The 55,265-nt window shown below is 68.3% G+C and carries 54 protein-coding genes and 1 pseudogene; 34 read left to right on the forward strand and 21 right to left on the reverse strand.

Annotated features, from left to right (window positions below):
* Nucleotides 1-905 (forward strand): DUF8176 domain-containing protein (locus ON23_RS35785; protein WP_051042040.1); only part of this gene is annotated, 905 nt, incomplete at its 5' end.
* Between the two features lie 112 nt (nucleotides 906-1,017).
* Nucleotides 1,018-2,202, forward strand: coding sequence for an aminotransferase-like domain-containing protein (locus ON23_RS05290; RefSeq protein WP_039776734.1), 1,185 nt, complete (start codon nucleotides 1,018-1,020; stop codon nucleotides 2,200-2,202).
* A gap of 10 nt (nucleotides 2,203-2,212) precedes the next feature.
* Here the strand turns inward: ON23_RS05290 and glpK are convergent, their stop codons facing one another.
* Nucleotides 2,213-3,712 (reverse strand): glycerol kinase GlpK, encoded by a 1,500-nt coding sequence (glpK, locus tag ON23_RS05295; protein WP_039776735.1) that lies wholly within the window; start codon nucleotides 3,710-3,712, stop codon nucleotides 2,213-2,215.
* Between the two features lie 132 nt (nucleotides 3,713-3,844).
* On the opposite strand from glpK, the gene glpD reads away from it, so the two are divergent.
* Entirely contained in the window at nucleotides 3,845-5,593 is a 1,749-nt protein-coding gene (gene glpD / locus ON23_RS05300; RefSeq protein ID WP_039776736.1) for a glycerol-3-phosphate dehydrogenase, read from the forward strand.
* Nucleotides 5,594-5,602: 9 nt separating this feature from the next.
* Here glpD and ON23_RS37730 read toward each other — a convergent pair whose 3' ends face one another.
* The 3 genes from ON23_RS37730 to ON23_RS05310 form a co-directional block, all read right to left on the reverse strand.
* Nucleotides 5,603-5,776 carry a hypothetical protein gene (locus ON23_RS37730; RefSeq protein WP_157121695.1) on the reverse strand — a complete coding sequence of 58 codons (174 nt, stop codon included), beginning with the start codon at nucleotides 5,774-5,776 and terminating at the stop codon, nucleotides 5,603-5,605.
* A 120-nt stretch (nucleotides 5,777-5,896) separates the two neighbouring features.
* A complete protein-coding gene (locus ON23_RS05305) occupies nucleotides 5,897-6,703 on the reverse strand; it encodes a DNA-formamidopyrimidine glycosylase family protein (RefSeq protein ID WP_039776737.1) in 807 nt (268 codons plus the stop codon).
* A gap of 41 nt (nucleotides 6,704-6,744) precedes the next feature.
* Nucleotides 6,745-11,532, reverse strand: coding sequence for an ATP-dependent helicase (locus tag ON23_RS05310; protein WP_039776738.1), 4,788 nt, complete (start codon nucleotides 11,530-11,532; stop codon nucleotides 6,745-6,747).
* Between the two features lie 167 nt (nucleotides 11,533-11,699).
* On the opposite strand from ON23_RS05310, the gene ON23_RS05315 reads away from it, so the two are divergent.
* The 3 genes and pseudogenes from ON23_RS05315 (at nucleotide 11,700) to ON23_RS05325 (ending at nucleotide 14,041) form a co-directional block, all read left to right on the forward strand.
* Nucleotides 11,700-12,164, forward strand: a complete 465-nt coding sequence (locus ON23_RS05315) for a VOC family protein (protein WP_083903715.1) — start codon at nucleotides 11,700-11,702, stop codon at nucleotides 12,162-12,164.
* Between the two features lie 81 nt (nucleotides 12,165-12,245).
* Nucleotides 12,246-13,193 (forward strand): annotated as a pseudogene (locus ON23_RS05320) (patatin-like phospholipase family protein).
* Nucleotides 13,190-14,041, forward strand: coding sequence for an SDR family oxidoreductase (locus ON23_RS05325; protein ID WP_039776739.1), 852 nt, complete (start codon nucleotides 13,190-13,192; stop codon nucleotides 14,039-14,041). The pseudogene ON23_RS05320 and the gene ON23_RS05325 overlap by 4 nt, the downstream one beginning before the upstream one ends.
* Nucleotides 14,042-14,045: 4 nt before the next feature.
* Here ON23_RS05325 and amaB read toward each other — a convergent pair whose 3' ends face one another.
* A complete protein-coding gene (amaB, locus tag ON23_RS05330; protein ID WP_039776740.1) occupies nucleotides 14,046-15,575 on the reverse strand; it encodes an L-piperidine-6-carboxylate dehydrogenase in 1,530 nt (509 codons plus the stop codon).
* Nucleotides 15,576-15,672: 97 nt separating this feature from the next.
* Here amaB and ON23_RS05335 point away from each other — a divergent pair, with 97 nt between their 5' ends.
* The 5 genes from ON23_RS05335 to ON23_RS05355 all read left to right on the forward strand — a co-directional run bounded on the left by ON23_RS05335 (nucleotide 15,673) and on the right by ON23_RS05355 (nucleotide 20,604).
* The gene (locus ON23_RS05335; protein ID WP_036498415.1) at nucleotides 15,673-16,125 is read left to right on the forward strand and encodes an Lrp/AsnC family transcriptional regulator; all 453 of its coding nucleotides are present in this window, start codon (nucleotides 15,673-15,675) and stop codon (nucleotides 16,123-16,125) included.
* 64 nt (nucleotides 16,126-16,189) lie between these two features.
* Nucleotides 16,190-17,554 (forward strand): L-lysine 6-transaminase, encoded by a 1,365-nt coding sequence (lat, locus tag ON23_RS05340; RefSeq protein WP_051042052.1) that lies wholly within the window; start codon nucleotides 16,190-16,192, stop codon nucleotides 17,552-17,554.
* Between the two features lie 145 nt (nucleotides 17,555-17,699).
* A complete protein-coding gene (locus tag ON23_RS05345) occupies nucleotides 17,700-19,340 on the forward strand; it encodes an acyl-CoA carboxylase subunit beta (protein WP_039776741.1) in 1,641 nt (546 codons plus the stop codon).
* 204 nt (nucleotides 19,341-19,544) lie between these two features.
* Nucleotides 19,545-19,877, forward strand: coding sequence for an acyl-CoA carboxylase subunit epsilon (locus ON23_RS05350; protein ID WP_039776742.1), 333 nt, complete (start codon nucleotides 19,545-19,547; stop codon nucleotides 19,875-19,877).
* 1 nt (nucleotide 19,878) lies between these two features.
* Nucleotides 19,879-20,604: a nucleoside triphosphate pyrophosphatase gene (locus tag ON23_RS05355; protein ID WP_039776743.1), complete on the forward strand. Its 726-nt coding sequence runs from the start codon at nucleotides 19,879-19,881 to the stop codon at nucleotides 20,602-20,604.
* Here ON23_RS05355 and ON23_RS05360 read toward each other — a convergent pair.
* Complete coding sequence (locus ON23_RS05360) at nucleotides 20,512-21,303, reverse strand: helix-turn-helix transcriptional regulator (protein WP_039776744.1); 792 nt, start codon at nucleotides 21,301-21,303, stop codon at nucleotides 20,512-20,514. The genes ON23_RS05355 and ON23_RS05360 overlap by 93 nt on opposite strands.
* Nucleotides 21,304-21,461: 158 nt before the next feature.
* On the opposite strand from ON23_RS05360, the gene ON23_RS05365 reads away from it, so the two are divergent.
* Together ON23_RS05365 and ON23_RS05370 are read left to right on the forward strand one after the other, a co-directional pair.
* Nucleotides 21,462-22,391: a sulfurtransferase gene (locus tag ON23_RS05365; RefSeq protein ID WP_039776745.1), complete on the forward strand. Its 930-nt coding sequence runs from the start codon at nucleotides 21,462-21,464 to the stop codon at nucleotides 22,389-22,391.
* A 121-nt stretch (nucleotides 22,392-22,512) separates the two neighbouring features.
* A complete protein-coding gene (locus tag ON23_RS05370; protein ID WP_039776746.1) occupies nucleotides 22,513-24,315 on the forward strand; it encodes an acetyl/propionyl/methylcrotonyl-CoA carboxylase subunit alpha in 1,803 nt (600 codons plus the stop codon).
* A 147-nt stretch (nucleotides 24,316-24,462) separates the two neighbouring features.
* Here ON23_RS05370 and ON23_RS35790 read toward each other — a convergent pair whose 3' ends face one another.
* On the reverse strand, nucleotides 24,463-26,115 hold the full coding sequence (locus ON23_RS35790) for a serine/threonine-protein kinase (protein WP_051042042.1): 1,653 nt from the start codon (nucleotides 26,113-26,115) through the stop codon (nucleotides 24,463-24,465).
* Nucleotides 26,116-26,391: 276 nt separating this feature from the next.
* On the opposite strand from ON23_RS35790, the gene ON23_RS37735 reads away from it, so the two are divergent.
* The 7 genes from ON23_RS37735 to ON23_RS05410 all read left to right on the forward strand — a co-directional run bounded on the left by ON23_RS37735 (nucleotide 26,392) and on the right by ON23_RS05410 (nucleotide 31,089).
* The gene (locus tag ON23_RS37735; RefSeq protein ID WP_039776748.1) at nucleotides 26,392-26,847 is read left to right on the forward strand and encodes a DUF1707 SHOCT-like domain-containing protein; all 456 of its coding nucleotides are present in this window, start codon (nucleotides 26,392-26,394) and stop codon (nucleotides 26,845-26,847) included.
* Nucleotides 26,847-27,185, forward strand: coding sequence for a hypothetical protein (locus tag ON23_RS05390; protein ID WP_036498424.1), 339 nt, complete (start codon nucleotides 26,847-26,849; stop codon nucleotides 27,183-27,185). The genes ON23_RS37735 and ON23_RS05390 overlap by 1 nt, the downstream gene beginning before the upstream one ends.
* Nucleotides 27,186-27,316: 131 nt before the next feature.
* The gene (locus ON23_RS37740) at nucleotides 27,317-27,541 is read left to right on the forward strand and encodes a hypothetical protein (RefSeq protein ID WP_157170172.1); all 225 of its coding nucleotides are present in this window, start codon (nucleotides 27,317-27,319) and stop codon (nucleotides 27,539-27,541) included.
* Between the two features lie 117 nt (nucleotides 27,542-27,658).
* Nucleotides 27,659-28,456, forward strand: a complete 798-nt coding sequence (locus tag ON23_RS05395; RefSeq protein ID WP_223273384.1) for a biotin--[acetyl-CoA-carboxylase] ligase — start codon at nucleotides 27,659-27,661, stop codon at nucleotides 28,454-28,456.
* Between the two features lie 29 nt (nucleotides 28,457-28,485).
* Nucleotides 28,486-29,034 carry a PH domain-containing protein gene (locus tag ON23_RS05400; RefSeq protein WP_039776749.1) on the forward strand — a complete coding sequence of 183 codons (549 nt, stop codon included), beginning with the start codon at nucleotides 28,486-28,488 and terminating at the stop codon, nucleotides 29,032-29,034.
* 60 nt (nucleotides 29,035-29,094) lie between these two features.
* Nucleotides 29,095-29,772 carry a response regulator transcription factor gene (locus ON23_RS05405; protein WP_030513615.1) on the forward strand — a complete coding sequence of 226 codons (678 nt, stop codon included), beginning with the start codon at nucleotides 29,095-29,097 and terminating at the stop codon, nucleotides 29,770-29,772.
* Between the two features lie 6 nt (nucleotides 29,773-29,778).
* Nucleotides 29,779-31,089, forward strand: coding sequence for a sensor histidine kinase (locus tag ON23_RS05410; protein ID WP_039776750.1), 1,311 nt, complete (start codon nucleotides 29,779-29,781; stop codon nucleotides 31,087-31,089).
* A 9-nt stretch (nucleotides 31,090-31,098) separates the two neighbouring features.
* Here ON23_RS05410 and ON23_RS05415 read toward each other — a convergent pair whose 3' ends face one another.
* On the reverse strand, nucleotides 31,099-31,644 hold the full coding sequence (locus tag ON23_RS05415; RefSeq protein WP_039776751.1) for a GtrA family protein: 546 nt from the start codon (nucleotides 31,642-31,644) through the stop codon (nucleotides 31,099-31,101).
* A 151-nt stretch (nucleotides 31,645-31,795) separates the two neighbouring features.
* Between ON23_RS05415 and ON23_RS05420 the strand changes: the two genes are divergently transcribed.
* From ON23_RS05420 to ON23_RS05440, 5 genes are all read left to right on the forward strand, one after another.
* Nucleotides 31,796-32,998, forward strand: a complete 1,203-nt coding sequence (locus ON23_RS05420) for a 5-(carboxyamino)imidazole ribonucleotide synthase (RefSeq protein ID WP_039776774.1) — start codon at nucleotides 31,796-31,798, stop codon at nucleotides 32,996-32,998.
* The gene (gene purE, locus ON23_RS05425; RefSeq protein WP_051042044.1) at nucleotides 32,991-33,527 is read left to right on the forward strand and encodes a 5-(carboxyamino)imidazole ribonucleotide mutase; all 537 of its coding nucleotides are present in this window, start codon (nucleotides 32,991-32,993) and stop codon (nucleotides 33,525-33,527) included. Before ON23_RS05420 ends, purE begins: the two co-directional genes overlap by 8 nt.
* 49 nt (nucleotides 33,528-33,576) lie before the next feature.
* On the forward strand, nucleotides 33,577-34,257 hold the full coding sequence (locus ON23_RS05430) for a TetR family transcriptional regulator (protein WP_039776752.1): 681 nt from the start codon (nucleotides 33,577-33,579) through the stop codon (nucleotides 34,255-34,257).
* Between the two features lie 183 nt (nucleotides 34,258-34,440).
* Nucleotides 34,441-35,598, forward strand: a complete 1,158-nt coding sequence (locus ON23_RS05435) for an acyl-CoA dehydrogenase (protein WP_039776753.1) — start codon at nucleotides 34,441-34,443, stop codon at nucleotides 35,596-35,598.
* Between the two features lie 301 nt (nucleotides 35,599-35,899).
* The gene (locus tag ON23_RS05440; RefSeq protein WP_039776754.1) at nucleotides 35,900-36,208 is read left to right on the forward strand and encodes a hypothetical protein; all 309 of its coding nucleotides are present in this window, start codon (nucleotides 35,900-35,902) and stop codon (nucleotides 36,206-36,208) included.
* A 22-nt stretch (nucleotides 36,209-36,230) separates the two neighbouring features.
* Here ON23_RS05440 and ON23_RS05445 read toward each other — a convergent pair whose 3' ends face one another.
* The 3 genes from ON23_RS05445 to ON23_RS05455 form a co-directional block, all read right to left on the reverse strand.
* The gene (locus tag ON23_RS05445; protein ID WP_039776755.1) at nucleotides 36,231-36,521 is read right to left on the reverse strand and encodes a GNAT family N-acetyltransferase; all 291 of its coding nucleotides are present in this window, start codon (nucleotides 36,519-36,521) and stop codon (nucleotides 36,231-36,233) included.
* A 43-nt stretch (nucleotides 36,522-36,564) separates the two neighbouring features.
* Entirely contained in the window at nucleotides 36,565-36,885 is a 321-nt protein-coding gene (locus ON23_RS05450; protein ID WP_039776756.1) for a hypothetical protein, read from the reverse strand.
* A gap of 109 nt (nucleotides 36,886-36,994) precedes the next feature.
* Complete coding sequence (locus ON23_RS05455) at nucleotides 36,995-38,353, reverse strand: FAD-binding oxidoreductase (RefSeq protein ID WP_039776757.1); 1,359 nt, start codon at nucleotides 38,351-38,353, stop codon at nucleotides 36,995-36,997.
* Between the two features lie 50 nt (nucleotides 38,354-38,403).
* On the opposite strand from ON23_RS05455, the gene ON23_RS05460 reads away from it, so the two are divergent.
* Entirely contained in the window at nucleotides 38,404-38,724 is a 321-nt protein-coding gene (locus tag ON23_RS05460; RefSeq protein WP_030513633.1) for a GroES family chaperonin, read from the forward strand.
* Between the two features lie 47 nt (nucleotides 38,725-38,771).
* Here the strand turns inward: ON23_RS05460 and ON23_RS05465 are convergent, their stop codons facing one another.
* The gene (locus ON23_RS05465; protein WP_039776758.1) at nucleotides 38,772-40,235 is read right to left on the reverse strand and encodes an MFS transporter; all 1,464 of its coding nucleotides are present in this window, start codon (nucleotides 40,233-40,235) and stop codon (nucleotides 38,772-38,774) included.
* Nucleotides 40,236-40,392: 157 nt separating this feature from the next.
* Between ON23_RS05465 and ON23_RS05470 the strand changes: the two genes are divergently transcribed.
* Nucleotides 40,393-40,980 carry a TetR/AcrR family transcriptional regulator gene (locus ON23_RS05470; protein ID WP_039776759.1) on the forward strand — a complete coding sequence of 196 codons (588 nt, stop codon included), beginning with the start codon at nucleotides 40,393-40,395 and terminating at the stop codon, nucleotides 40,978-40,980.
* A 12-nt stretch (nucleotides 40,981-40,992) separates the two neighbouring features.
* Here ON23_RS05470 and ON23_RS05475 read toward each other — a convergent pair whose 3' ends face one another.
* Together ON23_RS05475 and ON23_RS05480 are read right to left on the reverse strand one after the other, a co-directional pair.
* Nucleotides 40,993-41,637, reverse strand: a complete 645-nt coding sequence (locus ON23_RS05475) for a cysteine hydrolase family protein (RefSeq protein WP_039776776.1) — start codon at nucleotides 41,635-41,637, stop codon at nucleotides 40,993-40,995.
* Nucleotides 41,638-41,646: 9 nt separating this feature from the next.
* Entirely contained in the window at nucleotides 41,647-41,973 is a 327-nt protein-coding gene (locus tag ON23_RS05480; RefSeq protein WP_039776777.1) for a YciI family protein, read from the reverse strand.
* 67 nt (nucleotides 41,974-42,040) lie between these two features.
* Between ON23_RS05480 and ON23_RS05485 the strand changes: the two genes are divergently transcribed.
* The gene (locus tag ON23_RS05485; protein WP_039776778.1) at nucleotides 42,041-42,373 is read left to right on the forward strand and encodes a winged helix-turn-helix transcriptional regulator; all 333 of its coding nucleotides are present in this window, start codon (nucleotides 42,041-42,043) and stop codon (nucleotides 42,371-42,373) included.
* 25 nt (nucleotides 42,374-42,398) lie between these two features.
* On the opposite strand, the gene ON23_RS05490 is transcribed toward ON23_RS05485, so the two are convergent.
* From ON23_RS05490 to ON23_RS05500, 3 genes are read right to left on the reverse strand one after another with little or no spacing between them, the layout of a single operon-like run.
* Nucleotides 42,399-43,049: a Type 1 glutamine amidotransferase-like domain-containing protein gene (locus tag ON23_RS05490; protein ID WP_039776760.1), complete on the reverse strand. Its 651-nt coding sequence runs from the start codon at nucleotides 43,047-43,049 to the stop codon at nucleotides 42,399-42,401.
* A gap of 6 nt (nucleotides 43,050-43,055) precedes the next feature.
* A complete protein-coding gene (locus tag ON23_RS05495) occupies nucleotides 43,056-43,895 on the reverse strand; it encodes a maleylpyruvate isomerase family mycothiol-dependent enzyme (RefSeq protein WP_039776761.1) in 840 nt (279 codons plus the stop codon).
* Nucleotides 43,892-44,362 carry an HIT family protein gene (locus tag ON23_RS05500; RefSeq protein WP_039776762.1) on the reverse strand — a complete coding sequence of 157 codons (471 nt, stop codon included), beginning with the start codon at nucleotides 44,360-44,362 and terminating at the stop codon, nucleotides 43,892-43,894. Before ON23_RS05500 ends, ON23_RS05495 begins: the two co-directional genes overlap by 4 nt.
* Nucleotides 44,363-44,610: 248 nt before the next feature.
* Between ON23_RS05500 and ON23_RS05505 the strand changes: the two genes are divergently transcribed.
* From ON23_RS05505 to ON23_RS05520, 4 genes are all read left to right on the forward strand, one after another.
* A complete protein-coding gene (locus ON23_RS05505; RefSeq protein ID WP_373282167.1) occupies nucleotides 44,611-45,777 on the forward strand; it encodes a Re/Si-specific NAD(P)(+) transhydrogenase subunit alpha in 1,167 nt (388 codons plus the stop codon).
* Nucleotides 45,777-46,094 (forward strand): NAD(P) transhydrogenase subunit alpha part 2, encoded by a 318-nt coding sequence (locus tag ON23_RS05510; RefSeq protein WP_039776763.1) that lies wholly within the window; start codon nucleotides 45,777-45,779, stop codon nucleotides 46,092-46,094. Before ON23_RS05505 ends, ON23_RS05510 begins: the two co-directional genes overlap by 1 nt.
* 3 nt (nucleotides 46,095-46,097) lie before the next feature.
* Nucleotides 46,098-47,510, forward strand: a complete 1,413-nt coding sequence (locus ON23_RS05515; RefSeq protein WP_039776764.1) for an NAD(P)(+) transhydrogenase (Re/Si-specific) subunit beta — start codon at nucleotides 46,098-46,100, stop codon at nucleotides 47,508-47,510.
* A gap of 180 nt (nucleotides 47,511-47,690) precedes the next feature.
* The gene (locus ON23_RS05520; protein ID WP_051024354.1) at nucleotides 47,691-48,008 is read left to right on the forward strand and encodes a hypothetical protein; all 318 of its coding nucleotides are present in this window, start codon (nucleotides 47,691-47,693) and stop codon (nucleotides 48,006-48,008) included.
* A gap of 6 nt (nucleotides 48,009-48,014) precedes the next feature.
* Here the strand turns inward: ON23_RS05520 and ON23_RS05525 are convergent, their stop codons facing one another.
* Entirely contained in the window at nucleotides 48,015-48,521 is a 507-nt protein-coding gene (locus ON23_RS05525; RefSeq protein ID WP_083903713.1) for a MarR family winged helix-turn-helix transcriptional regulator, read from the reverse strand.
* Between the two features lie 59 nt (nucleotides 48,522-48,580).
* Between ON23_RS05525 and ON23_RS05530 the strand changes: the two genes are divergently transcribed.
* The gene (locus tag ON23_RS05530) at nucleotides 48,581-50,017 is read left to right on the forward strand and encodes an MFS transporter (RefSeq protein ID WP_039776765.1); all 1,437 of its coding nucleotides are present in this window, start codon (nucleotides 48,581-48,583) and stop codon (nucleotides 50,015-50,017) included.
* Between the two features lie 3 nt (nucleotides 50,018-50,020).
* Here the strand turns inward: ON23_RS05530 and ON23_RS05535 are convergent, their stop codons facing one another.
* Both ON23_RS05535 and ON23_RS05540 read right to left on the reverse strand, forming a co-directional pair.
* On the reverse strand, nucleotides 50,021-50,809 hold the full coding sequence (locus ON23_RS05535) for an oxidoreductase (RefSeq protein ID WP_039776766.1): 789 nt from the start codon (nucleotides 50,807-50,809) through the stop codon (nucleotides 50,021-50,023).
* Nucleotides 50,810-50,879: 70 nt separating this feature from the next.
* On the reverse strand, nucleotides 50,880-51,455 hold the full coding sequence (locus ON23_RS05540; RefSeq protein ID WP_039776767.1) for a TetR/AcrR family transcriptional regulator: 576 nt from the start codon (nucleotides 51,453-51,455) through the stop codon (nucleotides 50,880-50,882).
* 245 nt (nucleotides 51,456-51,700) lie between these two features.
* Here ON23_RS05540 and ON23_RS05545 point away from each other — a divergent pair, with 245 nt between their 5' ends.
* Complete coding sequence (locus ON23_RS05545; protein ID WP_245555909.1) at nucleotides 51,701-53,524, forward strand: DUF2075 domain-containing protein; 1,824 nt, start codon at nucleotides 51,701-51,703, stop codon at nucleotides 53,522-53,524.
* 78 nt (nucleotides 53,525-53,602) lie between these two features.
* Here the strand turns inward: ON23_RS05545 and ON23_RS05550 are convergent, their stop codons facing one another.
* Nucleotides 53,603-54,958, reverse strand: coding sequence for an MFS transporter (locus ON23_RS05550; protein WP_039776781.1), 1,356 nt, complete (start codon nucleotides 54,956-54,958; stop codon nucleotides 53,603-53,605).
* Nucleotides 54,959-55,265 lie beyond the last annotated feature (307 nt).

Below are 55,265 nucleotides of genomic sequence, written 5' to 3' on the forward strand. Positions count from 1 at the left end.
CGGAGGTGCCGCGCGCGGCCGACACCACGCGGGCGCCCGCGCCCGATAGCTCGCCCGCGCTCGAAACCCGCCGCATGCCCGAGCCGCCGCGCGCCCCGGATGCACCGCGCGCCCCGGAGACGGTGCGATACCCGGACGCCGGCGGTGCCGAGGCCGATCGTGGAACCTGGTGGCGCGCAGACGATTCCGGCTTCCCACCCACTCCGCCGCGGGAAACCGCGAAATCGCTCTGGGACGACGATGAACTCGCCAAGAAGCTCACCGTCCCGCGCGGCGGCGCCGAGCAGAAATCGGGTTCGGGTTCGTTGTGGGACGACGACGAGTTGGCCAAGAAGCTCGCGCCGCCGCGACCACTCGGGCAGCCGCAGCCGGAGGCCCGGCCCGACCGCAACATTCCGGTGATCCTGGCCGGTGCGGCGGGTGCCGTCGTGATCGTGATCGCGCTGGTGCTGATCATCGTGTTCGCGACGCGCAGCAGCGATGGCGACGGAACCGTCGCCGGAGGCAAATCGTCACCGCCGTCGGTGGCCGCGCTGAGCTGTCCGGCACGTACCGACGGCAATGTCGTGATCGGCAACGGCCCCGGCGACACGAACAGCGGAGCCGCGGCGATTCTGGGGTTCCAGCACGCGTTCTACGCCGACCGCAGTGGTGCCAAGGCGCACGAGTTCGTCGCGCCGGACGCGTCGAACGTGTCGACCGCCTCGACCATGCAGCAGGCGATCGACAGCCTGATCCCGCAGGGCACCACGTATTGCTTGCGTGTGGAAACGGTCACGCCGGAGCAGTTCAACGTCGACCTCACCGAACATCGGCCGGACGGTACGACCACGTTGTACAAACAGCTGGTCAAGACCGTGAATCGCGAGGGGAAGAACCTCGTCTTCTCGATCGATCAGCGCTGATCGCGAGGGCTCGCCCCGCCGTCCCGATATCTCAATATCTGGGAAAACAATTTCATATTCTGGGTACTGATATGCGATAGTTGCCATGATTCCGCAGCTATCGGAGGTCTCCATGTCGCCGCATACTCCACCCCTGTCCCGTCGGCTGGACGGTCTGCAGAGTTCGGCGATCCGCGATCTGCTCAAGCTGACCGCCCGGCCGGATATCGTCAGCCTGGCCGGCGGTCTGCCCGACGAACAGTTGATGCCGCGCGAGGCCATCGCCCGCGCCGCGGAGTCGGCGCTGGCCGACCCGTCCCGGTTGCAGTACACCGAGTCCGCGGGCTGGGGGCCGCTGCGCGAGGTGCTCGCCTCCCGGGAGTCGGTGCGGCTGGGGCGGCCCGTGCCGCTGGAGGAGATCTTCGTCACGCACGGCTCGCAGCAGGCGTTGTCGCTGCTGGGTGAGGTGCTGCTCGATCCGGGCGCTCTGGTGGTGGTCGAGGATCCGGCCTATGTCGGCGCGTTGCAGGTGTTCCGCGCGGCGGGAGCGCGGATCGTGGCGATTCCGCTGGATGCCGACGGTATGCGTGTCGACGCGCTGACCGAGTTGCTCGAGCGTGGCGAGCGTCCGGCGTTGGTGCATACGGTGAGTAATTTCCACAATCCGCGCGGGGTGACGCTGAGCCCGCAGCGCCGGCGCGAACTGGCGGCGCTGGCCGAGCGGTACGGCTTCTGGGTGGTCGAGGACGATCCGTACGGCGAGCTGTGGTTCGACCGCCCCGCGCCGCAAGCCGTTGCCTCCTACTCGCCCAACGTGATTCGGCTGTCGAGCGCGTCGAAGATCCTGGCGCCGACGCTGCGGGTGGGCTGGATGATCGCCCCGAACGAGGTGTGCCGCGGCGTGGAACTGCTGAAGCAGGGCGCCGATCTGTGCGGTTCGGCGCTCACCCAGCAGATCGCCGCGGACCTGCTGGCCGACGAACCGTGGCTGGGCGCCCACCTGGACAAGGTGCGCGGCATCTACGGCGAGCGCGCCACCGCCCTGGTGAGAGCGGTCCGCGCCCGCTTCGGTGACCGGGTGGTGAGTACCGACGCCGTCGGCGGCATGTTCGTGTGGCTCGATTTCACCGACGGCACCGATACCGTCGAACTGCTGCCGCGCGCGATCGACCACGGTGTGGCCTACGTCCCGGGCTCCGCGTTCGCGGTCTCGCAGCCCTACCGCGGCTCGATGCGCATGTGTTTCACCACGTCGGATGCGGCCGTGCTCACCGACGCGGTCGATCGGCTCGGCCGCGCGGTCGACGCGGCGGGGTAGCGCGGCGAATCTACTGCGCCCACCCGTAGGTGCGTTCGACGGCCTTGTTCCATTCGCCGTAGAGGTGATCGCGGTCGGCCTCGGACATCGTCGGCTGCCATACCTTGTCCTCGGACCAGTTGGCGCGGATGTCGTCGGTGCCGGACCAGTATCCGACCGCCAGCCCGGCCGCGTAGGCGGCACCGAGCGCGGTCGTCTCGGTGATCACCGGCCGCACCACCGGCACATCCAGGATGTCGGCCTGGAATTGCATGAGCAGTTCGTTGGCGACCATGCCGCCGTCGACCTTGAGGGTGGTCAATTCGACGCCGAGATTCTCCGCCTCGGCGTCGGCGCGCATCGCGTCGATCACCTCGCGGGTCTGAAATGCGGTGGCCTCCAACACCGCTCGGGCCAGATGCGCCTTGGTGACGAAGCGGGTGAGTCCGGTGATCACGCCGCGCGCGTCCGGCCGCCACCGCGGTGCGAACAGACCGGAGAAGGCGGGGACGATATAGGTGCCGCCGTTGTCGTCGACGCTGCGGGCCAGCGGTTCGATCTCCGCTGCGGAGTCGACGATGCCGAGGTTGTCGCGCAGCCACTGCACCAGGGATCCGGTCACCGCGATGGAACCCTCCAGCGCGTACACCGCGGGCTGGTCGCCGAGCCGGTAACACACCGTGGTGAGCAGACCGTGCTTGCTGAACACCGGCGTGGTGCCGGTGTTGAGCAGCATGAAGTTGCCGGTTCCGTAGGTGTTCTTCGCCTCGCCCGGTGACAGGCAGGCCTGCCCGAACGTCGCGGCCTGCTGATCGCCCAGGATGCCGGCCACGGGAACCCCCGCGAGCGGGCCGTCGGAGATCTCGGCGTACACCTCCGAGGAGCTGTGGATCTGCGGCAGCATCGACACGGGGATGCCGAATTCCGCGCAGATCTGCGAATCCCATTGCAGGGTTTCGAGATTCATCAGCATCGTGCGGGAGGCATTGGTGACGTCGGTGAGGTGGCGGCCGGTCAGCTTCCACAGGATCCAGCTGTCCATGGTGCCGAAGCACAGGTCACCCGCCTCGGCGCGGGCGCGCACACCGTCGACGTTGTCGAGGATCCAGCGCAGCTTGGGACCGGCGAAATACGTGCTCAGCGGCAGCCCGGTCCGGTCGGCGTAGCGCGCGGGGCCGACGTCGCCGGCCAGTTCGTCGCACAGCGCCGCGGTGCGGGTGTCCTGCCAGACGATGGCGTTGGCGACCGGCTTGCCGGTGGCACGGTCCCAGACCACGGTGGTTTCGCGCTGATTGGTGACCCCGACCGCGGCGATGTCGCCGGCGCCGATCCCGGCATCCTCGAGCGCCGCACCGATCACGAATTCGGTATTGCGCCAGATGGTTTCGGCATCGTGCTCGACCCACCCCGGCCGCGGGAACAGCTGTTCGTGCTCGCGCTGCCCGAGGCCGGCGATGCGGCCGGAGCGGTCGAACACGATGCACCGGCTCGAGGTTGTCCCCTGGTCGATGGCGGCCACGAAGCGTCGCATCCGTGCAGGCTACTAAACCTCGCACGCGCCGCGCATCACATCGCCGCACGCCCGGCGGTGGACTAGGGTGAAAGCGATTACCGACGGGTAACGCAGGACGATCCCACCCAACAGTGCGGAGGAAGTCGAGCGATGAACGAGAAATCACACGGTCAGCACACCGGCGAACTGGGGCCCGAGCAGCGCGCTGCCACCTGGGAAAGCTTGGGCGCCAAGCATTTCGACGTCATCGTGATCGGTGGCGGGGTCGTCGGCGCGGGCATCGCCCTCGACGCCGCCACCCGGGGCCTGGAGGTGGCCCTGGTGGAGGCGCGCGATCTGGCCTCGGGCACCTCGAGCCGTTCGTCGAAGATGTTCCACGGCGGCCTGCGCTACCTCGAGCAGCTGGAATTCGGGCTGGTCCGCGAGGCGCTGCGGGAGCGTGAACTGAGCCTGAAGACGTTGGCCCCGCATCTGGTGAAACCGCTGCGGTTCCTCTACCCGCTGACCCATCGCGGCTGGGAGCGGCCCTACGTCGCCTCGGGCCTTGTGCTCTACGACACCATGGGCGGAGCGAAATCCGTTCCGGGCCAACATCATGTGACCCGTTCGGGAGCGCTGCGCCTGGCACCGGGCGTGCGCCGGGACGCGTTGATCGGCGGTGTCACCTACTACGACACCGTGGTCGACGACGCGCGCCACACCATGACGGTGGCCCGCACCGCCGCCCACTACGGTGCGGTGATCCGCACCTCGACCCAGGTCGTGGACTTCCTGCGGGAGGCCGACCGGGTGGTCGGAGTGAAGGTGCGCGACAGCGAGGACGGGCGCACGACCGAGGTCCGCGGGCATGTGGTGATCAACGCGACGGGCGTGTGGACCGACGAACTGCAGGCGCTCTCGCATGTTCGCGGCCGATTCCATGTGCGCGCGTCCAAGGGCGTGCATATCGTGGTGCCGCGCGACCGGATCGCCAGTGATGCCGCGCTGATTCTGCGCACCCAGACCTCGGTGCTGTTCGTGATTCCGTGGGGGAGTAACCATTGGATCATCGGCACGACCGACACCGATTGGAATCTGGATCTGGCCCATCCCGCCGCCACCAAGGCCGATATCGACTATCTGCTCGAGCGGATCAACGAGGTACTGGTCACCCCGCTCACCCACGACGACATCCAGGGCGTGTACGCCGGGCTGCGGCCGCTGCTGGCCGGGGAGAGCGACGAGACCTCCAAACTGTCGCGCGAGCACGCGGTGGCGCAGATCGCTCCGGGCCTGGTCGCCATCGCGGGCGGTAAATACACCACCTACCGGGTGATGGCCTACGACGCGGTGGATCTGGCCGTCCACGACATTCCGCAGCGGGTGTCGTCCTCGATCACCGACAAGGTGCCGCTGCTCGGCGCGGACGGCTACTTCGCCCTGCTCAACCAGACGCCGCAGCTGGCGCAGACCTACGGCGTGCATCCCTACCGGATCGAACATCTGCTCAACCGGTACGGCTCCCTGATCACCGACGTCCTGGATCTGGCCGAGGGCAAACCCGAACTGCTGCAGCCGATTACGGACGCGCCGGGATATCTGCGGGTGGAGGCCGTCTACGCGGCGGTCGCCGAGGGGGCGCTGCATCTGGACGACATCCTGGCCCGGCGCACCCGGATCTCCATCGAGTTCTCGCATCGGGGTATCGAATGCGCCGACGAGGTGGCGCGCCTGGTGGCGCCGGTGCTGGGCTGGGACGAGGAGCAGATCCGGCGCGAGGTGAGTACGTACAACGCCCGGGTCGACGCCGAGATCAGGTCCCAGACCCAACCCGACGACATCTCGGCCGACGCCCTGCGCGCCGCCGCGCCGGAGCCGCGCCCGGAGATTCTGGAGCCGGTGCCGCTGCCCCAGGCGTAGGCGGGGCGGCTACGGGGCGGTCGACGTGGGCGCCGAGGTGTGACCGGAATGGACGGGGCCCGTACTCACCGAATGCTGCAGCGCATAGGTGAACAGGACGGTGGCCGCGATGGCGATGGCCGTGATCAGCAGCTGGGTGACAAGCCGTGTGCTACGACGCATCGCGGTGCTCGCATATGTCATCTGCCCTGCTTCCCGACCGGGGACGATCTGTGTCGCCCTTATGTCGCATTCACGCTCCGAAGTGTTAGCGGCCGAAGAAAATATAGCTATCGATCGGCAAACATCGCGGCTCGTGCCCGGTCAGCGGCGAGTCCGGCCCGCGGCTCTCGGCTCCGGCGTCTCGGGTGCGGGCTGACAGCGGGGACAGAAGTAGATACCGCGTTCGGTGGCAGGGGCAGAGGTGGCATCCGGGCCGAGCATGCGGACGAGGATCATCGATCCGCAGCGGGGGCACGGTTGGCGTTGCCGGCCGTAGACCACCGCGGGCCGCGGTGGATGGTGTGCGGCTCGGCCGAGGATGCGGTGCGCGGCGTCGACGAGTCCGGGGAGATCGGGTACGGCGGCGACCGGGGTGGCGGGGTGGACCCGCTCGGCGAAACAGATCTCGCTGCGGAAGATGTTGCCGACTCCCGCCATGGTCGTCTGATCGAGCAGCGCGAGCCCGATCGGCCGCTCCGGATCCGCGCGCAGCCGCTGGACCGCCTCGGCCGCATCCCAATTCGGGCCCAGCAGATCCGGGCCGAGATGGTCGACGGCGGTGTGCTCGTCGGCGAGGCGTAGCACCTCGACCAGGCCGAGGGAGAACCCGACGGCTTCGGTGTCGGCGGTGGCGAGAACCAGTCGCGCGGTGAATCCGGGCTTGGTCCACCGCTGGCCGGGGCGGTAGATCCGCCAGGTGCCCTCCATCTTCAGATGGGTGTGGATGCTGAGCGTCTCCGTGCGCACGAACAGGTGTTTGCCGTAACTGCCGACGCTGTCGACCCGGCTGCCGCGCAGATCGAGCGTGGCGTAGCGCGGGACGCGAAAATCGCTGCGCGTCAGTGTCTTTCCGGCCAGCGCGGTCCGCAGCCGCGCCGCCACGAGATAGACGGTATCTCCCTCCGGCATCGGCGTTCACCACCGGTGGCGGCGGAGGAGGCGTGCCGGGCTCATGCTGTGCTCCGTAGCCGGAAGCCCCGGGGCGTGGTGTGGAAACCGGCATCGGTGAGGAAGGTGGCGAAGGTGTTGCCGTGCACCGATTCCCCGTCGACGCGTTCGACGACCAGCGAGTCGATCCGGCGGTCGTGGACCAGCGCCGCCAGCGCGGCTGCGGCCTCGGTCCGGATTTCGGGATCCTCGGTGAAGGTGAGCAGCGTCTTGCCGCCGCGTTCCAGGTACAGGGCCAGTTCGCCCGCGGCAAGGACCACCAGAGCCCCCGCCTTGCGGCCCGGGCGATGTCCGGCTCCCTCACCCGCGTTCTTCGGCCACGGCAGGGCGGCGCCGTACGGATTGGCCGGATCGCAGGCGGCGAGTGCGACCGTGCCGACCCGGCCCGTGCCGGCGCCCGGCCGGTCGGAATCGTAGGAGCGCAGCCGATCCACCACGTCGGTGGTGGAGAACTGCGCGCCGCCGAGGGTGTCGACGAAGTAGCCGCGCCGGCAGCGCCCGCGATCCTCGAATTCGGTGAGCACCCGGTACATCAGCGCGAACCCGCCCGGTATCTCCTCGTTCTGCACCGAACCCCGGGACAGCACGCCGTAGCGCTCCAAGAGCAGATCCGCGGTGGCATGGGCGCGAATCGTGTTGTCCGGCAGGCGCTGTGGCAGCAACGACCATCGCCCGGCGACGGCGGGAGGGCCGGTCCGGGTCGGCATCGCCGGTCGCGGCAGGTACATGCGCCCGCGGGGAGTGCGCCGCGGGGTGCGATGGGCGGTGGTGCTGCGGGTGGTGCCGGACAGCCGCGCCCGGACCGGAGCGAAGGTGTCGCCGGACAGATATCCGGCCCACACCAGCTCCCACAGTGCCGCCGCCACGGCCGCGTCGTCGAGTACGCCGGTCGCGTCGGACAATTGCCGGAAGAAGTAGGCGCCGCCCGCCACCACGACGAGCCGGTTGCCGTCGGAGGCGCCCGCTTCGGTGGCGACCGTGCCGTCAGCGTCGAGCGGAATCGCGTCGGTGGCCGCCGCGGTCATCTCCGCACCCAATGCCGTCAGCAGCCGCAGCTGCACATCGGTGAAGTCGATCTCCTGCGGCGGCCCCAGCGTGACCGGTGCCTGATCCGCCGGATGCAGGGCGATCCAGCCGTCCTTGGCGGTGATGGCGCCGTGACCGGACCACAGCACCTCACCGGAGGCGGTGAGTTCGTCGAGCATCGCCGGTGTGTAGTCACGGACTCGCGACGGCAGGATGAGCGACTCCCACGCGGAAGCCGGAATCGGCACGCCCGCAAGCTGTTCCACCACCGCGGCCACCCCGTCCACGCCGCGCAGCGTCGAGGTGCCGATATGCTGCCACGCCGGCAGGAACCGGCCGAACGCGCCCGTGGATACCGGCTCGACCTCCTTGCGTGCGGCCGCCAGCGAACGGCGCCGCAGCCGGCGCAACACCTGCGCGTCGCACCATTCCGCACCGGCCGAACCCGGCGTGAACTCGCCCTCCACCACTCGCTTCTCGGCTCCGAGCCGATGCAGTGCGGTGGCAGCGACGGCCGGGCCGATCCCGAAGCGCCGGGCGACGGCGTCGAGGGTGAACGGGGCGTGGGTGCGTGCGTAGCGGGCGACCAGATCGCCCAGCGGATCGGCGACCGGTTCGATGAAGGCCGCCGGCGTGCCGATCGGCAGGGGGACGCCGAGGGCGTCGCGCAACCGGGCGGCGTCTTCGATCGCCGTCCACCACCGCGATCCCGCGAACGACACCTCGAGAACCCGCCTGGCCCGCAGCAATTCGGCGAACCACGGTCCCGGGTCCGCGGTGCAGCGCGCGGCCGCCTCGGCGGGGGTGAGCGGGCCGAGCAGTCGCAACAGGTCGGCGAGCCCTTCCGCGTCGTGGGCATGGCGTTCGGGGGTGAGCCGTTGCAGTTCGCGTTCGGTCAGTTCCAGGACCGCGGCGTCGAGGAGTTCGCGCAGTTCCACCCGGCCCAGCAGTTCGGCGAGCAGGCTCGAATCCAGCGACAGCGCGGCCGCGCGGCGCTCGGCGAGCGGACTGTCGCCCTCGTACATGAACTGCCCGATGTAATCGAACAGCAACGCATTGGCGAACGGTGAGGGGGAGGCCGTCTCGACCTCGACCAGTCGCAGTTTGCGCCGCGCCACATCCGTCAGCAGATCCCGCAGGGCGGGCAGATCGTAGACGTCACGCAGGCATTCGCGCACCGTTTCCAGCAGGATCGGGAAATCCGGGAATTTCCTTGCCACATCGAGTAACTGGGCCGCGCGCTGGCGCTGCTGCCACAGCGGCGCGCGGCGGCCGGGGTCCCGGCGCGGTAACAGCAGTGCCCGCGCCGCGCATTCACGGAAGCGGGAGGCGAACAGCGCCGACCCACCCACCTGCTCGGTCACCACGTCGTCGATCTCGTCCGGCTCGAAGACGAACAGTTCCGCGCCCGGCGGATCGTCGGTGGTATCGGGCAGCCGGACCACGATGCCGTCGTCGGAGGCGGTCGGCGCGGCATCGACCCCGAACCGCTCCCGCAACCGCGCGCCCACGGCGAGCGCCCACGGCGCATGCACCGGTAATCCGTAGGGCGAGTGCAGGATCAGCCGCCAATCGCCGAGTTCGTCGCGAAAGCGTTCGACCAGCAGGGTGCGGTCGGTCGGCAGATGACCGGTGGCCTGCCGCTGCTCGGCCAGCAGGGAGACCAGATTCGCGGTCGCGAAATCATCCAGGCCGGCGGCATGGACGAGTTGTTCCAGTTCGACCAGTTCGCCGCCCCTGTTACCGGCCGCGGCTCCCGCGCGGGAGCGGGAGGGCGTGCGTCGGGTGGCGCCGTTGCCGCGCGTCGTAGGCCCGCCCGAGTCGAGGGCCTCACCGTCGAACGCCGCAGCGGAGCCGCCCGCATCCCGTACGAGTTCCGCGATCCGCCCGGCCGGTGCGCGCTCGACCGCCTGACCGGCCGTGCGGACGAATTCGCCTAGGGCCGCGCCCAATTCGGCCGGACGCCCGAGGGAGTCGCCGTGCCAGAAGGGGAGCCGGCCGGGCAGGCCGAACGCGGGGGAGACGAGAACCCGGTCGTGGGTGATGTCCTCGATGCGCCAGCTGGTCGCGCCGAGGGCGAACACATCGCCCACCCGCGATTCGTAGACCATCTCCTCGTCGAGTTCGCCTACCCGCGAAGCCTTTTCGCCGACCATGAACACCGGGAACAGTCCGCGGTCGGGAATCGCGCCGCCGGAGGTCACCGCGAGGCGCTGCGCACCGGGACGTCCGGTCAGCGTGCCCGCATCGCGATCCCATACCAGCCGCGGACGCAGTTCGGCGAATTCGTCGGAGGGATAGCGGCCCGACAGCAGATCCAGCACCGATTCATACGCCGAGCGCGGCAGAGCGGCGAAACTACCTGTCCCCCTGACGGTTTCGAACCATTCGTCGACGTCGAGCGGTTCCAGCGCGCAGGCGGCCACGGTCTGCTGGGCCAGGATGTCGAGGGGATGGGCGGGGATCTTCAACTCCTCGATCTGTCCCGCCGTCATCCGCATGGACGCCACCGCGCAATGGATCACGTCGGTGCGGTGTTTGGGGAAGATCACCCCGCGTGAGATCTCACCCACCTGATGTCCGGCGCGCCCGACCCGCTGCAGCCCGCCGGCGACCGAGGGCGGCGCCTCGACCTGCACCACCAGATCCACGGCGCCCATATCGATACCGAGTTCGAGGCTGCTGGTCGCCACCACACACCGCAACCGGCCGCTCTTGAGGTCGTCCTCGATGATGGCGCGCTGTTCCTTGCTCACCGAACCGTGATGGGCCCGCGCCAGCAACGGCGCCGCCCCGTGATTGACCTCGGTCGGCGACCCGAGTTGTGCGGGCGGCGCGTGCTCGCGGCGTCCCGCGACCTCCTCCGCCTCGTCCGGTTCGGCGATGCGCTCGGCGTATTCCTCGTTCAGCCGCGCCGTCAGCCGTTCGGCCAGCCGCCGCGAATTCGCGAACACGATCGACGAACGATGCGCCAGCACCAGATCCACGATCGCGGCATCCACATGCGGCCAGATCGAACCCGGCTGATCGGATTCGCCCGGCTCGGTCATATCCGCCACCGGCACCCGCACCGACAGGTCGAAGGTTTTCGGCGCCGGTGGCGACACGATCGTGATCGGCGCCGAGCCGACCAGGAAGCGCCCCACCTCCTGCGGCGGCCGGACGGTGGCCGACAACCCGATGCGCTGGGCGGGCCGCTCGGTGAGCTGGTCGAGCCGGGCCAGCGACAGGGCCAGATGCGCCCCGCGCTTGGAACCGGCGATCGCGTGCACCTCGTCCACGATGACGGTGCCGACCTGCGACAACGTCTCGCGCGCCGCCGAGGTGAGCATCAGATACAGCGATTCCGGCGTGGTGATCAGGATGTCGGGCGGCCTGCGCTGCAGGGTCCGCCGGTCGGCCGGGGTGGTGTCGCCCGAACGCACGCCGACGCTGATCTCCGGGGCGGGCATACCGAGCCGTGCGGCCGTGCGGGTGATGCCCACCAGGGGTGCGCGCAGATTGCGCTCGACGTCGACCGCCAAGGCCTTGAGCGGGGAGATGTAGAGCACCGCGGTGCGCTGCGGACCGTCCGTAGGTTCGCGGGTGGCGAGCCGGTCGATCGCCCACAGGAAGGCCGACAGCGTCTTGCCCGACCCGGTCGGCGCGATCACCAAGGTGTGTTCTCCCGCGGAGATCGCCTCCCAGGCCCCCAGCTGGGCGGTCGTGGGCGCGGGGAACGCGCCGTCGAACCACTCCTGGGTCGGCCGGGAGAACTGCTGCATGGGTTCAGTCTGCACCCGGGCACCGACATCGAGTCCCGACGGCGATGTGCCCGGAGGTGTTTCCCGGGCTCGACCTCGCCGGACGACCTCGCCGGATCGGTGCCGGTCCATGCCTCGTCCCGATAGGCTGGCCGCGAATGCGGTGGACACCGACGATGGGACCGACCATGAGCGAGCGCCCCGACACTGTGACCGAGATTCCGGCCGATCCCACCCAGGTCACGAACGACCCGGACAATCCGCCGGTCCCGCCCGGCACGCTGCTGCTGGAATTGGTGCCCGTCCCGGTGCGCGATATCGATCGGGGAATCGAGTTCTATCGCGATCGGATGGGATTCCATCTCGATGTCGACGTGGCTCCCGCGCCCGGTGTGCGGATCGCGCAGCTCACCCCGCCCGGTTCGGCCTGTTCGATCCTGCTGTCCGAAGGCGTCCCCACCACCGCCGGCGCCGTCGGTTCCCTGCGTGGATTGCATCTGGTGGTGGCCGATATCGAGGCTGCCCGCGCGGACCTCGTCGCGCGCGGCGTCTCCGTGGGTGAGGTAGAAGACGTCGGCGGGGGTGTGCTCTACGCCCATTTCGCCGATCCGGACGGCAACACCTGGAGTTTGCAGTACATGCCCTGGCGTTAGCGCGCACGTTCATTGCCGAACGGTTGCGATCCGCCGAACCCGGCCTCGCCCCGCACCGGGTGCCCGCTAGTGTTTGAGACTATGCGTAACAGTAACGGGTTACAGCGGCGTGGCCTGGCGATCGGATGCGGCGGCACGGTGGGGGCGGCCTGGATCGTGGCGGCGCTGGCCGCGGTGCGAGACGTGCTGCAGTAGGATCCGCGCGAGGCCGACGCGCTGATCGGCACCTCCGCCGGTGCGGAGATGGTGACGATGCTGGCCTCGGGAATTTCCGTCGACGACCTGGTGGCCATGCAGCGCGGCACCGTCGCCGATCCGATCCTGGCCCGGCACATGGCCGACGAACCGGGCCGCTTCCCGCCGCTGCCCCGCCCCCGCCTCGGCGCACCGCGAATGGCCTTGCACGGCAATCGTTCCCGGCAAGCGCTGCTCAGCGCGGGCAGTCGGCTGCTGCCGGTCGGCGGCGGCGACGCGAGCTGGTTGCAGCGCTTGGCCACCGACCTGAACCACGATCGGGACTGGTTCGCCCATCCGGCCGCGTGGCTGGTCGCGATGGACTACGACTCCGGCGAGCGGGTCGCCTTCGGCGCACCGGAGGCGCCGGCCGCGACGGTCGGCCAGGCGCTGCGGGCCTCGTGGGCGGTTCCGGGCTGGTTCCCGCCGGTGCCGATCGCGGGCCGGCGGTTCGTCGACGGCGGTGCCGCCTCCACCGCCTCGGTGGATCTGCTGCTGCCGCTGCACCTGGACGAGCTGGTGGTGCTGACCCCGATGGCCTCGGCGCGGTCGGTGCCCGCGGGCGGGCCCGGGCACTGGCTCGAGCGTCAGCTCCGCAGGCCGATGAGCGCGCAACTGGACTCCGAGATCGCCGCCGTGCGCGCGACCGGAACCCGCGTGCTGCGGCTGGCGGTGACCGCCGCCGACCTCGCGGTGATGGGCCCGAATTTCATGGACGGCCGCCGCCGCGGCGAGACCTTCGAACACAGTCTGCGCAGCACCCGCCGCGCCATGGAACGGAGTGAATTCGCATGAATCTGTTCGGAAACGGCTATCCGCCGATCGACCTCGCCGCGGCCCGCGTCCTGATCACCGGCGCCGGCCGCGGCATCGGCCGGGCCACTGCGGAATCGTTCGCGCACAAGGGATCCGAGGTCGTCCTCGCCGATGTGGACGCCGCGGCCGCCACCGCCGCGGCGGACGCCCTCGGCGCCCGTGCCGTCGAACTCGACGTGCGCGACCGGCAGCGCTGGGACGAGGTCGTCGCCGAGCTGGGCCCGATCGACATCCTGGTGAACAACGCCGGAGTGATGCCCGCGGGCCCGTTCCTCAGCGAACCGGATGCGGTGGGGCACACCACGATCGATGTGAACGTCTGGGGCCTCATCCACGGTATGCGGGCCGTCGCGCCCGCGATGATCGACCGCGGCCGCGGTCATATCGTCAACGTCGCCTCACTGGCCGGCAAGATCCCGCTGCCCGGCCTGGCGGTGTACAACGCGAGCAAATTCGCCGCCGTCGGGCTGTCGGCCGCGACCCGGCTGGAATTCGCCGAATCCGGGGTCAGCGTGAGCTGTGTGCTGCCCGCCGCGGTGCGCACCCGGCTGTCCTCGGGGCTGACCCTGGGCCGCGGGCTGCCCACGGTCGACCCGGTCGACGTCGCCGCCGCGATCGTCAAGACCTGCCGCTCCCGCCGGGCCGAGGTGGCGGTGCCGCAATACCTCGACCCGGTCGACATCGCGCTGGCGGCCGCGCCCGAATCGGTCGTGCGCAGGGTGCGCGGCCTCTTCGACGGCGATCGCGCGCTGCATCCGGGTGATGCGGCGGTGCGGGCCGTCTACGAGGACCAGGTCCGCGCCATCGGCCGCGAACCGGAGCGGTAGGCGTTCAGCCGAACCGAATGCCTTGTGCCAGCGGCAGTTCGGTGGAGTAGTTGACCGTATTGGTGGCGCGGCGCATATACGCCTTCCAGGAGTCCGACCCCGATTCGCGCCCGCCACCGGTCTGTTTCTCGCCGCCGAACGCGCCGCCGATCTCCGCACCCGAGGTGCCGATGTTCACATTGGCGATGCCGCAATCGGAGCCGTCGGCGGCGAGGAATCGTTCCGCCTCGCGCTGGTCACCGGTGAAGATGGCCGACGAAAGCCCCTGCGGCACATCGTTGTGCAGGGCGATCGCGGAGTCGAGATCGTGATAGGTGAGGACGTAGAGGATCGGCGCGAAGGTCTCCTCGCGCACGATCGCGGTCTGGGCGGGCATCCGGATGATCGCCGGGCGCACGTAATAGGAGTCGCCGCTACCGACCTCGACCCGCTCACCGCCGCAGATCAATTCACCGCCGTCGGCGAGCGCGCGCTCGATCGCCGCCCGCATCGCGGTGTGGGCGCGGCCGTCGATCAGCGGTCCGACCAGCACCGCGTCGTCGAACGGATTGCCCACGGGCAGTTGGCGATACGCCGCGCTCATCCGAGCCAGCAGCGGTCCGGCCACATCCACGTGCGCGATGACCCGGCGCAGCGTCGTACACCGCTGTCCGGCCGTGCCCGCCGCGGCGAAAACCACGGCCCGCGTGGTGAGGTCGAGATCCGCGGACGGGGTGACGATCGCGGCGTTGTTACCGCCCAGCTCGAGCAGGCACCGGCCGAAGCGGGCCGCCACCCGGGGTGCCACCTGCTGCCCCATCCGCACCGATCCGGTGGCGCTGACCAGCGCCACCCGTTCGTCGTCGACGAGCTGGGTGCCGACATCGGCGCCACCCTGGATCAGCTGGTGGATCCGCGGGTCGGCGCCGACGTCGAGGGCCGCGCGACGCAGCAGTGCATCGCAGGCCAGCGCGGTCAACGGCGTCGTCTGCGAGGGTTTCCACACCACGGTGTCGCCGCAGACCAGGGCGATCGCGGTATTCCACGACCAGACCGCGACCGGGAAGTTGAACGCCGAGATCACCCCGACCACACCGAGCGGATGCCACGTCTCCATGAGCCGATGCCCGGGCCGCTCCGACGCCATGGTGCGGCCGTAGAGCTGCCGGGACAGACCGACGGCGAATTCGCAGACGTCGATCATCTCCTGGACCTCACCGCGGGCCTCGGCGCCGATCTTGCCCGCCTCCAGGGTGACGAGTTCGGCCAGCGCGTCCAGGTTGTCGGTCAACAGTTGTCCGAGGCGCCGCACCACGGCGGCGCGTTGCGGCGCGGGGACCGTACGCCAGGTGCGAAAAGCGCTGTGCGCCTTGTCGATCGCGCAGGTCACCTCGAAGGCGGAGGTGGCCGGGACACGCATCAGCTCACCGCCGGTGATCGGTGTGCGGGCGGACAGGTCGCCCGAGTCGACCGGGTCGACGCCGAATTCGAGCAGTAGGCGCGCGGCCCGGTCGCGAAGTTCGTCGGTGGTGGGCAGAACGGGTGCGGATGTCATGTGCGGCTCCGTTTCCGAAATCGGTTCGTGGGTGACTTCGCACCGGTGGGAGATCGTTTCCGGCCCCGGCCACCGCCCGCTGGGTTAGCCTTCGCTGATGGCGGATGCACCTGCGAAACCTGTTCTGGACGATATCGATCGGCTCCTGATCCGCGAATTGATGGCCGACGGCCGGGCCACGCTGTCCAATCTCGCCGAGAAGGCCAGTCTGTCGGTATCCGCGGTGCAGTCGCGGGTGCGCCGGCTCGAGGCGCGCGGCGTGATCCGCGGATATTCCGCGAAGGTCGATCCGGAGGCGCTGGGACAACTGCTGTCGGCATACGTCGCGATCACTCCTCTCGATCCGTCACAGCCCGACGATGCTCCGGCCCTGCTGCAGCACATCCCCGGCATCGAGGAATGCCATTCGGTGGCGGGGGAGGAGAGCTACATGCTGCTCGTCCGGGTGGCCTCGCCCCGGCATCTCGAACAGTTGCTGCAGGAGATCCGCGCCACCGCCAATGTCCGCACCAGAAGCACCATCATTCTGCAGACATTCTATGACAGGTGAGACCTGATCGTAATTTATCCGTTTGCTCGTAGTGAAACCGTAAATATTTTCGTATCCTGTGGGTGTGACCCTCGAACTGGAGCGCCCCGGAACGGCCGACGCGGAGGTCACGAACCCGGCGTCGGTCACCGCCTCGCGCGTACACGACATCCTGTCCGCCCATATGCTCGCCGACGGTTTCGATCTGGTGCTGGACCTGCGCAAATCGCGGGGACGCGACCTGGTCGACGCCCGCGACGGCACCGTCTATCTGGATATGTTCGGCTTCTTCGCCTCCTCCGCGCTGGGGATGAACCATCCGGCGCTGGCGGCGAATGCCCGCTTTCGCGCCGAACTCACCACGGCCGCGCTGAACAAGCCCAGTAACTCCGATATCTATACGGTCGCGATGGCGCGCTTCGTCGACACCTTCGCGCGCGTCCTCGGCGATCCGGCACTGCCGCATCTGTTCTTCATCGACGGCGGCGCGATGGCGGTCGAGAACGCGCTCAAGGTCGCCTTCGACTGGAAGAGCCGCCACAACGCGATGCGCGGCCGCCCGGCCGACCTCGGCACGAAGGTGCTGCACCTGACCGGCGCCTTCCACGGCCGCTCCGGCTACACCCTGTCGCTGACCAACACCGACCCGATCAAGACCGAACGATTCCCGGTCTTCGACTGGCCGCGCATCGAGACCCCCTACCTGCGTCCCGGTGTCGACATCGAGGCCGCCGAGCGGCGAGCGCTGGCGCAGGCCCGGGCCGCCTTCGCCGAAAACCCCCACGACATAGCGTGTTTCATCGCCGAGCCGATCCAGGGCGAGGGCGGCGACCGGCATATGCGACCGGAATTTCTCCGGGACATGCAGGAGCTGTGCCATGAGCACGACGCGCTGTTCCTCGTTGACGAGGTGCAGACCGGTGTCGCGATGACCGGCTCGACCTGGGCCTATCAGCAGTTCGGCCTGCGACCGGACGTGGTCGCGTTCGGAAAGAAGACGCAGGTCTGCGGAATCATGGCCGGCGGCCGTGTCGACGAGGTGCCCGACAACGTGTTCGCGGTGAGCTCGCGGCTCAATTCCACCTGGGGCGGCAACCTCGCCGATATGGTGCGGGCGCGGCGCATCCTCGAGGTGGTCGAGGCCGAAGACCTGGCCGCCCGCGCGAAGGAACTGGGCGCGCTGTTGCTCGACCGGCTGCGTGAGCTCGCCGACCGGCACGAGCGGCTGACCGATCCGCGCGGTCGCGGCCTGATGTGCGCGGTGACGCTGGATTCCGCCGAGCTGCGCGATGCCGTCCTCGCCGAGTTGCGGCAGCGCGAACGGGTACTGTTCCTCGGAACCGGCGAGTGCGGCATCCGGTTCCGGCCGCCGCTGACGGTCACCGCCGACGAGCTCGAGCGGGCGGTGGATGCCCTGGATCGCGTCCTCGCGGGCATGGCCGATCGGTGACGTATCCCGGCTCGCGGGAGCGTGTCCGGGCCATTGTTGTGGCACTTCACCAGCGGTTTTCTGCTGGCAGGTAGTCAATAAGGGTACTGGTCGGTAGCCCCCACTGGAATTCCGCCGGACTGCGCCACTGGTTACACTCCGGGGCATGACGAGTGTCCAGAGTCAGCCTTCGCCGGGTTCGGCGGGCGCCCCCGATATCCACACCACCGCAGGGAAGCTGGCTGATCTGCGCAATCGGCTGGAAGAGGCCCAGCACCCGATGGGTGAGGGCGCGGTCGAGAAGGTCCACGCCAAGGGCAAGCTGACCGCGCGCGAGCGCATCCTGGCCCTGCTGGACGAGGGTTCGTTCGTGGAGATGGACGCCCTGGCCCGGCACCGCAGCGTCAACTTCGGCCTGGAGAACAACCGTCCGCTCGGCGACGGCGTGGTGACCGGCTACGGCACCATCGACGGCCGCGACGTCTGCATCTTCAGCCAGGACTCGACGGTCTTCGGCGGCAGCCTCGGTGAGGTCTACGGCGAGAAGATCGTCAAGGTCATGGACCTCGCGCTCAAGACGGGCCGCCCGCTGATCGGTATCAACGACGGCGCCGGCGCTCGCATCCAGGAGGGCGTGGTCTCGCTCGGCCTCTACGGCGAGATCTTCCACCGCAACATCCAGGCCTCCGGCGTGATCCCGCAGATCTCGCTGATCATGGGCGCCGCGGCCGGTGGCCACGTGTACTCCCCGGCGTTGACCGACTTCGTCGTGATGGTCGACCAGTCCAGCCAGATGTTCATCACCGGCCCGGACGTCATCAAGACCGTCACCGGTGAAGAGGTCACCATGGAGGAGTTGGGCGGCGCCCACACCCACATGGTGAAGTCCGGTACCGCGCACTACGTCGCCTCCGGCGAGCAGGACGCGCTGGACTGGGTCAAGGATCTGCTGAGCTACCTGCCCAGCAACAACCGCGCCGAGGCCCCGCGCTTCCCGGCCAGCGACCCGATCGCCGGCGCGATCGAGGATTCGCTGACCGAGGAGGACCTCGAGCTCGACAGCCTGATCCCGGATTCGCCGAACCAGCCCTACGACATGCACGAGGTCATCCGGCGTCTGGTCGACGACGACGAGTTCTTCGAGGTGCAGGCCGAGCGCGCGATGAACGTCATCGTCGGCTTCGCCCGCATCGACGGCCGCAGTGTGGGTTTCGTGGCCAACCAGCCCACCCAGTTCGCCGGCTGCCTCGACATCGACGCCTCGGAGAAGGCCGCGCGGTTCGTGCGCACCTGTGACGCGTTCAACATTCCGATCATCACGCTGGTCGACGTTCCGGGCTTCCTGCCGGGTACGGGCCAGGAGTACAACGGCATCATCCGCCGCGGTGCGAAGCTGCTCTACGCCTACGGTGAGGCCACTGTGGGCAAAATCACGGTCATCACTCGCAAGGCCTACGGTGGCGCGTACGACGTGATGGGGTCCAAGCACATGGGCGCCGATGTGAACCTGGCGTGGCCCACCGCCCAGATCGCCGTCATGGGCGCCTCGGGCGCGGTCGGCTTCGTCTACCGCAAGAAGCTGCAGCAGGCCGCCGCGGAGGGCGCCGATGTCGACGCACTGCGCCTCGAGCTGCAGAACGAGTACGAGGACACGTTGGTCAACCCGTACGTGGCGGCCGAGCGCGGCTACGTCGACGCGGTGATCCCGCCCTCGCACACCCGCGGCCAGATCGTCTCCGCGCTGCGCTTGCTCGAACGGAAGATGGTTACTCTTCCGCCGAAGAAGCACGGCAACATTCCGCTCTGATCCGACGATATGTGCGGTAGCGGAGGCACACTTTCCGGATGAGTGATGCGTTCGCACCGCGCACGATCGCCGCATCCGGGCGAAGATGGTAGGAAAAGGCCCTCATTCGATGAGGGCCGCACGAATACCCTTCGCGGCGTGGGTTCGTCCCGCACCGTGAACGCCGGCCCTCGGGGCCGGCACAGAACAGGAGGAGTTGGCGCTGTGACGGCTGTGGCTGACGAAGAGATATTGCGCGCCGCCGAATTGGATTTGGCGGTCGACGAATTCGGTGACGACGACACGAAGCTCGCATCCGTCACCGCTGCCGTCGAGGTCGAGGCCGATCACGGGCCGGTGATCCGCGTCCTGAAGGGTTCGCCCACCGACGAGGACCTCGCCGCACTGGTCACCGTATTCGCCGCCGCGAGCGCGAATGCCGGTGCGCCGCAGGACCAGGGCCCGGTGGACAACTGGGGCCGGCCCACCATGATGCATCGCGGTACCTCGCCGTTCTCCCCGTACGCCTTCCCCTACCTGTCGCACATCCGCGGCTGACGTGACGGGATTCGTTCTCGGTTCCGCCTCGCCCGCGCGGCTGCAAGTGTTGCGCGCGGCCGGGCTGGATCCGGTGGTGCGAATATCCGAGGTCGACGAGGACGCGGTGGCCGCGGCTCTGCCGCCGGACACGCCGCCCGCCGGCGTGGTCACCGCACTCGCCACGGCCAAGGCGCACACCGTGGCCGCCGCCCTGATCGCCGACGCCGCCGCGTCCGGACGCGGCCAGGCCGCTCCGGATTCCTACGGCATCGTCTCCGCGCGGGCCCCGCGCCTGGTGGACGACTGTGTGGTCGTCGGCTGTGACTCGATGCTGCTGGTCGGCGGCGTCCTACAGGGCAAGCCCCATACTCCCGACGTCGCCCGCGCCCGCTGGGCCGACATGGCCGGGCGCAGCGCCGATCTGCTGACCGGCCACTGTGTGCTGCGCCTGCGGGACGGGGCGATCGTCGCCGACGCCCACGACTGCAGCACCACCACCGTGCATTTCGCCGAACCCGGGCCGGTCGAGCTGGATGCCTATATCGCCACCGGCGAGCCACTGCGGGTGGCCGGTGCGTTCACCCTCGACGGAATGGGCGGCTGGTTCGTCGACCGCATCGACGGCGACCCCTCCAGCGTCATCGGGATCGGCCTACCGCTGCTGCGTCGCCTCCTGGGCGACGTGGGCGTCGGTATTGCGCAGTTGTGGATCGGTGCGCAGCTGCGGGCCGACGCGATTGGCTGACGGCGTCGGTAGTCGCGGCGCCGCCCCCGCCTGATCCGGGATATGGGCGGGATCCGGCAGCGTGCTCGCCAGTGCCTCCAGGTGAATCACGCACAGTTCCGGGCCCACGAACGGGTGCAGCCGGACGTTCACCGCATCGCGGCCGCCGTTGCGATCCAGGACCTCGCGCATCAGGCCCTGATGCACACCGCAGACCACCTCGGAATGGGTGCGGGCCAATTCGCGCAATGGGCACGCGGTCAGGCGGATGTTGAGCTGGTCGCCGGTTTCGGAGGCGGGATCGCGCTCGGGGGCGAAACCCAGCTCCGAGCTCACTGTCACCGCGATGTCGCGCGCGTCGTCGAGCGAGGCGATGGGCTGCTCGAGCTGTTCGACCTTGGCGCCCCACGCTCGTCCGGCCGTCACGGCCAATTCGGAGCGCCGGCGGGGATCACTGCCGAGCTGATCGGCCAGCACCTGCGCCAGATCCTGATAACCGACCGATCGCTGTACCGCGGTGTATCCGATGCGCGGGCGGCCGCGGCCCCGGGGTGGCTGCTGGAATTGGCGGACCAGCGATTCCCGGGTGAGAACATCGAGATGAAAACGGACGGTGGTGACGTGCTGTCCGGTGATGCGCGCCAGTTCCTGGGCATCGAGAGGCTCGCTGGCGCCGCGTAGGATCGCAAGCAGGCGCCGTCGTGGCCAAGAATCGGACATAGCTCACCCCTCCTCCCATGTGACTTTATCGGACGAAGCTGCGACTTAATCGCGCTTCATCCGATTCGTGATGTGAAACCGCCGGCGCGCATTGTTCGCACCTACGATCGGTACTGCCCAGCCGACCATCGTCTACCACGTGTGAAGGATCTTCCACCGTGCCCGTCGCTCCGGACTCTCATCCATCCTTCGGCTCTCATGCATATCCACCACGATTGGTAACCACCGAGTGGCTGTCGGCAAACATCGGTACGCGCGGCCTCGCGATCGTCGAGTCCAACGAGGACATCCTGCTCTATGACATCGGCCATGTGCCAGGGGCGGTCAAGATCGATTGGCGCGCCGAGCTTACCGATCCGCTCACCCGCGACGTGATCGACGGCGCCCGTTTCGCGGAACTCATGCGCGCGAAGGGCATCGCCCGCGACGATACGGTCGTCGTCTACGGCGACAAGGCCAACGGCACCGCCGCCGCCACCGCCTGGGTCTTCGGCCTGTTCGGCCATCCCGACGTGCGGCTGCTCGACGGCGGCCGGGAAGCATGGATCTCCGAGGCCCGCGACACCACCTTCGAGGTGCCCGACGTCGGGCTGGGGGAGTATCCGGTCGTCGAGCGTGACGACCGGGGCGGCCGGGCCTTCCTCGAGGACGTGCGGGGCTACCTGAACCGCGGCGGATCGGGCATCGGACTGGTCGATGTGCGCGCGGTGGGTGAATACACCGGCGACGACGACCGCATCCTCGACCGGCCGGAGGAACAGTCGTTGCGCGCCGGGCACATTCCGACCGCGATCAACATCCCGTGGACCGCGGCCGTGGGCGGCGACGGCCGATTCCGCAGCCGTGCGGAGCTCGAGGAGATCTACGCGCCGCTGCTCGGCGCCGAGGACACCATCGTCTATTGCCGCATCGGCGAACATTCGGCACACACCTGGTTCGTGCTGACCTCGCTGCTGGGAGTGGCGAATGTGCGCAACTACGACGGCTCCTGGACGGAGTGGAGCAACGCCGTGCGCACGCCGATCGTCAAGGGAAGTGAACCGGGTCCGGCTCCGGCCGCCGTGTCGGCGGCGGCACAGTCGGTCTAAGGTGTTGTTCACGTCACGGGGGTCCGGGCTACTGTTCGGTAGCCCTAGCCGTGTTCGGCGTCTGTTGGCACACTGCCTACACTCACCCGAGACGTAAGTTGTCCACAGCACAGGAGGCTCAGTGCCCAGCCATGCCAGCGCGCAGATCACGAAAGTCCTGATCGCCAATCGGGGCGAGATCGCGGTGCGTGTGATCCGGGCCGCCAAGGATGCCGGTATCGCCAGTGTCGCCGTGTACGCGGAACCGGACGCGGACGCGCCGTTCGTCAAATTGGCCGATGAGGCATTCGCGCTCGGGGGACAGACCTCGGCCGAGTCGTACCTGGTCTTCGACAAGATTCTCGACGCGGCGCGCAAGTCCGGCGCCGACGCGATCCACCCCGGTTACGGCTTCCTGTCCGAGAACGCGGACTTCGCCCAGGCCGTCCTGGACGCCGGGCTGATCTGGATCGGCCCGTCGCCGCAGTCGATTCGCGATCTGGGTGACAAGGTCACCGCGCGTCACATCGCCGAGCGCGCGCAGGCGCCGATGGCCGCGGGCACCAAGGATCCGGTGAAGGACGCGAACGAGGTCGTCGAGTTCGCCAAGCAGTACGGCGTCCCGGTGGCCATCAAGGCCGCCTTCGGTGGTGGTGGCCGCGGCATGAAGGTCGCCCACACCATCGAGGAGATTCCGGAGCTGTTCGACTCCGCCACCCGTGAGGCGACCGCCGCCTTCGGCCGCGGCGAATGCTTCGTCGAGCAGTACCTGGACAAGGCCCGCCACGTCGAGGCCCAGGTGCTGGCCGACAAGCATGGCAACGTGATCGTCGCCGGGACGCGCGACTGCTCGCTGCAGCGCCGGTTCCAGAAGCTGGTCGAGGAGGCGCCCGCGCCGTTCCTGTCCGACGAGGTCCGGGCCAAGATCCACGAGTCCGCCAAGCGGATCTGCAAGGAGGCCGGCTACTACGGCGCCGGCACCGTGGAGTACCTGGTGCAGGGCGAGACCGTCTCCTTCCTCGAGGTCAACACCCGCCTGCAGGTCGAGCACCCGGTCACCGAGGAGACCTCGGGCCTGGACCTGGTGCGCTGGCAGTTCCGGATCGCCAACGGCGAGGAGCTGACCATCACCGAGGACCCGACTCCGCGCGGCCACTCGATCGAATTCCGCATCAACGGTGAGGACGCCGGCCGCGGGTTCCTGCCCGCACCCGGCCCGGTCACCGTCTACAAGGAGCCGTCCGGCCCCGGCGTGCGCGTCGATTCCGGCGTGGTCGCGGGCAGCGTGATCGGCGGCCAGTTCGACTCCATGCTGGCCAAGCTGATCGTCACCGGTGAGAACCGCACCCAGGCACTGGAGCGGGCCGCGCGTGCGCTGGCCGAATATGAGATCGAGGGCCTGGCGACGGTGCTGCCGTTCGACCGCCACATCGTGACCAACCCCGCCTTCGTCGGTGACGGCACCAAGTTCGACGTCTACACCAAGTGGATCGAGAACGAGTGGGAAAACACCATCGAGCCCTACACCGGTGGCCAGCCCATCGAGGACGAGGACGAGGGTGCGCGGCAGACGGTGGTCGTCGAGGTCGGCGGCCGTCGCCTCGAGGTGTCGCTGCCGGGCGGGTTCACCGTGGGCGCGGGCGCGGCCGGTGCCGGCAACAACGGCGCGGGCGTGATCCGCAAGAAGCCCAAGCCGCGCAAGCGTGGCGGCGCGGGCGGCTCGGCCGCCTCCGGTGACGCCGTCACCGCGCCGATGCAGGGCACCGTGGTGAAGGTGGCCGTCGAAGAGGGCCAGTCGGTCGAGGCGGGCGACCTGATCGCCGTGCTCGAGGCCATGAAGATGGAGAACCCGGTCAACGCGCACAAGTCCGGTGTGGTCACCGGGCTGGCCGTCGAGGCCGGCGCCGCCATCACCCAGGGCACCGTGCTCGCCGAAATCAAGTAGTACCAACGGTTTCCGTCGAAGGCCCCGCTCCGATTCGGAGCGGGGCCTTCGACGTTTCGGCGGTGATGTGCGGCAGCACTGTGCCGGTCGGCGGGTCTCCCGGGCGGGCAGGCGGCGACGCTCGTCGGCGGCCGATCGCGGGACGGGTTATCGGCTCGCGCCCTCGCAGGCGGTGGCGTCCTCGGCGCACGAAACGCGGTCGGTACGCGGTGTACCGGGACTGCCCTTCTTTGCCGGGGCGGGGTGGTGCTCCTCGGAATGCGCTGCGGGATGGGGAAATGGGAGCGGCGGCGGCAGAATGTTCGTCGGGAAGGGGAGCGTCCAGCGCGGTGGGATGACCGTCGTGGTGTATTCGGGTTCCGGGGTGGCCGGCGCCGCGGTGGTCGGCGCGGGAGTGTTCACCTCCGTCCGGGTGGTCGACGGCTGGTCGGACGGAGTGCGGGAGCCACTGCTGAGCAGGGCCGTGCATCCGGCGACGACCGCGAGGGCGAGGATGGCGGCGCCTATCAGGGCGGCGGCGACGACGAGAGTCGGGCGTCGTGGCGACGCGGCCGGAACATGCTGTGCCGTAACCGATTTCACCGGAAGCGACGTGCTACCCACCAGAGTGGGCCGGGGGTTACCGGCGGACGGCGGATTCGGCCGGGCGGACACCGCGTGATCTGCCGGGGCCGCCGGCGGACCAACGGGTGCGCTCGCGTCCGGCAGGACACGAGTAGCCCGGACCGGGACAGGCGGCCGGTCGGATGCCATGCCTGCGGGTTCTGAGCCGACTCTTCTCGTTACGGGTGCGGGCCCGGGGTGCCCGTAGGCGGCGGGTGCGGGGCTGGAGTAACCCCTCGGGGCCGGCGCGGCGTCCTGCCGGGTCGCCGCGAAGGTGGGGCCGGTCGCCCCAGGCGCAGGGCTGATGTACCTGGTCGCGGATGCCGACCCCAGCCGCGTCGTGGGTCCCTGTTCGGATTGCAGCAACGGCGGTGTGCGATCGGCGATCGTCATTCCGACGGCGGCCCGGGCCGCGGCCGCCAACTCGCCCGCGGTGCGGTAGCGGTCGCCGGCACGCTTGGCCATACCTCGCGCGACCACCGCGTCGAGGGCGGCGGGGATGTGCGCATCGGCGGCGGAGGGGCGCGGCGGGGCTTCGTGCAGGTGGGCGTGCAACTGCTGTACGGCGTCGGTATCGCCGAACGGCCTTCGCGCGGTGAGACATTCGTACAGCACGCACGCCAGCGAGTACACGTCCGAGCGGGAGTCGCCGTGCCCGGTGAAGCGTTCCGGCGCCATATAGGCGAGCGTGCCGACCGTGAAACCGGTTGCGGTGATGGTGGTCTGCCCGGCCGCGCGGGCGATGCCGAAATCGATGAGGTAGGCGAATCCGCTGGTGTGCACGATGATGTTGGCGGGCTTCACATCTCGATGCACCAGCCCGGCCGCGTGCGCGGCATCGAGCGCCTCGGCGATCTGCGAGGTCAGCTCGACCGCCTCCGCCGGCTCCATCGCGCTCGACCGCACCAGCCGCGCCAGGTCCACGCCCGGGATGTAGGCCATATCCAGATACAGCCGTCCGGCGTATTCGCCGAACCGATGGATCGGCGCGATATGCGGATTGTCCAGATGCGCCCCGATCCGGGCCTCCCGCTCGAACCGCCGCCGGTAATCCGCGTCCTCGGCCGCACTCCCGGACAGGATCTTCAGCGCGACGGTCCGCGCATCCGCGGGGTCGTACGCCAGCCACACCTCCCCGGCCGACCCCCGGCCGAGCAGTCGATCGAGCCGGTACCGCCCGAATTCCCGCGCGGTCACCGCATCCGCCTGATATGCGTGATATTCGGCCGAAAGCCGCCGGGGACACCGCCGCTCGCCGGTGTCGTCCGCGTCCGGAGCCCCGCGTCGCCGATCTGCGGTCGCGTCTCGGTCGGTTGTGGGGCTCGGCCCGTCGACGCTGCGACGAGCGGGGCGGCGGCGGTGCCGATGCCGCGCTGGCGGAACATGAGACCGACGATAGTGCGGAGATGCGGCCGGCGGTACCGCGGGTGGATCGGGCCCGCTCACCGGCGCGCAGCGCGGTAATCTCGTGCCATGGCTGATTCTCCCGACGTCCGCATCGGTACCGCGGAGCGCGAGCAGGCGATGCAGCGCCTGTCGGAGCACTTCGCCGCCGGTCGGTTGTCGGTCGCCGAGTTCGACGAACGCAGCGGCCTGATCGCCGCGGCGGTGACGCGGGGTGATCTGGCGCCGGTGTTCAGCGACCTCCCGGCCGCCGTACCCGAGCCCCCGGAACCGCCGGAACCGGCCGCGGCCCAGCCGGGCGGGCGCCGCGAATTCGCCGGTCCGATGATGGGCCTGGTGGTGATCCTGGCGCTCGTGCTGTTCTTCACCACCCACACCTGGCTCTGGTTCCTGCTCATCCCCGCGGCGGGCATCATCACCGGCGGCCTGCAGCAGCGCGGCCACGATCGCCGGCTCCTCGGCGGCGATGATCATCGCGCGCTCGACCGCCGCCGCCGTCGGCGCGACCGTCGCCGGAGGTTCTGATGGAGCCGATCGAGATCAACGCCGGCAGTTGGTATCTGCGCGCGCTGCGTGCCGACGACCGCATCGACGATCGCCCGGCACTGGCCGACGGCGGCATCACCGAACCCGGTTATGTCGAACGCCGTGCCCGCGAATGGGCCGAGCAGACCGGCTATTCGTGGGCGGTGTGCGAACCCACCACCGCGGAACTGGTCGCCGAGATCGTGGTGACGCCTCGAGCCGATGGCACCGCGGAGATTTCGGGCTGGTCGCGTGCGGGCTATGATTCCGCGCTGCAGTCCGGCCTGACCGCGGTGAGCCGTTTCGTCGCCGGAGCCTTGGGCCTGCAACCTTTGTGATTCCACCGAATATGCTGTGCCGCAGCGCTTTTCGTGGCGAGCGTCCGGGGCGGCTGACTAATTCGGTGGATTGCCCCGTGCCCGTACCCGTACGGTGAGGACTCCGAAATCAAGCACTGGGGAGGTGCGCGATGTGGGAGTGGAGTAGATCGGTCGCGGAACGGGCTACCGCGACAGCGTGGACCCGGTCGGCCGGAGAACCGGCGCCGACCGTCGTGGATCCGGAGGTCTGGGCCGAGCAGTCGGGGCGGCCGGAAGAGGCCGGCGAACCGGCCTCCGACGCCGTCATGGCATTCGGGGGAGTGGACGGACTCGTGCGCTCGATCCATCTGCCGGAGTACGACCTGGCCCGATGAGACGACCCGGGACGCGGGTGTCGCCGATATGTCGGCACCCGTATCTCGAACGACTTGAGAGGGGCGTCGCGGAGCGGCATATCGGCCGCCCGAGCCCGCAGGAGTAGCCTGCGAGGCGTGCAGAGGCCACCCTTGGACGCCGATATCCTGCGACATGCCGTCGCCGAACAGCCCGACCTGTCGTTCTTCTCCCGTATCGATGTGGTGGAGTCGACCGGTTCGACCAATGCGGATCTGATCGGTGAGGCCGGCGATCCGTCCTCCGATCGGCGGGTGCTGATCGCCGAATATCAGGACAGCGGCCGCGGCCGTCACGAACGTTCGTGGGTGAGTCCGCCGCGCGCGCAGATCGCGATGTCGATTCTGGTGCGGCTCGGCGGTATCGAACCGGCCGTTCTCGGCTGGCTGCCGCTGCTGACCGGTGTCGCCGTCGTGGACGCGGTCCGCGAAACCACCGGCCTGGACGCGAACCTGAAGTGGCCCAACGATGTTCTGATCGGCGGCCGCAAGGTGGCCGGCATCCTGGCCGAGGTGGCCTCCGGTGCGGGCGCTCCGGCGGTCGTCGTCGGTGTCGGGCTCAATGTGAGCCTCACCGAGGACGAACTGCCTGTGCCGCATGCCATTTCACTGACCCTCGCGGGCGCCGAGAACGCCGACCGCAACGCGTTGGTCCTCGCCCTGCTGCGCGCCTTTTCCCGCCACTTCACCGAATGGCGGACGGAGAACTGGAATGTCGGCGCGCTGGCCGACGCGTATCGTGCCCGCTGTGCCACCCTCGGCGCGGACGTGCGGGCGGAATTGCCCGGCGGCGAGGTCCTCACCGGCGTGGCCACCGATATCGACGGCTACGGCCGCTTGATCATCGGTGGCCGTTCGGTATCGGCGGGCGACGTCACTCATCTTCGCCCGGCATAGCGGGACGAATCAGGGGGTAGGGTTCGACTATGGGTTATCCGGAGGAGCTGCTCGCGCCGGACGAGCAGCTGCTACTGCACCGTCATCCGCATTGGAAGATGTTGTTCTTGCCGGCGCTCACCTTCATCCTCGCCACGGCGCTGGCCGGATTTCTGAGCGGGCTGGCCTGGCGCAACACCGAGGGCACCACGCGCAACATCGTTCTCATCGCGATCGTCGTGGTGTGGGCGCTACTGGTGGTGTGGCGTTGCCTGTCGCAGGTGATCCGTTGGAAGTCAACGCATTTCATCATCACCGACCGGCGCGTGCTGGTACGCGAGGGCGTACTCACCCACACCGGCATCGATATCCCGATGAACCGCATCTCCAGTGTGCAGTTCCGCCACGGCTTGTCGGACCGGTTGCTGGGCACGGGCACGCTGATCATCGACGCCGCCTCGGGGGATCCGTTGGAATACGACGACATTCCGAACGTGCAGAAGGTGCATTCGCTGCTGTACCACCAGGTCTTCGACAACCCGCACGGCGATCCGGGCCACGACCAGTATCAGGACCCTCGTTACGGCCGCCGTCGATAGCGGCCGCGGCGGTTCGGTGGCGCACGCCCGATCGGCCCGGTTCGCCAGTAATCTTGTGCTGTGACCGCCGTACTGCTGGCCGAGGACGATGAGGCCATCGCCGCTCCGCTCTCGCGAGCCCTGGGGCGCGAAGGCTATTCGGTAACCGTCGAGAGTTTCGGCCCCGCCGTGCTGCGCCGGGCGCTGGAGGGTGAACACGATCTGCTCATCCTCGACCTCGGGCTACCCGGAATGGACGGTCTGGAGGTGTGCCGCCAGGTACGCGCCCGGGGCGCCGATCTCGCGGTGCTGATGTTGACCGCCCGCACCGACGAGGTCGATTTCGTGGTGGGACTCGACGCCGGCGCCGACGACTATGTCGGGAAACCCTTCCGCCTCGCCGAACTGCTCGCCCGCGTGCGAGCCCTGTTGCGGCGCAGCGGCATCGGCGACGAGGCGGTGGAGATCGGCGGCGTGCGGCTCGAACCCGCCGCGCGCCGGGTACTGGTCAACGGCCACGAGGTGAATCTGGCCAACAAGGAATACGAACTGCTCAAGGTGCTCATCGATCGGGCCGGGCAGGTCGTGCCGCGCGAGACGATCCTGCGCGAGGTGTGGGGCGATGCCGATCTGCGCGGCTCCAAGACCCTCGATATGCACATGTCCTGGCTGCGCCGCAAGATCGGCGACGAGGGCCCCGTCGCGGAGCGGCGCATCGTCACCGTGCGCGGTGTCGGTTTCCGCTTCAATACCGATTGATCGCCGATGCGGCGCCGAATTCTGCTGTCCATGCTGGCGGCCCTGACCCTCACCACCGTGGTGCTGGGTATCCCCTTGGCGTTCACGGCGTGGCAGTGGGTGGCCGACATCACCCGCAGTGACCTGCGCGCCCGGCTGGATCGCATGTCGGTGGAGATCGTCGGCCAGGAGCGTGACGACGGATTGGTCCACGGCGTGCTCGACCTGCGCTCGGTGCGGCCGCTGATCCCCGCCGGCGGACGGCTGACCATCATCTATCCGACGCCCGAGGACGCCGCGCTGCGCGTGGACGCGGGTGCGCCGGAGGTCGAGAACCCGGTGGTGGAATCGCTGTCGATGGGCACGTCCGGCTCGCTGCGACTCGAGGTGCCGGCCGCCCCCATGCATTCGATGCAGCGGCAAGCGGTGGGCGCGGTGGCACTGGTGGCGCTGGCCTCCCTGGCCGCGGGCGCCGCGGTGGCGGTGGTGACCGCGCGACGGGTCGCCGATCCGCTGCGCGATGTGGCCGCGCGCGCCGCGCGGCTTGCGAAGGGCGATTTCCGGCCCGATCCGCGCCGACACGGGATCACCGAACTCGACCGCGTCTCGGATGTGCTCGATTCGGCGACGGTGGAGATCGCGGGCCGGCTGCAGCGCGAGCACGCGCTGGTCGCCGATGTCTCCCATCAGTTGCGCAGTCGCCTGACCGCGGTGCGGCTGCGCCTCGACGAATTGTCGGCGCATCCGGATCCGGCGGTCGTCCAGGAATCGGAGGAGGCGATGGCGCAGGTCGACCGGCTCACCGAGGCGATCGACGAATTGGTCCGCGATTCCCGCGACCAGGACGCCGCCGATCACGAACCGGTTCCGGTGGTCGCCGAATTGCGCGGGGTGGTCGCCGAATGGCGGCATCCCTTCGCCGAGGCCGGGCGCAAGCTCGTGCTCTCCGGCGATCCGGGTCTGCGCGCCCCGGTGACCGGATCGCGGTTGCGTGAGGCGGTGGCCGTACTGGTCGACAACGCGCTGGTACACGGCGGAGGTGACTGCTCGGTGTCGGTGCGCACGGTCTACGGCGGGCCCGACCGGGAACCGCTGGTGGCGGTGGAGGTGGCCGATGAGGGCGAGGGAGTCAGCGACGAACTGGCGCCGCACATCTTCGACCGCGGCTTCTCCGGCGCCGGATCGACCGGGGTGGGGCTGGCGCTGGCGCGTGCGCTGATCGAAGCCGACGGCGGCCGCCTGGAACTCCAGCGACGGCGGCCGGCGCTGTTCGCGGTATTCCTCGGTAAGCCGACCGCGGGGCGGTCGGGTAACGGCGTCATCGGGGAGCCCCGCTGAACGACGGGTTCAGCTGAAGCCGAGCGGTTTCTCTTCCTCGTACAGCTCTTCGAATTCTTCGACCAGCGCATCGATTTCGTCGGGGAACACCCAGCGCTTCATCGCCCAGAATCGGAACACCATCTGCAGGATGTTGCCGATGATGAAGGCGCTGACGAAGTCGGCGATGTTCTCCACGGTCAAGCTGACATCGGGGACGTGCAGGTGGAAGAAATACCGCGAAACCCAGAGCGGGAGATTCGACAGCAGCACGCCGATGGCGCTGACCATGAAGAACAACAGGGCTTCGTGGTGTTTCTCACGACCGCCGCGACCCTTGAACGACCATTCCCGGTTCAGGATGTAGGACGCGATGACCGCGATAACCCCAGAAATGATCTTGGCCGTGATCGGTTTCGACTCGAGAACCGTCAATTTGAGGATGTAGAAGATACCGCTGTCGATGACGAAAGTGGTCGCTCCGACAATCGCGAACTTGATCAGCTCGTGATGGCGAATAGCGAGGTCCCGAAGTGTTTTCGGCAGGATGTTGACCACATCGTCGACAAATGGCACCCGGTGAGTCTACGTCCGTCCCGCGCTGGGCAATCAACCCGCACTCACTCCCGCGTGTGGGCGCATGACAACATGGTGGGCTGTGAGCGAGCGTAGTGGGCCATCGATGGACCCTTCCACCGGGGTGCAAGAGGTTGCCGAAGGTGAACCGATGCCGGTTTCGCGCAGTTTCGAAGGCGGTGGAATGCCGACCGTCGCGATGATCGGCGGCGGGCAGCTGGCGCGGATGACGCATCAGGCCGCCGTGGCGCTGGGGCAGTGCCTGCGGGTCCTGGCCGAGCGACCCGACGATCCGGCGGCTCAGGTCAGCCCCGAGGTGGTGCTCGGATCGCACACCGATCTCGCGGCGCTGCGCAAGGTTGCCGTCGGTACGCACGCGGTGACCTTCGACCACGAACATGTGCCGACCGAACATCTGCTGGCGCTGGTGGCCGAGGGTGTGAACGTGCAGCCGCCGCCGGCCGCGCTGGTCTACGCCCAGGACAAGCTCGCGATGCGGCGCAAGCTGGCCGGGATGGGCGTGCCGGTCCCGGCGTTCACGGCGGTCGAGACCGTCGCGGACGCCACGGGCTTCCTCGCCGAGCACGGTCCGTTCGTGCTGAAGGCGGTGCGGGGCGGCTACGACGGGCGCGGCGTGTGGATGATCGACGACGCCGCCGAGGCGGAACGCATCGTCACCGATCAGCTCGGGCACGGTGTGACGTTGCTCGCCGAGCAGCGGGTGGATCTGAAACGTGAGCTCTCGGCGATGGTGGCGCGCTCGCCGTTCGGCCAGGCCGCGGCCTGGCCCGTGGTGGAGACCGTGCAGCGCGAGGGCCAGTGCGCCGTGGTGATCGCGCCCGCGCCGCAACTGTCGGACGAGGCCGCGACCGAGGCCGAATCGCTGGCCCTGCGACTGGCCGCCGAACTCGGCGTCACCGGTGCGATGGCCGTCGAGCTGTTCGAGACCCACGCCGGTGACCTGCTGGTCAACGAGCTGGCCATGCGGCCGCACAATTCCGGGCACTGGGGGATGGACGGCGCCGTCACCGGACAGTTCGAACAGCATCTGCGCGCGGTGCTCGACTATCCGCTGGGCGCCACCACGCCGCTGGCGCCCGTGACGGTGATGGCGAATATTCTCGGCGCGGCCGAGGCGCCGTCGATGTCGATGGACGAGCGGCTGCATCACCTCTTCGCCCGGATCCCGGAGGCGAAGGTGCACCTCTACGGCAAGGGCGAGCGCCCGAAGCGCAAGATCGGGCATGTGAACATCCTCGGTGACGACGTGGCCGAGGTGCGGGAGAAGGCCGAACGGGCGGCGCACTGGATGTCGCACGCGGTGTGGACCGATGGATGGGATCCCCATGAGTAACGCAATCGGGTTCGATGGTCGCTCCGCGGGCACCGCTGCGGCGGTCGGCCTGATCATGGGCAGCGACTCCGACTGGCCCACGATGGAAGCGGCCGCGGAAGCGTTGGCGGAGTTCGGGATTCGCTTCGAGGTCGGTGTGGTCTCGGCGCACCGCACGCCACAGCGCATGCTCGACTACGCCCGCGACGCCGCCGGTCGCGGCGTCAAGGTGATCATTGCCGGTGCCGGTGGCGCCGCGCACCTGCCCGGTATGGTCGCCTCGGCCACGCCGCTGCCGGTGATCGGTGTCCCGGTACCGCTGAAGTATCTCGACGGCATGGATTCCCTGCTGTCGATCGTGCAGATGCCGGCCGGCGTTCCCGTCGCCACGGTCTCCATCGGCGGCGCCCGCAACGCGGGCCTGCTGGCCGTCCGCATCCTCGCCGCCGCCGACCCCCAGCTGCGCACCCGCATGGAACAGTTCCAGGCCGACCTGGAGAAACTGGTCCTCGACAAGGACGAAGCCCTGCGCACCCGCCTGCTGGGTTAGTCGTCGGCGCGCGCGGGATCTTCCCGTACGGCACAGCTACCGTTGTGGGGTGCCCAGCGACAATTCGACCCCCGTCCGTGCCGCCGACGCCGCGGAGTTCCGGCTGGCCGTGGTCGATCACGCGTTGCGGCTGTTCGCGGAACAGGGGTACGAGGCGACCACGGTGGACGAGATCGCGGAGGCGGCGGGGATTTCGCGGCGCACGTTCTTCCGGCAGTTCCGGTCGAAGGAGGATGTGGTCTTCGCCGACCACGAGGAGCAGCTCGCCCGGGCGAAGGCGTATCTGACCGCGGCGCAAGGTGACCCGTGGGATGCCGTGCGGGAGGCGGTGGTCGGGATCTTCGAGCGGTTCACCGAGACCAGGGAACTGGCCGCGCGCCGCTACCGGGTCGTGCGGCAGGCGTCGGCGCTGCGCGACCGCGAGATCGTGACCGTCTTCCGGTACGAACGGCTGTTCACCGACTATCTGCGCGATCGGCTGCCCGAGGTGCCCGATCTGGCGCTGATCCAGTTCAGTGCGGCCGTCACCGCCACCCACAACTATCTGCTGCGCCGCATGGTGCGTGGCCGATCCGAGGCGAGCGCCGCCGATCTGCGCGCGGCGGTGCGGGCGATCGCGCCACCTGGTCCGGCGCCGGATCCGGCCGAGCTGGTGGTGGCGGTCTTCCCGCGCGCGATGCCCGCCCGGCAGGTCGCCGACCTCCTGGCCGACCGTCTCGATAATCTGTGACCCGGGCCGGCGATGTCGCGGTTTGGCACTGAGTGCCAGCGAAGATTCCGGGTATCTCCTCACGTTGTCGCGATTCGGCAGCGTATACTCGGATACGACTGGCACTGAGTGCCGAGGTGCGCCAGTGTAGTGCCGGAATTCGCGGACCAGGCGAACCGAACCCCCACGACCAGGAGTGAACGCATGGCGGGCAACCCCGATTTCGATCTGTTCAAGTTGGACGACATCCACGACGAGCTGCGCGCGGCGATTCGCGGCCTGGCCGAGAAGGAGATCGCCCCGCACGCCAAGGATGTCGACGGCAACGCCCGCTTCCCGAAGGAGGCCCTGGACGCGCTGAACGCCGCGGGCTTCAACGCGGTCCACGTCCCCGAGGCCTACGGCGGCCAGGGTGCCGACTCGGTCGCGACCTGCATCGTCATCGAAGAGGTCGCCCGCGTCTGTGGTTCGTCCTCGCTGATCCCGGCCGTGAACAAGCTCGGCACCATGGGCCTGATCCTGCAGGGCTCCGAGGAGCTGAAGCAGAAGGTGCTGCCCGACCTCGTCGAGGGCAAGATGGCCTCCTACTGTCTGTCCGAGCGTGAGGCCGGCTCCGATGCGGCCTCCATGCGCACCCGCGCCAAGCGCGACGGCGACGACTGGGTGATCAACGGCTCCAAGTGCTGGATCACCAACGGCGGCCAGTCCACCTGGTACACCGTGATGGCCGTGACCGATCCGGAGAAGGGCGCCAACGGCATCTCCGCGTTCATGGTGCACAAGGACGACGAGGGCTTCGTGGTCGGCCCGCTCGAGCACAAGCTGGGCATCAAGGGTTCGCCGACCGCCGAGCTGTACTTCGAGAACTGCCGCATCCCGGGCGACCGGATCATCGGCGCCGAGGGCACCGGTTTCAAGACCGCGCTGCAGACCCTCGACCACACCCGGCCCACCATCGGCGCGCAGGCCGTCGGTCTGGCGCAGGGCGCGCTGGACGCCGCGATCGCCTACACCAAGGACCGCAAGCAGTTCGGCAAGGCCATCGCCGATTTCCAGAACACCCAGTTCATGCTCGCCGATATGGCGATGAAGGTGGAGGCCGCGCGCCTGATGGTCTACACCTCGGCCGCCCGCGCCGAGCGCGGCGAGAAGAACCTGGGCTTCATCTCCGCCGCCTCCAAGTGCTTCGCCTCCGATGTCGCGATGGAGGTGACCACCAACGCGGTGCAGCTGTTCGGTGGCGCCGGCTACACCACCGACTTCCCGGTGGAGCGGATGATGCGCGACGCCAAGATCACCCAGATCTACGAGGGCACCAACCAGATTCAGCGTCTGGTCATGTCGCGTCAGCTGCTGCGCTGATCGCACGGTCGTCCGAGGGCGTGGGCGGTGCCGGGTGCCGTCTCGGCGCCGCCCGCGTCACCTTGTGACATCGAACCGAAGCGGCCGCACCTCCTGGCGCGTCGCGCGCGGCGGGTTGTCAGGGCGCGTTACGGTATCGAAGCGCCGAATTCAGTGAATTACCGGCAATTTTCGCTGGTAGAACGGTAGTGCCCCGAAAATCTCTGCGAAGTACTTTCATCTGCAATTTCAAATGTTCGTTCAATCGCAATCGGGCGAATTCGGAATTGTCCCAACGGCTTTCGCAGCGCACTATTGATGCATGGCAGGCGTGGAGATCACCGACAGGTTCGTCCGCCGCACTCTGGACAACGGCCGAATCGAAGAGGTCACCTGGCTGGAGCTGACCGAGGTGCGGATCATCACGACCGCCGACGGCCCCTTCGCCGACGATGTGTTCTTCGTGCTGATCGGTGTGCGCGGGAACGGTTGCGTGGTCCCGCATTCCGCTGCCGACACCGAGTTCCTGGCCCGCCTGCAGAAACTGCCGGGCTTCGACAACGCCGCCGTGATCGAGGCGATGGAGACGGTCGGGGACCGGCAGTTCCTGGTCTGGCGGCGCCGCGTCTGACGCGGCCGCCGGAATATGTCCGCTAGGCGACCAGGTCGGCGTATTCGCGATGGTCGCCGATGTACTGCTCCACGTACCAGCAGGTCGGCACCACCGCGAAGCCGTTGTCGCGGCAGTCGGTGAGCGCGTAGTCGACCAGTTGCGCCGCCACCCCGCGCCCGCGGAACTCCGGGAAGGTGAGGGTGTGGTTGAGATCGCGAATCGGCTTCTCGCCCGCGCTGCTCTCGTTGTAGTCCGCGTAGCCCGCGAGGGTGTCGTCGATGTAGATCTCGTAGCGGCCGGCGGCCGTATTGTGCTCGAGCCTGGTCGTCATATCAGGTGGAACCGCCGTCCCGGGCCGATTTGTTCCACGCGGGTCAGCTCCCGCAGACCCGATTGAGTTCGTCGGTGAAGGGCTGCAGATCGGTGACGCTGTCGTCGATCAGGGCATCGGCGTATCCGGTGATCGCCGCCCGCTCCTCACCCGCGGCGAGATCGCCGACGGTCCACAGCCGATCGTGCAGGGCCCGGGCCGTCTCGGCGTCGAATGTGCCGCCGCTCATCTGCACTCCCGCGTTGACCATCGCGATGGCTCGATCGCAGGCCGGAGACTTCGCCTCGGCGGTGGCCGTCGGCAGAAGCAGCAGGGAAGCGGTCGTGACAGCGGCGAACACGACGGCGGGCAGGCTCTTGATCATGGGTCCTCGGGAGGCTTTCGATAGGGGCCGCTCACCAGGCGAGCGAACCGAGATCTCGCAGCCTAGCCGCCGACTGTCCGGTTTGCGAGATTTTTCCGGCTGCGGGGGTTCAGAGCACGGCGCCCGGATTGAGAATGCCGTGCGGGTCCAGGGCGTCCTTGATGCGCCGAGTCAGATCCATCACCTCCGGACCGACCTGGTCCGGCAGCCACGCTTTCTTCAACCGCCCGACCCCGTGCTCGCCGGTGATCGTGCCGCCCAGCGCGATGGCCAGGTCCATGATCTCGCCGAAGGCCTGATGGGCGCGTGCGGTCTCGTCCGCGTCGGCGGGGTTGTAGACGATCAGCGGGTGGGTGTTGCCGTCACCGGCGTGCGCGATCACCGAGATCAGCACCTCGCGCCGCTCGGCGATCTCGGCGATCCCCGTGACCAGGTCGCCCAGGCGCGGCAGCGGGACGCCGACGTCCTCGAGCAGCAGCGGGCCCTTGCGTTCCACCGCGGGGATCGCGAATCGCCGTGCGGCGCAGAACGCTTCGCCCTCCTCCGGGTCTTCGGTCCGGAAAACCTCGGCGGCTCCGGCGCTTTCGCAGGCCTCGGCGATGATGGCGGCCTCCCGCGCGCGGAATTCGCCGGGGGCGTCGGAGCGGGCCACCAGCATGGCGGCGGCCTCGCGATCGAGTCCCATCCGCATTTCGTCCTCGACCGCGTTGATCGCCACCGAGTCCATGAATTCGAGCATCGAGGGACGCAGCCGGGCCGCGACCGCCTCGATCGCCGCCGTTGCCGCGGTGAGGGTGGAAAACGTGGCGACCACGGTGCTCTGCTGCGGCTGCGCGGGCAGCAGGCGCAGCGTCAGCTCGGTGATGATGCCGAGGGTGCCCTCGCTGCCGACGAACAGTTTGGTCAGCGAGAGCCCGGCGGAATCCTTGAGCCGCGGCCCGCCCAGCCGCACCACCGTGCCGTCGGCGAGCACCACTTCCATACCCAGGATGTAGTCGGTGGTGACGCCGTATTTCACGCAGCACAGCCCACCGGCGTTGGTGGCGGCGTTGCCGCCGATCGAGCAGATCTCGAACGACGACGGATCCGGCGGGTACCACAGTCCGTGTTCGGCGGCGGCCCGTTTGACCTCCGCGTTCAGCAGTCCGGGCTGAGTCACGGCGGTGCGGGTGACCGGATCGACCGTGATCTCGCGCATGCGCTCGGTGCTCACGAGCAGGGCGCCGTCCTGTGCGGTCGCGCCGCCGGACAGTCCGGTCCCGGCGCCGCGCGGTACGAGCGGGACCCGATGTTCGTGTGCCCAGCCGACCACGGTCGCGACCTGCTCGGTGGTCAGCGGCCGCACCAGCGCCGCCGGCATGCCGGCCTGTGGATCGAGTGCGCGGTCGTGGCGGTACCCGGCGAGGATGTCGGGATCGGTGACGACCGTGCCGTCGGGAAGCCGGTCTGCGAGTGCTGCGATGTCCACACTCCGAACCTACGTGCTCGCACGGGATCCGTGCGCAGTACACTGCCGCGGTGTCCGATGCCAAGCTCGAGATCCAGATGCTCCACGACCGGATCATGGTTCGCGTCTCCCAGGAGGAGGGTGAACGACGCAGCAGCGGCGGCATTCTGATTCCCGCGACCGCGCAGGTGGCCAAGCGGCTGACCTGGGGTGAGGTCAGCGGGGTCGGTTCGCACGTGCGCAGCGTGGGTGTCGGCGACCGCGTGCTGTTCAGCGCCGAGGATCAGTTCGAGGTGGAGGTGCAGGGCCAGGCCTATCTGGTGCTGCGCGAACGTGATCTGCACGCGGTGGCCAGCGAGCGCCCCGAACACGGCACCGGCCTCTACCTGTAACCGCCACGGCGATGCCCCCGGTCGTGCGGCCGGGGGCATCGAGCCGTTCAGCGGGTTTGCCGCGGCAGCGCCAGCGCGGCGGCGAGCACCACTGCGAGGACCACGATGCCGGCCACCGCGGCCATCTCCATGGCGGTCACGTAGCTGCCGGTGGTGTGCACCGCGCCCAGCGCCGAGAAGAAGATGACGCCGAGAACCGTTGCGCCGATGGCATTTCCGAACTGCTGCGCGGTGGTGAGCACGCCGGCCGCCATCCCGGCCTGCGGTGCGGGGATACCCGAGGACAGCACGGCCGAGACGACCGAGGGGATGGTCATACCGTTGCCGAGGCCGACGATCATCATGCCCGGGATCAGCGCCAGGGCGCTCACCTGTGTGCCCATACCGGCCAGCACCGCCAGGGTGATGCCCAGGCCGGTCAGGCTGGTGCAGGTTCCGATCACCATGACCCGGTTTCCGAAGCGATCGGCGACCCGTGGTGCGAGGAACAGTGAACTGCCCGCGAAGCACAGTCCCAGCGGCGCGAACGCCAAACCCGCACGCAGCGGCGACAATCCGAGTCCGCCCTGCAGCATCAGCGTCAGGCAGAGCATGAAGCCGGCGAAGAAGGTCAGATAGCCGCCCGCGATCACCAGGCCGAGACTGAAGCCGCGTTCGCGGACCATGGCGGTGTCGAGGACCGGTTCCCCGCCCCGGTGTGCCAGCCGGTTCTCGTAACGCAGCGTCGCCAGCAGCGCCGGCGCGGCGGCCGCCATCGACACCCAGGTCCACAGCGGCCAGCCCTCCGGCCGGCCCAGCGTGATCGGGATCAGCAGCAGGGCCAGTGCCGCGGAAATTCCCACGGCGCCAACGGGATCCAAGCGTGCCCGGCGAGTGCTGCCGGCGCGGGGGAGCCAGCGGGCGGCCAGGGCGGCCGCGACCACTCCGATCGGCACGTTGATGTAGAAGATGGTCCGCCAGCCCCAGCCGAACAGATCGGCGTCGAGCAGGATGCCGCCGAGCACCTGGCCCGCGACCGCGCCGAGGCCGATGGTGGCGCCGAACGCGGCCATCGCCCGCGGCCGCTCGAGCGGCGGGAACAGGGTGTTGATCAGCGCGAGCATCTGCGGCACCATCAGCGCCGCGGTGCCGCCCTGCAGCACGCGGGCCCCGACCAGCGTCCAGGCGTCGGTCGCGAGGCCGCAGAGCAGCGACGCCACCGTGAAGGCCAGCATGCCGATCACGAACAGGCGCCGGTGGCCGAACAGGTCGCCGAGCCGCCCGCCCGTGATCAGGCCCGAGGCGTAGGCGAAGCCGTAGCCGCCGACGATCAGTTCGAGCGCCGCTTCGCCGGCGTTCAGGTCGTGTTGCAGTGAAGAGGCGGCGACATTGACGACGAACCAGTCGAACATCGCCATGAACATGGCGCTCAGCACCACCGGGAGAACCCGCCAGCGAGCCGGGTAGGGCACGACGTCGGCCGGCGGTGTGCGCAGAAGCGTTGGGGCGGTAGGGGTTTCGAGGGTGGACATATCGGACTCCCCGGAATCGGTCGAGAGTGTCGGCGGCGCCGCGCTGCGCCACGGGATGCGGATCGCTCTCCGCGAGGGATGTAACTAACCGGTTGGTTAGAACCATTCCAGCGCCCGCGACGTCGTGTCAACCAATTGGTTGGTTAGCATCGATGGCATGCCCCCGCGCGATCCCGAGGCCACCAAGGCCCGCATCTTCGAGGCGGCGACCGAGGAGTTCGCCGCCCACGGGATCGCCGGTGCCCGCGTGGATCGCATCGCCCGCAATGCCAAGGCCAACAAGCAGCTGATCTACGCCTACTTCGGTGACAAACAGCAGCTGTTCGAGCAGGTGCTGGAGAAGGCGATGATCGATGTGGCCGCGGCGGTGTCGACCGATATCGACGATATCGATGCCTGGGTGGACGCCCACATCGCCTACCACCGCGAACATCCGGAATTCCTCCGGCTGCAGATGTGGGAGGCGCTGGAGCTGGCGCCGGATCAGGTCACGGCCGGCGAGGCCCGCGCCCGCCGCTACCGGGACAAGATCGAGAAGGTCGAGGCCGCGCAACGGCGCGGACTGCTGCGCGACGATATGCCGCCCGGATACCTGCTGACCCTGCTGACCGGACTGATCAACTATCAGCAGGCGCTCCCGCAGTCCCGGCGGTTCGTCGTCGGCGGCCCCGACGATCCGGCGGAACTGCGCAACTGGGTGCGCGACGCCGCGCGCCGGATCGTGGCGCCGCGCGAGGACGCCTGAGACGGACGCTCGCTAACGGCGCGCGGTCATCTCCTGCTCGAGGCCGGCGAGATCGGTGGTGAGCGAGCCGCCAGCGAAAGCCATTGCGGCATACGACCGTTCGGCCGCGTCGGGATGTCCGGCACCACAGGCGTCGGTCACCATGATCGGCAGATAGCCCAGATCGATGCCGTGCCGCACCGTCGGCTCGATACCGACCTCGAGGGCGATCCCCGCGATCACGACGGTATCCAGGCGCAGGTCGCGCAGGGCGATATCGAGGGGCGTGCCCGCGAACGCCGACATGGCGATCTTGTCGAAGACCACCTCGTCCGGGCCCGGTGTCAGCTCCGGGACCAGCTGATACCGCGGGGAGCCCTGGGGGAACATCGAGCGCACCCGGCCCGGATCGTCCACCCGCTGCCACGCCATCGCCGTCCGCAGTTGGGATACCCCGGCCGCGGCCGGCGGCAGCGACATGTGCCGGGTGTAGAACACGCGAAAGCCGTTCTCACGAGCGAGGTCTCGGAGCCGGACGCAGGCGTCGACGATCTGCTGCCCGGCGGCGATCTGACCGACGATGCCGACCTGCATGTCGTAGATCAGCACCGCGGCCCGAGCCGGATCGCACGCGTCCGCCACCGTGCGGGGAATGTCGAGTCCGAATGCATGCTGCATATACACTGCTCACCTGGTCCGGTCGTAGGGTTCGCCGGTGTCGACCGACGCGTCCATCAGCGCCTCGAGCGGGAGTGGAGCGGTCACCGGGACGTAGGTCCATTCCAGAAAGCCCTTCTTGGACAACGGGAAATCGTCCACATAGCGCCGGGCCTGCGCCACACTGTCCACCTCGAAGACGATCACGACGCCCGATTCGTCCGCGCGGGCGTAGTTCTCCCGGACGATTCCGGCCTTCCAGAGGCGCCATACATTGGCGACCTCCTCGGGCAGATACGGTGTGATGGTCTCGAGGGTGACGCCGGGTTTGAAGCGGTCGAAGGCGATAACTTTCATGAGGTCCATGCAAGTCCGGTGATTACAGTGTTACAAGGGCGCACTTTTCGGTAAGTAGGTGAACGCGGTGTCGCAGCGGCGGTATTACTGTCCGGTCGAGGTCACTGTCGACCTGATCGGCGGGAAGTGGAAACCGGTGATCCTCGCGCATCTGAAGGAAGGGGTGCGGCGCTACGGTCACCTGCGCCGGGCCATGCCCTCGACCAGTGAGAAGATGCTGGTACAGCAGTTGCGCGAGCTCGAAGCCGACGGTCTCGTCAGCCGGACCGTTTTCGAGACCGTCCCGCCGCAGGTGGAATACGATCTGACCGCCGAGGGGCGCAGCCTGGTTCCGGTGCTGACCGCACTCTACGAATGGGGCGAAAAGCGGTGTGAGCGAACGGGTATCACCCTCGGGTGAGCGGACTCGCGGCCGAAGTGCGGCGTCAGTTCTTCGTGGTGAGTATCTCGGTGCGTTCACCGTCGACCACGACGGCATCGTCGTCGGTCAGCGCCCAGTGCGGCGTTCCCGCCGCGCGTAAGCGCTCGGCCAGGCGGGTGCCGTGCCCGTCCGGATCGGTCCCCGGCGAATCCACATGCGGGACGATCGCCCGGTCCACCACCCCCAGTCCGTCCCAGCGCGGATCGATACCGCAGGCGGCCCGCACCTCGGCCGGATCGTCGGCGTCCTCCAGGCCGTGCAGGTCGGGCGTCAGCAGGCAGGCGCCCGCGCTGTAACCGGTGTAGGCCAGCGCGTCTTCGGCCAGTAACTCGCGCAGAACGAGATCGGCTGCGCTGCGGGCGAATTGGGCCCGCAGGACGAAGGTGTTGCCGCCGCGCACCCACAGCGCCGGATATTCGCGCAGCGCCTGCTCCAATGCGGCGGGGCGGCCGAGGTAATCGCGCAGATCGACCACCTCGGGCCGGAAACCGCTGCGTCGCAGGGGAACCAGATCGCTGGTCACCGCTCCGGACCACGCGGACGGCCACGCGTCGCAGGCATTCGGAATCACCGCGATCGGCCCCGGGCCGCCGACCAGCTCGGCGAACCGGTCGTAGTGGGCGCCGAATCGGTAACTGGACAGGAAGAGTCGCACGGCGAATCAGAGGGTGAACGCGAGATTCGCGGCGATCCGCTCACCCAGTTCGCGATCACCGTCGACCTCGATCTCGTCGCGATGATCCGCGGCGGCGGTGCGTCCGCCGCACAGCCGGGCGAACAGGCCCGACCCCAGCCGGATCACGGTATCGGCCGGACGATCCAGCGCCGCAACGACTTCCGCGCGCCCGTCGACACGAATGAGCACGGTGCGGGCGACCGGACCGGTGGTCTCGATCGTGATGCGCGACCTGTCGGGCGCGCCGCCACGCTTGACCACCACGCGCCCGAGGAAGGGTTCGATCTCGTCCAGTGCGATCTCGGCGCGCCGCCCGCCCTCGTCCATCCCCAGGGCCTTCGCCTCGCCACCGAGCGCGTCGGTGATGTCGAGCTGATGCATCCAGCAGTCGAACAGCCGCACCCGCATGAACCGGCCGTACGACACGACCCCGATCGGGGACTGGATGTCGGCGGCCCAGGCAGCCTCGTCGACGGCGGCCAGCGCGGCGCGGCGGCGACCGGTCACCTCGGTGAACCGGCGCAGCAGTTCGTCGCCGCGCAGCGGCCGTAGCGATTCCAGCCACGTCTCGTTCAGCGCCCCGGTGTCGTTGCGGACGTGCCCGAACGCGCTGAAGTCGCTGTCCACCTGCGGCAGCGGCTCGCCGAGCAGCATCGATTCGGTGCCGACGACGTGGGCGAGTACATCGAAGACCGTCCAGCCCGGCAGCGGTGACGGCAGCCGCCAGCGGTCCTCGTCCAATCCACCGGTCAGTTCCGCCAGCGCATCCCACTGGTCGGAGAGCGCACTGGTCAGTTCGGTGCGGTCGAGTGAGGCTGTGCTCATGAACGAGTCTCCCTGTCGGTCGGATCGAGTCGGTCCGGCTCCGCACCGAGGCGGTCGAGCCCGGTGCGGATCGCGGCCGCCGTGGCCGCCGGATCGTGCGGGCGACGCAGCAGGAAGCCGCGGGCGAAGGTGAACAGGTCACCACCGCGGCGCGGCACCACGTGCAGGTGGACGTGATGCACCGTCTGGAAGGCCGCCTTACCGTCGTTGAGGACGAGATTCGCGCCGTCGGCTCCGAGGTCGCTGCGGCGCAACGCCTTTGCGATGCGATGGCCCACGCGGAACAGGTCCGCCCCCAGGTCGGCGTCGAGTTCGTCGAGGTGGGCGGCATGGCTCTTCGGAACCACCAGGGTGTGTCCCCGGGTGATCGGCCGGATGTCGAGGAAGGCGTACACCCGCTCGTCCTCGTAGATCCGCGTCGCCGGTGCGTCGCCCGCGACGATCCGGCAGAAGATGCAGCCACTCACCAGGCAGACATTACGGCGTAAGGCGCACCCGGCATAGCCCGCTTCTGTGCTGCGTGAACGGGCATTCGGGAGGAAAGGCGTGGTGTGGTGTGACGTTGATCTCAACTAATCTCACCGGCCTGCCGGGTACAGTTGCGAGAATTATTTCGGAACTTACTGGAAAGTAAGTTCCGCTCGGCCAGACCCAACAGGCGGCCCACCTGGACATCAGGGGGCCAGCTTGCCGTCACAAGTAAGGAAGTTGACCAGTGGAGACAACGCAGGGCGCGAACGAGGGCGCGCAGCCCGGCGACGACAGTCGCACGTCGCACCGCACGCGTGTCGGTGTGGTTCGTGAGACCAATGCCGATGAACGACGCGTCGCGTTGGTGCCGAAGATCATCCCGAGCCTGGTGAAGCAGGGTGTACAGGTCGTCGTCGAAGCCGGCGCGGGTGTCGGGGCATTGATTCCGGACGAAGCCTACGAGGCCGCGGGTGCGACGATCGGTGATCCGTGGCAGGCCGAGGTCGTGGTGAAGGTGGCCCCGCCCAACGATGCCGAGATTGCCAAGCTGTCGCGGGACCAGACGCTGATCGGATTCCTGGCTCCGCGCAACGCGGACAACAAGATCGGCGCGCTGCAGGATGCGGGCGTGCGCGCGTTCGCGGTGGAGGCGATTCCGCGGATCTCGCGCGCGCAGGTGATGGATGCCCTGTCCTCGCAGGCCAATGTCGCGGGATACAAGGCGGTGTTGCTGGCGGCGTCGGAGTCGACGCGGTTCTTCCCGATGCTGACCACCGCGGCGGGCACGGTGAAGCCGGCGACGGTGCTGGTGCTGGGTGTGGGTGTGGCGGGTCTGCAGGCCCTGGCCACCGCCAAGCGCCTCGGTGCCCGTACCACCGGTTACGACGTGCGGCCGGAGGTGGCCGATCAGGTGCGGTCGGTGGGTGCGCAGTGGCTGGATCTGGGTATCGACGCGGCCGGTGAGGGTGGTTACGCCCGCGAGCTGACCGATGACGAGAAGGCCCAGCAGCAGCAGGCTTTGGAGGATGCGATCAAGGGCTTCGACGTGGTGGTGACCACCGCGCTGGTGCCGGGTCGCCCCGCGCCGCGTCTGGTGACCGCCGCCGCGGTGGAGGGTATGAAGCCCGGCAGCGTGATCGTCGATCTGGCGGGGGAGACCGGTGGTAACTGCGAGTTGACCGAACCCGGTAAGACGGTGGTTCGCCACGATGTCACGATCTGCTCGCCGTTGAATCTGCCGGCGACGATGCCCGAGCACGCCTCGGAGCTGTACTCGAAGAATATTGCGGCGCTGCTGGAGCTGATGCTGAAAGACGGCAGGCTCGAGCCCGATTTCGGTGACCAGGTGATCGCCGATTCCTGTGTGGCCGGTGCGCCGAGCCGTCCCGCCGACTCCGAGGAGCAGGGCTGATGTATACCGAGCTTTTGGCCAATATCGCGATTCTGGTGTTGTCCGGATTCGTGGGTTTCGCGGTGATCTCCAAGGTGCCCAACACCTTGCACACGCCGTTGATGTCGGGCACCAACGCCATTCACGGCATCGTGGTTCTGGGTGCGCTGGTCACGTTGGGCAAGGTCGAGCACCCGTCGGTGATCACGCAGATCATTCTGTTCGTCGCGGTGGTGTTCGGAACGCTGAACGTGGTCGGTGGTTTCGTGGTGACCGACCGGATGCTGGGGATGTTCAAGGGCAAGAAGCCCGCTGCGGGTGAGAAGGCGGGTAAGTAACCGATGGACAACTTGGTCAACATCCTTTACATCGTCGCGTTCTCACTGTTCATCTATGGTCTGATGGGCTTGACCGGGCCCAAGACCGCGGTGCGCGGCAACTGGATCGCGGCGGTGGGTATGGGCATCGCGGTGATCGCGACGTTCATCTCCATTCGTGACACCTCGAACTGGATCATCATCATCGCGGGCCTGGTTGTCGGTGTGGCGCTGGGTGTTCCGCCCGCGCGGTTCACCAAGATGACCGCGATGCCGCAGCTGGTCGCCGCGTTCAACGGTGTCGGTGGTGGCACGGTCGCGTTGATCGCGTGGTCGGAATTCCTCAACAGCGACGGTTTCTCGTCGCTGCACGAACAGCCCACCGTGCACATCGTGATCGGTTCGCTGTTCGCGGCGATCATCGGTTCGATCTCGTTCTGGGGCTCGCTGATCGCGTTCGGCAAGCTGCAGGAGATCCTGCCCGGCCGCCCGATCGGTCTCGGGAAACTGCAGCAGCCGGTCAATCTGCTGCTGGCCCTGGGTGCGATCGCTTCGGCCGTGGTGATCGGTATCGGCGCCACGAAGGACGGTGCGCCGTGGTGGTGGATGGTGCTGCTGCTGGTGCTGGCCGCGGTGCTGGGTTTGATGGTCGTGCTGCCGATCGGTGGCGCGGACATGCCCGTGGTCATCTCGCTGCTCAACGCACTCACCGGTCTGTCGGCCGCGGCCGCCGGTCTGGCGTTGAACAACACCGCGATGATCGTGGCCGGCATGATCGTCGGCGCGTCCGGCACCATCCTGACCAACCTGATGGCCAAGGCCATGAACCGTTCCATCCCCGCGATCGTGGCGGGTGGTTTCGGTGGTGGCGGCGGTGCCGCGGCCTCCGGCGATGGTGAGCAGAAGCAGGCCAAGGCCACAAGTGCCGCCGATGCCGCGATCCAGATGGCCTACGCCAACCAGGTGATCGTGGTGCCCGGCTACGGTATGGCCGTCGCGCAGGCTCAGCACGCGGTCAAGGAGATGGCGTCGCTGCTCGAGGCCAAGGGTGTCGAGGTCAAATACGCCATCCATCCGGTCGCGGGCCGGATGCCCGGGCATATGAACGTGCTGCTGGCCGAGGCCGAGGTCTCCTACGACGCGCTCAAGGAAATGGACGACATCAACGGCGAATTCTCGCGCACCGATGTGGCTTTGGTGATCGGCGCCAACGACGTCACCAACCCCGCCGCGCGTGAGGACTCCTCGAGCCCGATCTACGGCATGCCGGTGCTCAACGTCGACCAGGCCAAGAGCGTGATCGTGCTGAAGCGGTCGATGAACTCCGGGTTCGCCGGCATCGACAACCCGCTGTTCTACGCCGACCACACCTCCATGCTGTTCGGCGACGCCAAGAAATCCGTCGGCGCCGTCACCGAAGAACTCAAGGCGCTGTAACGAGCGTAGGTTCGACCCGAAACGGCCCGCAGTTTCCGCTGCGGGCCGTTTCCGGTTCCCGGCGGTAAGCGTGCGTGCTCGCGCTACGTGTGCGCACGGACCTCCCAGCCGCGGGTGACGGACTAGAGTGGCCCGCAGGGCCGGGTGGTACCGAGAGCACGGCAGCCGGAAGGGGTCGAGATGACGGTTCGGGAGCGGTTCGATCTGCCTGCGGTGGGCGATGATTCGGCGATCTACGGCACGCCGTATCAGACGCCCGAAGGTGCCACGGTCATCCCGGTGACGCGCCCGGGCGGAAAGTTCCGGCGCGCCCGGCCGCTGGGTGTCTTCGTCATCGAGGACGGCAACACCGGCTGGCACGCCGTCACCGACGACACCGCCATCGCGTTGCTGGGCATCTTCGTCGGCTTGGTGGCGACGACGCTGTCCCTGATCGCGGTGGTGCGGAATCCGCCGTGGCCGGACGTCACCATCCGGATCGACCGCAAGGAGCGCTGACGAGAATCATCGCCGCCAGGCGTCGGTGCGCTCGGCATTGTCGAGAAACGCGTCGACCATGCGGTGGTTGAGCGCGGCGAGCTGACGCAGATCCTCGGTCGACCATTGCGCCAGCGCGTCGCGCATGTGGCGGCGGCTCACCGCGCGGATCGCGTCCACGGTGGCCCGGCCCTCGTCGGTGATGCGCACCCGCTGCGCCCGGCGGTCCTCCGGATCGGTCACCCGGTCGACGTAACCGGCCCGTTCCAGGCGCTGGATCTGGCGCGTGACATGCGGCGCCTCCACATCCAGGCAGGCCGCGAGCTCACCCATGCGCATGGGCTCCGCGGCGTCGGCGAGCATCCGCAACAGCGGCACGTTGGCGCGATCGAGATTCACCCCGGCCGCGGCCACGGTGCGATCGTGTCGTCTGGCCCGGGTGAGCAGGTGTGCGATCCGGGTCAGGGCGCGCTCGAGTTCCACGATGTAGTCGGCGTCGACCACCGATTCGGGACTTCCTTCGGAACGCGGCACAGGGTTATCCTACTACCCAACTTACTTAAGTTAGGTAAGTATAAAGATAGGGAACTCAGATGACGTCGACCGTCACCGGCCGATCCACCGGAACCGATTCCGAAACCGGTGCGCCGGCGCACCTGGTCTTGACGCTGCTGGCACTGTGCGCGGCCGGACTCGTGGTCTCACTGCAGCAGACCGTGGTCATTCCGTTGCTGCCCAGGCTGATCGGGCAACTGCACACCGACGTCGCGGGTGTCACGTGGTTGTTCACCGCCGCGCTGCTCACCGGAGCCGTTGCCACCCCGCTGCTTTCGCGCTTCGGCGACATGTACGGCAAGAAGCGCATGGTGATGTTCTGCATGGGACTGCTGATCATCGGTTCGGTGGTCTGCGCGGTGGCGAGTTCGTTGGGTGTCTACATCGTCGGCCGGGCGCTGCAGGGCACCTCGTCGGCGCTGATTCCGCTGGGGATCGGCATCATTCGCGACACCTTCCCGCGTGAACGGCTCACCACCGCGATCGGCGTCATCAGCGGCACCATGGGTGTCGGCGGCACCATCGGCATGCTGGTGACCGGTGTCATCGCGGACAAGACCACCGATCCGCATCCGGTGTTCTGGATGACGGCGGTGCTGGCCGTGCTCGCCACCGTGCTCGTCGGCGTGAGCGCCAAGGATGTGGGGCAGCGCCACGGCGGGCAGCCGGATTATCTGGGCGCGGTCCTGCTCGCCGGTCTGTTGGTGTGCCTGCTGCTGGCCATCAGCGAGGGGCCGCGCTGGGGCTGGGGCGAGACGAGCGTGATCGGCCTGTTCGCCGCGGCCGCCGTGCTGGCCGTGGTGTGGGTGCTGGTGGAGCGCAAGGTCGCGCAGCCGCTGGTGCGCCTGCCGCTGCTGGTCGGCCCCCGCTCGCTGTCGGCCAATATGGCCTCGGCGCTGCTGGGCTTCGCGATGTTCGGCTCCTTCACCCTGATCTCGAACTTCGTGCAGACCCCCGCCGACAAGGTCGGTTACGGTCTGTCCGGGTCGGTCCTGGCCGTGGGTCTCTACGGCATTCCCAGCTCGGTGCTGATGACCTTCTTCTCCTTCCGCACCGGGCGCATCGTGGCGCGCATCGGTCCCGCCTTCACCCTGGCCATCGGCGCGGCCTTCGCCGGCGCGGCGACCGGATGGCTGGCGCTGTCCAACGCGCACGGCTACGACATGGTCATCTCGAATACGCTGCAGGGCATCGGCTTCGGTATCGGCTATGCCGCACTGGGAACCCTTGCCGTCCAGCATGTTCCGATGAGCGAGAGCGGAATCGCCAGTGGGATCAACTCACTGGTGCGCACCGCCGGCGGCAGTATCGCCGGCGCCATCACCGCCTCGATCCTGAGCGCTCTCACCATCGGTCACACGGGCGTGCCATCGCTGCACGCCTACGTGGTCAGCTTCGCGGTGCTGAGTGTCGGGGCGTGGCTGGCCGCGGCCGTGGCACTCGGCAACGGCCTGCGGCACAAGTACGAACGGTAGTGGTCAGGCGACTTTCAATGTCCCGCCGTCGATGATGTAATCGGCGCCGACGATGTTGCCGGCTCGCGCGGAGACGAGGAAGGCGACCAGCGCGGCCACCTCCTCGGGCTCCGAGATCCGCCCCGAGGCGATGCCGAAACTCTCGCCGATGGTCGCGAGCAGGTCGTCGTGCGAGATGCCCTGCGCCGCAGCGAGCTTCCCGCCGAATCGGTTCGGATCCCGCCACAGCGGAGTGCCCACGACACCGGGGGATACGGTGTTGACGCGCACGCCGCGCGGGGCCAATTCCTCACTGAGGCGTTTGCTCAGCGAGGTGAGCGCGGCCTTGGCCTCGCTGTAGCCGATCGGCCCGGCGGCGGGCAGCCGCGAGTTGATCGAGGAGATGTTCACGATCGCGCCGCGGCGTTCCAGCAGGCTGGGCAGCGCCGCGCGCGTGGTCCAGATGGCGCTGAACAGATTGAGGTCGAACAGGGTTCGCCACTGTTCGTCGGTGATGTCGGTGAATGCGCCCAGCCCCAGCCGATCCGCGTCACCGCCACCGACATTGTTGACCAGGATGTCGATGCCGCCGAGTTCGCGCAGCGCCGAATCGATCAGGGTGGTGGCGCCCTCGGAGGTGCCGAGGTCGACGGAATACGCTGCGACACTGGACTTTTCCAGTTCCGGTGTGACGGTGCGCGCGGCGCCGACCACCAGTGCTCCCTCGGCGGTCAGCGCCTCGGCGATCGCCAGTCCGATGCCGCGGCTCGCGCCGGTGACGACGGCGGTCTTGCCGGTGAGTTCGAGGTCCATGAGCTTCCCTTTCTTGAACTTCAGGTCAAAAATTGAGGTGTGAAAAAGGGCCGCGGTGGCGGCCCGGATATCAGAGGGTGGTCAGTGCGGTGTCGATGATGCGGTGCAGGGTCTGCGCATCGCTGGTCTTCGCCATGACGCGCAGTCCCACGATGGTGTTCATCAGGAATTCGGCGGCGGCCCGCGGATCGACGTCCTGTGCCACGTCACCGTCGCGCCGCCCCCGATCGATCCGATCGGACAGTGCGGTCATGGTGTTCTCCTGCATGGTCCGGACCGCCTTCGTGATCTCGGGATCCTGTGCGGAGAATTCGGTCGCGGTGTTCACCGCCAGGCAGCCGCGCCGAACAGGCTGTGCCACATCGGAATCCACCAGAAACCGGATGAAGGCGCCGATGCACTGCTGTGCGGTCCCCGGCCGCGCCATGAACTCCCCGACCACTTCCGAGCCTATCCGGTCGTAGCGCTCCAGCACCCGTTCGAACAGCTCCCGCTTGCTGCCGAACGTGTTGTACAAACTCCCCTTCCCGATCCCGGTAGCCTCGGCCAGCTGCGCCGGTGAGGTATTCGCATACCCATGGGTCCAGAACGCATCCAGAGCCCGATCCACCACGGTCTCGGTCTCGAAGTTACGCGGCCTGCCCATGTCTCAACCCTACGAGTTTTTGTCCTTGAGGTCAACAATGGGTTCGTCGACGGGTGAGCTCTCGGACGGTGCCCGTGTGTGACAGTTGTTGGCTGCGTTAATATCTCGTCATCAGGTTGCGGCCCGACGGGCTTCTGTGAGCAACGGATACGCCCCCAACCGCGCGAGGATTCGTGCTGCTTGGGGGTGTTGTCGTGTCATATCGGGTGTACCGGTCGACGGCAGAAGAGGTGTTGCATCTGTCGGTGGAACAGCAGCTGTCGGCGATAGTCTCCGAGCATCTGGGCCGGACGAAACGTAAAGTGCCGACCGCCGAGCAACGCTCCTGGGACGTGAGCCTGCCGTGGATAGCCGGGGATCTGGTCGCCACCGGGCTGGAACACGTCGAGATGCTGATCGAATATCGACTGCCCGAGACAAGCCGCCGGGCCGATGTGATTTTGAGTGGTATCCACCCGCAAACCGGAGACGACCACTATGTCGTCGTCGAACTGAAGCAGTGGGGCCGAGCGGAGCTCATCTGGAACAGCGACCGAATCGTGCGAGTACAGGGATTGCCGGGCGAGCATCTTCACCCCATCGATCAGGTGCGTGGCTATTGCCGATATCTGACCCGCTTCGTCGAGACTCTCCATGATCGGCCGAATGCGGTCCGTGGAGTTGCCTACTTGCACAATGCAACCGAGAATTCGGTGAGCGCGCTGCGAGCTCTGCCGCCGGACGAGACGGGCCGCATGTTCACCGGCGAGCAACGCGAAGAATTTCTGACCTTCCTCAAGAGCCAATTCGCCCCGGAATCGGGCACCGGAGCAGCGAACCGGCTGCTCGAGAGCCCTATTCGAGCGAAGCCGAACCTGTTCGGGTTCACCGGTGCGGAGCTACGGTCGGCGACCGAATACTCGCTACTCGACCACCAGAAACTGGCGTACGAAACGGTGATGAGCCGAGTGCGGTTGGCTCGGCAGACGGACCAGAAGAGTGTCGTGGTCGTTACAGGAGGACCGGGCAGTGGCAAGAGCCTGATCGCGGTCTCGCTGCTCGCGGAGTTGCACCGCGAGGGCTACCGCGTACGGCACGCGACCGGATCTCTGGCCTTCACCGAATCGCTACGAAAGTTCCCGGGCAAGGGCTCCAGAGAGCTTCAGGACTTGTTCAAGTACTTCCGGAACTTCTCCGACTGCGAAAAGAACGAGCTCGACGTCCTCATCTGCGATGAGGCCCATCGAATTCGAGAGGTGTCCACGAATCGGTTCACACCGCGCGCCCAGCGCACCAACCGTCCACAGGTGGATGAGTTGATGGCTGCGGCGAGGGTCCCGGTCTTTCTTCTCGATGAACATCAGGTGGTCAGGCCGGACGAGGTGGGGACGGTTCACGCGATCCGAGATCACGCGGCTCGCGCCGGCTACGTGGTACACCAGATCGAATTGGACGGGCAGTACCGGTGTGGCGGCAGCGCCGAATACGACGAATGGGTGCGCCGTCTGCTGGGGTTGCGTATCGGCGGTCCTACACCGTGGACGGGAGACTCCGCCGCGTTCGACGTCCGTATTGCGGAGACGCCGCAGGAAATGGAAACGTTCCTCCGAGACAAGAACGCCGACGGATGGACCGCGCGAATCGCCGCCGGATATTGCTGGCCTTGGAGCTCTCCGAAGAAGGATGGGACTCTCGTCGACGACGTGGTCATCGGCGAATGGGCCAAGCCGTGGAACCTTCGAGGAGAACGGGCCGTCGGGGGCGCTCCGCCGAGTTCACTGTGGGCAACCGACCCGCGCGGATTCGAGCAGGTCGGCTGCGTCTACACCGCCCAGGGGTTCGAATATGACTGGTCGGGTGTCATCATCGGTCCCGACCTCGTCATTCGCGACGGGCACTTGGCGACGGTTCGCGACGCTACGAAGGACAAGGCGCTCAAGGGCACGAAAACCAAACCTGTAGGTGACGAAACCTTCGACACATTGGTGCGAAATATCTACAAGGTGCTCCTCACCCGCGGGATGCGAGGAGTCGTCATACATTCTGTCGATCCGGACACACAAGCCTTTCTGAAGAGCCTTGTCGACTGAACTGCGACCGCGAGAGGGACGCGTGTTCCTGGTGGCTGCACCCGATGGCACGGTTGGCCGTTCGTGGTGATTGCTCGTCTACCTGTCGACGTGTTCGGCCGGAGCACCTTCCCCGACGGTGCCGGCGAACCAGGCGCAGAGTAGGACGGCGAGTAGGGGGAAGGTGAAGGCGAGGGTGAGGGAGGTCAGTTGGGCGAGCCAGCCTATGACGGAGGGGCCGGCGAGGAAGCCGAGGTAGCCGAGGCCGAAGACCTTGGACATATCGGTAGCGGCGGTGGCGGTGCTCAGATTGCCTGCGGCGGTGAAGATCTGGGGGACGCCGCCGGCGAGGCCGAGACCGGCGAGGACCCAGCCCGCGAGACTCAGGGGCAGCCACGGCGAGGCCATGATGACGGCGAGACCGGCGGCGCCGAGAACCGAACCCCAGCGGACGACGGCGATGCGGCCGAAGCGTTCGCTGACCCGGTCCGCGGTGAAGCGGCCGACGGTCATCGCGATGGAGAACGCGCCGAACGACAGGGCGGCGGTGGCGTCGCTGACGCCCAGATGTTCGTGCGTCTGCAGTGCGCTCCAGTCGTTGGCCACACCCTCGGCCATCAGCAGGGCGAAGGCGATCGCGGCCAGCGCCAGGACTTTCGGAGGCAACCAGTGCCGGACGCGTCGCCGCACGGCCGAATCGGTTGCGCGGCGACCGGTCCGTGATCCCGAGGCCGGGGCCCCGGCTGCCGGAAGTGCCGCGGCCGATTCGGTGACAGCCACACTATTTCCGGCCGCGGAGTGGTCCGGGACTGCCGCGGATTCGGCGACGGTGGCTGCCGGCTCGACGTGCGAGGTGGCGTGCAGGCGGGGGAGCAGGCTCGGCACACTGGCCAGCATCACCAGCAGGCCCAGTACGGCCGCGACCGCGAAACTCATCCGGATGTCGGCGCCTGCGTGCATGGCCGCCGCGCCGGCGAGCGAGCCCACCAGACCGCCGCAGGAGAACAGCGCGTGGAACGCCGCCATGATCGGCCGCCGGTAGACCCGCTCGACCTGCACGGCCTGGGCGTTCATCGACACGTCGAGCGCGCCGTTGCCGAAACCGAAGATCGCGAGCGCGATACCGAGCTGCACGGGTCCGGTGGCCCACGCCGGTCCGCTCACCGCCACGATCAGCCAGGCGACGGCCGCGGTGACCAGGGTTCGGCTGCCGAAGCGGTCCGCGAGCGGACCCGCCGCCTGCATACCGACGATGCCGCTGCCGGCCATCACCAGGATCAGAATGCCGAGGGTCCCGTGCGAGACTCCGGTGCGATCCGTGATGACCGGAATGTGCACCACCCACATCGCGGCCAGGAACCCGTTGAGCGCGAACACCGCGAACACCGCTGCCCGCGCGCGGCGAGCGGCCGGAGCAACCGTCCCGCGCCGTGTCGTCTCCACCGATGAATGCATCGATTCGACGGTACCGGGCGCGCACCGATTGTTCACCGCACGAGAGGCCGTGCCGGGCCGTGTGGCTCGGCACGCGGAACCCCTTGGGGCCCAACACTCGAAGCGCCTGCCCCGCGGGTACGACTCCGGAGCGGAGGAGTGCGTCGAAGCGTCGTTGATTCGGCGGCGCCGACCGCGGTCGGCGGCTCCCCGTATCCCGAGCGATCACGGCATCGTCGACGTCACCGCACGGGCCCCGGATGAACCGGTTTCGATTCGAGTGTATGACCTACCACCGACACGTTTCGGCGCCGCGCCGGGTTCACCT

The organism is Nocardia cerradoensis NBRC 101014, assembly GCF_000308535.1.
Classification (GTDB): Bacteria; Actinomycetota; Actinomycetes; order Mycobacteriales; family Mycobacteriaceae; genus Nocardia; species Nocardia cerradoensis.

What these genes read in the sequence shown, in the direction of transcription:
- ON23_RS05290 (WP_039776734.1), top strand. Translation starts at nt 1,018, where the DNA reads ATGTCGCCGCATACTCCACCCCTGTCCCGTCGGCTGGACGGTCTGCAG.
- glpK (WP_039776735.1), bottom strand. Translation starts at nt 3,712, where the DNA reads ATGCGACGCTTCGTGGCCGCCATCGACCAGGGGACAACCTCGAGCCGG.
- glpD (WP_039776736.1), top strand. Translation starts at nt 3,845, where the DNA reads ATGAACGAGAAATCACACGGTCAGCACACCGGCGAACTGGGGCCCGAG.
- ON23_RS37730 (WP_157121695.1), bottom strand. Translation starts at nt 5,776, where the DNA reads ATGACATATGCGAGCACCGCGATGCGTCGTAGCACACGGCTTGTCACC.
- ON23_RS05305 (WP_039776737.1), bottom strand. Translation starts at nt 6,703, where the DNA reads ATGCCGGAGGGAGATACCGTCTATCTCGTGGCGGCGCGGCTGCGGACC.
- ON23_RS05310 (WP_039776738.1), bottom strand. Translation starts at nt 11,532, where the DNA reads ATGCAGCAGTTCTCCCGGCCGACCCAGGAGTGGTTCGACGGCGCGTTC.
- ON23_RS05315 (WP_083903715.1), top strand. Translation starts at nt 11,700, where the DNA reads ATGAGCGAGCGCCCCGACACTGTGACCGAGATTCCGGCCGATCCCACC.
- ON23_RS05325 (WP_039776739.1), top strand. Translation starts at nt 13,190, where the DNA reads ATGAATCTGTTCGGAAACGGCTATCCGCCGATCGACCTCGCCGCGGCC.
- amaB (WP_039776740.1), bottom strand. Translation starts at nt 15,575, where the DNA reads ATGACATCCGCACCCGTTCTGCCCACCACCGACGAACTTCGCGACCGG.
- ON23_RS05335 (WP_036498415.1), top strand. Translation starts at nt 15,673, where the DNA reads ATGGCGGATGCACCTGCGAAACCTGTTCTGGACGATATCGATCGGCTC.
- ON23_RS05345 (WP_039776741.1), top strand. Translation starts at nt 17,700, where the DNA reads ATGACGAGTGTCCAGAGTCAGCCTTCGCCGGGTTCGGCGGGCGCCCCC.
- ON23_RS05360 (WP_039776744.1), bottom strand. Translation starts at nt 21,303, where the DNA reads ATGTCCGATTCTTGGCCACGACGGCGCCTGCTTGCGATCCTACGCGGC.
- ON23_RS37735 (WP_039776748.1), top strand. Translation starts at nt 26,392, where the DNA reads ATGGCTGATTCTCCCGACGTCCGCATCGGTACCGCGGAGCGCGAGCAG.
- ON23_RS05390 (WP_036498424.1), top strand. Translation starts at nt 26,847, where the DNA reads ATGGAGCCGATCGAGATCAACGCCGGCAGTTGGTATCTGCGCGCGCTG.
- ON23_RS37740 (WP_157170172.1), top strand. Translation starts at nt 27,317, where the DNA reads ATGTGGGAGTGGAGTAGATCGGTCGCGGAACGGGCTACCGCGACAGCG.
- ON23_RS05400 (WP_039776749.1), top strand. Translation starts at nt 28,486, where the DNA reads ATGGGTTATCCGGAGGAGCTGCTCGCGCCGGACGAGCAGCTGCTACTG.
- ON23_RS05410 (WP_039776750.1), top strand. Translation starts at nt 29,779, where the DNA reads ATGCGGCGCCGAATTCTGCTGTCCATGCTGGCGGCCCTGACCCTCACC.
- ON23_RS05420 (WP_039776774.1), top strand. Translation starts at nt 31,796, where the DNA reads ATGCCGGTTTCGCGCAGTTTCGAAGGCGGTGGAATGCCGACCGTCGCG.
- purE (WP_051042044.1), top strand. Translation starts at nt 32,991, where the DNA reads ATGAGTAACGCAATCGGGTTCGATGGTCGCTCCGCGGGCACCGCTGCG.
- ON23_RS05435 (WP_039776753.1), top strand. Translation starts at nt 34,441, where the DNA reads ATGGCGGGCAACCCCGATTTCGATCTGTTCAAGTTGGACGACATCCAC.
- ON23_RS05440 (WP_039776754.1), top strand. Translation starts at nt 35,900, where the DNA reads ATGGCAGGCGTGGAGATCACCGACAGGTTCGTCCGCCGCACTCTGGAC.
- ON23_RS05445 (WP_039776755.1), bottom strand. Translation starts at nt 36,521, where the DNA reads ATGACGACCAGGCTCGAGCACAATACGGCCGCCGGCCGCTACGAGATC.
- ON23_RS05450 (WP_039776756.1), bottom strand. Translation starts at nt 36,885, where the DNA reads ATGATCAAGAGCCTGCCCGCCGTCGTGTTCGCCGCTGTCACGACCGCT.
- ON23_RS05465 (WP_039776758.1), bottom strand. Translation starts at nt 40,235, where the DNA reads ATGTCCACCCTCGAAACCCCTACCGCCCCAACGCTTCTGCGCACACCG.
- ON23_RS05470 (WP_039776759.1), top strand. Translation starts at nt 40,393, where the DNA reads ATGCCCCCGCGCGATCCCGAGGCCACCAAGGCCCGCATCTTCGAGGCG.
- ON23_RS05475 (WP_039776776.1), bottom strand. Translation starts at nt 41,637, where the DNA reads ATGCAGCATGCATTCGGACTCGACATTCCCCGCACGGTGGCGGACGCG.
- ON23_RS05480 (WP_039776777.1), bottom strand. Translation starts at nt 41,973, where the DNA reads ATGAAAGTTATCGCCTTCGACCGCTTCAAACCCGGCGTCACCCTCGAG.
- ON23_RS05495 (WP_039776761.1), bottom strand. Translation starts at nt 43,895, where the DNA reads ATGAGCACAGCCTCACTCGACCGCACCGAACTGACCAGTGCGCTCTCC.
- ON23_RS05510 (WP_039776763.1), top strand. Translation starts at nt 45,777, where the DNA reads ATGTATACCGAGCTTTTGGCCAATATCGCGATTCTGGTGTTGTCCGGA.
- ON23_RS05515 (WP_039776764.1), top strand. Translation starts at nt 46,098, where the DNA reads ATGGACAACTTGGTCAACATCCTTTACATCGTCGCGTTCTCACTGTTC.
- ON23_RS05520 (WP_051024354.1), top strand. Translation starts at nt 47,691, where the DNA reads ATGACGGTTCGGGAGCGGTTCGATCTGCCTGCGGTGGGCGATGATTCG.
- ON23_RS05530 (WP_039776765.1), top strand. Translation starts at nt 48,581, where the DNA reads ATGACGTCGACCGTCACCGGCCGATCCACCGGAACCGATTCCGAAACC.
- ON23_RS05535 (WP_039776766.1), bottom strand. Translation starts at nt 50,809, where the DNA reads ATGGACCTCGAACTCACCGGCAAGACCGCCGTCGTCACCGGCGCGAGC.
- ON23_RS05540 (WP_039776767.1), bottom strand. Translation starts at nt 51,455, where the DNA reads ATGGGCAGGCCGCGTAACTTCGAGACCGAGACCGTGGTGGATCGGGCT.
- ON23_RS05550 (WP_039776781.1), bottom strand. Translation starts at nt 54,958, where the DNA reads ATGCATTCATCGGTGGAGACGACACGGCGCGGGACGGTTGCTCCGGCC.